General features: G+C 61.2%; 51 protein-coding genes (2 of these 51 cut by a window edge). 32 read left to right on the top strand and 19 right to left on the bottom strand.

The window, feature by feature from the left end:
- The 3 genes from ntrC to glnA all read right to left on the bottom strand — a co-directional run.
- Positions 1-114 carry the beginning of a nitrogen regulation protein NR(I) gene (gene ntrC / locus HBO24_RS06580; protein WP_057958041.1) on the bottom strand. Its footprint begins 1323 nt before the window's first position, so 114 of the gene's 1437 nt are visible here — the first part of the coding sequence; it begins with the start codon at positions 112-114; the stop codon falls past the left edge of the window.
- A complete protein-coding gene (glnL, locus tag HBO24_RS06575) occupies positions 111-1196 on the bottom strand; it encodes a nitrogen regulation protein NR(II) (RefSeq protein WP_057437145.1) in 1086 nt (361 codons plus the stop codon). The genes ntrC and glnL overlap by 4 nt, the downstream gene beginning before the upstream one ends.
- Before the next feature lie 463 nt (positions 1197-1659).
- Positions 1660-3066, bottom strand: coding sequence for a glutamate--ammonia ligase (gene glnA, locus HBO24_RS06570; protein ID WP_057958042.1), 1407 nt, complete (start codon positions 3064-3066; stop codon positions 1660-1662).
- A gap of 333 nt (positions 3067-3399) precedes the next feature.
- Between glnA and thiI the strand changes: the two genes are divergently transcribed.
- Together thiI and typA are read left to right on the top strand one after the other, a co-directional pair.
- Positions 3400-4854: a tRNA uracil 4-sulfurtransferase ThiI gene (gene thiI, locus HBO24_RS06565; protein ID WP_057437149.1), complete on the top strand. Its 1455-nt coding sequence runs from the start codon at positions 3400-3402 to the stop codon at positions 4852-4854.
- 139 nt (positions 4855-4993) lie between these two features.
- Complete coding sequence (typA, locus tag HBO24_RS06560; RefSeq protein ID WP_053140412.1) at positions 4994-6814, top strand: translational GTPase TypA; 1821 nt, start codon at positions 4994-4996, stop codon at positions 6812-6814.
- A 201-nt stretch (positions 6815-7015) separates the two neighbouring features.
- Here the strand turns inward: typA and HBO24_RS06555 are convergent, their stop codons facing one another.
- Positions 7016-7450, bottom strand: a complete 435-nt coding sequence (locus tag HBO24_RS06555; protein ID WP_032862271.1) for a YkgJ family cysteine cluster protein — start codon at positions 7448-7450, stop codon at positions 7016-7018.
- Between the two features lie 240 nt (positions 7451-7690).
- On the opposite strand from HBO24_RS06555, the gene HBO24_RS06550 reads away from it, so the two are divergent.
- From HBO24_RS06550 to HBO24_RS06525, 6 genes are all read left to right on the top strand, one after another.
- A complete protein-coding gene (locus HBO24_RS06550; RefSeq protein WP_115127180.1) occupies positions 7691-10141 on the top strand; it encodes a glycogen/starch/alpha-glucan phosphorylase in 2451 nt (816 codons plus the stop codon).
- A 156-nt stretch (positions 10142-10297) separates the two neighbouring features.
- Complete coding sequence (locus HBO24_RS06545) at positions 10298-13369, top strand: DUF2339 domain-containing protein (protein WP_170059446.1); 3072 nt, start codon at positions 10298-10300, stop codon at positions 13367-13369.
- Positions 13369-14706, top strand: coding sequence for a DUF3999 domain-containing protein (locus tag HBO24_RS06540; protein WP_170044803.1), 1338 nt, complete (start codon positions 13369-13371; stop codon positions 14704-14706). Before HBO24_RS06545 ends, HBO24_RS06540 begins: the two co-directional genes overlap by 1 nt.
- A gap of 112 nt (positions 14707-14818) precedes the next feature.
- Positions 14819-15829 (top strand): class 1 fructose-bisphosphatase, encoded by a 1011-nt coding sequence (locus HBO24_RS06535; RefSeq protein WP_057437154.1) that lies wholly within the window; start codon positions 14819-14821, stop codon positions 15827-15829.
- Between the two features lie 237 nt (positions 15830-16066).
- Positions 16067-16321, top strand: a complete 255-nt coding sequence (locus HBO24_RS06530) for a lipoprotein (RefSeq protein ID WP_038445326.1) — start codon at positions 16067-16069, stop codon at positions 16319-16321.
- A 30-nt stretch (positions 16322-16351) separates the two neighbouring features.
- Positions 16352-16921 (top strand): lipocalin family protein, encoded by a 570-nt coding sequence (locus HBO24_RS06525; RefSeq protein WP_032862264.1) that lies wholly within the window; start codon positions 16352-16354, stop codon positions 16919-16921.
- A 48-nt stretch (positions 16922-16969) separates the two neighbouring features.
- Here HBO24_RS06525 and HBO24_RS06520 read toward each other — a convergent pair whose 3' ends face one another.
- Together HBO24_RS06520 and HBO24_RS06515 are read right to left on the bottom strand one after the other, a co-directional pair.
- Positions 16970-17278 carry a hypothetical protein gene (locus HBO24_RS06520; protein ID WP_170044674.1) on the bottom strand — a complete coding sequence of 103 codons (309 nt, stop codon included), beginning with the start codon at positions 17276-17278 and terminating at the stop codon, positions 16970-16972.
- Positions 17279-17616: 338 nt separating this feature from the next.
- Positions 17617-18981, bottom strand: coding sequence for a formimidoylglutamate deiminase (locus HBO24_RS06515; RefSeq protein ID WP_170044672.1), 1365 nt, complete (start codon positions 18979-18981; stop codon positions 17617-17619).
- 147 nt (positions 18982-19128) lie between these two features.
- Here HBO24_RS06515 and hutC point away from each other — a divergent pair, with 147 nt between their 5' ends.
- The 20 genes from hutC (at position 19129) to HBO24_RS06415 (ending at position 43771) form a co-directional block, all read left to right on the top strand.
- On the top strand, positions 19129-19839 hold the full coding sequence (gene hutC, locus HBO24_RS06510; RefSeq protein ID WP_233093227.1) for a histidine utilization repressor: 711 nt from the start codon (positions 19129-19131) through the stop codon (positions 19837-19839).
- On the top strand, positions 19836-20396 hold the full coding sequence (locus HBO24_RS06505; RefSeq protein WP_057437162.1) for a HutD family protein: 561 nt from the start codon (positions 19836-19838) through the stop codon (positions 20394-20396). The genes hutC and HBO24_RS06505 overlap by 4 nt, the downstream gene beginning before the upstream one ends.
- Before the next feature lie 391 nt (positions 20397-20787).
- On the top strand, positions 20788-22473 hold the full coding sequence (gene hutU / locus HBO24_RS06500; RefSeq protein WP_057437164.1) for a urocanate hydratase: 1686 nt from the start codon (positions 20788-20790) through the stop codon (positions 22471-22473).
- A 175-nt stretch (positions 22474-22648) separates the two neighbouring features.
- The gene (locus HBO24_RS06495) at positions 22649-24118 is read left to right on the top strand and encodes a cytosine permease (protein ID WP_057958050.1); all 1470 of its coding nucleotides are present in this window, start codon (positions 22649-22651) and stop codon (positions 24116-24118) included.
- Positions 24119-24186: 68 nt separating this feature from the next.
- Positions 24187-25155: an ABC transporter substrate-binding protein gene (locus HBO24_RS06490; RefSeq protein ID WP_170059445.1), complete on the top strand. Its 969-nt coding sequence runs from the start codon at positions 24187-24189 to the stop codon at positions 25153-25155.
- A 72-nt stretch (positions 25156-25227) separates the two neighbouring features.
- Positions 25228-26079, top strand: coding sequence for a proline/glycine betaine ABC transporter permease (locus HBO24_RS06485; RefSeq protein ID WP_057437170.1), 852 nt, complete (start codon positions 25228-25230; stop codon positions 26077-26079).
- A complete protein-coding gene (locus tag HBO24_RS06480) occupies positions 26076-26900 on the top strand; it encodes a glycine betaine/L-proline ABC transporter ATP-binding protein (protein ID WP_170059444.1) in 825 nt (274 codons plus the stop codon). The genes HBO24_RS06485 and HBO24_RS06480 overlap by 4 nt, the downstream gene beginning before the upstream one ends.
- A gap of 135 nt (positions 26901-27035) precedes the next feature.
- The gene (gene hutH, locus HBO24_RS06475; RefSeq protein WP_057437689.1) at positions 27036-28559 is read left to right on the top strand and encodes a histidine ammonia-lyase; all 1524 of its coding nucleotides are present in this window, start codon (positions 27036-27038) and stop codon (positions 28557-28559) included.
- A 19-nt stretch (positions 28560-28578) separates the two neighbouring features.
- Entirely contained in the window at positions 28579-30117 is a 1539-nt protein-coding gene (gene hutH / locus HBO24_RS06470; RefSeq protein ID WP_115127187.1) for a histidine ammonia-lyase, read from the top strand.
- 92 nt (positions 30118-30209) lie between these two features.
- Positions 30210-31619, top strand: coding sequence for an amino acid permease (locus tag HBO24_RS06465; RefSeq protein ID WP_057437175.1), 1410 nt, complete (start codon positions 30210-30212; stop codon positions 31617-31619).
- 15 nt (positions 31620-31634) lie between these two features.
- Entirely contained in the window at positions 31635-32840 is a 1206-nt protein-coding gene (hutI, locus tag HBO24_RS06460; RefSeq protein WP_057437177.1) for an imidazolonepropionase, read from the top strand.
- A gap of 29 nt (positions 32841-32869) precedes the next feature.
- Positions 32870-33670, top strand: coding sequence for an N-formylglutamate deformylase (hutG, locus tag HBO24_RS06455; RefSeq protein ID WP_169959934.1), 801 nt, complete (start codon positions 32870-32872; stop codon positions 33668-33670).
- A gap of 268 nt (positions 33671-33938) precedes the next feature.
- On the top strand, positions 33939-34910 hold the full coding sequence (gene pip / locus HBO24_RS06450; RefSeq protein WP_170059443.1) for a prolyl aminopeptidase: 972 nt from the start codon (positions 33939-33941) through the stop codon (positions 34908-34910).
- On the top strand, positions 34907-35344 hold the full coding sequence (dtd, locus tag HBO24_RS06445; protein ID WP_115127190.1) for a D-aminoacyl-tRNA deacylase: 438 nt from the start codon (positions 34907-34909) through the stop codon (positions 35342-35344). Before pip ends, dtd begins: the two co-directional genes overlap by 4 nt.
- A gap of 267 nt (positions 35345-35611) precedes the next feature.
- Positions 35612-37348, top strand: a complete 1737-nt coding sequence (locus tag HBO24_RS06440) for a glucan biosynthesis protein G (RefSeq protein WP_273506459.1) — start codon at positions 35612-35614, stop codon at positions 37346-37348.
- Complete coding sequence (mdoH, locus tag HBO24_RS06435; RefSeq protein WP_057437190.1) at positions 37341-39911, top strand: glucans biosynthesis glucosyltransferase MdoH; 2571 nt, start codon at positions 37341-37343, stop codon at positions 39909-39911. The genes HBO24_RS06440 and mdoH overlap by 8 nt, the downstream gene beginning before the upstream one ends.
- A gap of 229 nt (positions 39912-40140) precedes the next feature.
- A complete protein-coding gene (locus tag HBO24_RS06430) occupies positions 40141-40941 on the top strand; it encodes a transporter substrate-binding domain-containing protein (RefSeq protein ID WP_169959931.1) in 801 nt (266 codons plus the stop codon).
- Positions 40942-41163: 222 nt separating this feature from the next.
- Complete coding sequence (locus tag HBO24_RS06425) at positions 41164-41961, top strand: transporter substrate-binding domain-containing protein (protein ID WP_057437194.1); 798 nt, start codon at positions 41164-41166, stop codon at positions 41959-41961.
- A 123-nt stretch (positions 41962-42084) separates the two neighbouring features.
- A complete protein-coding gene (locus HBO24_RS06420; protein WP_057958060.1) occupies positions 42085-43044 on the top strand; it encodes an amino acid ABC transporter permease in 960 nt (319 codons plus the stop codon).
- The gene (locus tag HBO24_RS06415; RefSeq protein WP_057437198.1) at positions 43037-43771 is read left to right on the top strand and encodes an amino acid ABC transporter ATP-binding protein; all 735 of its coding nucleotides are present in this window, start codon (positions 43037-43039) and stop codon (positions 43769-43771) included. Before HBO24_RS06420 ends, HBO24_RS06415 begins: the two co-directional genes overlap by 8 nt.
- A gap of 15 nt (positions 43772-43786) precedes the next feature.
- Here the strand turns inward: HBO24_RS06415 and HBO24_RS06410 are convergent, their stop codons facing one another.
- The 11 genes from HBO24_RS06410 to ubiE all read right to left on the bottom strand — a co-directional run bounded on the left by HBO24_RS06410 (position 43787) and on the right by ubiE (position 53919).
- On the bottom strand, positions 43787-45694 hold the full coding sequence (locus tag HBO24_RS06410) for a methyl-accepting chemotaxis protein (RefSeq protein WP_057437200.1): 1908 nt from the start codon (positions 45692-45694) through the stop codon (positions 43787-43789).
- Between the two features lie 186 nt (positions 45695-45880).
- The gene (locus HBO24_RS06405) at positions 45881-47797 is read right to left on the bottom strand and encodes a methyl-accepting chemotaxis protein (RefSeq protein ID WP_170059442.1); all 1917 of its coding nucleotides are present in this window, start codon (positions 47795-47797) and stop codon (positions 45881-45883) included.
- A 119-nt stretch (positions 47798-47916) separates the two neighbouring features.
- Positions 47917-48624 carry a 16S rRNA (uracil(1498)-N(3))-methyltransferase gene (locus HBO24_RS06400; RefSeq protein ID WP_115127194.1) on the bottom strand — a complete coding sequence of 236 codons (708 nt, stop codon included), beginning with the start codon at positions 48622-48624 and terminating at the stop codon, positions 47917-47919.
- Positions 48621-49412 carry a twin-arginine translocase subunit TatC gene (gene tatC, locus HBO24_RS06395; RefSeq protein ID WP_029295992.1) on the bottom strand — a complete coding sequence of 264 codons (792 nt, stop codon included), beginning with the start codon at positions 49410-49412 and terminating at the stop codon, positions 48621-48623. The genes HBO24_RS06400 and tatC overlap by 4 nt, the downstream gene beginning before the upstream one ends.
- The gene (tatB, locus tag HBO24_RS06390; RefSeq protein WP_170059441.1) at positions 49409-49816 is read right to left on the bottom strand and encodes a Sec-independent protein translocase protein TatB; all 408 of its coding nucleotides are present in this window, start codon (positions 49814-49816) and stop codon (positions 49409-49411) included. Before tatB ends, tatC begins: the two co-directional genes overlap by 4 nt.
- A 10-nt stretch (positions 49817-49826) precedes the next feature.
- The gene (locus HBO24_RS06385; RefSeq protein ID WP_038445371.1) at positions 49827-50105 is read right to left on the bottom strand and encodes a twin-arginine translocase TatA/TatE family subunit; all 279 of its coding nucleotides are present in this window, start codon (positions 50103-50105) and stop codon (positions 49827-49829) included.
- Positions 50106-50132: 27 nt separating this feature from the next.
- Complete coding sequence (locus HBO24_RS06380; protein ID WP_029295998.1) at positions 50133-50465, bottom strand: phosphoribosyl-ATP diphosphatase; 333 nt, start codon at positions 50463-50465, stop codon at positions 50133-50135.
- A gap of 2 nt (positions 50466-50467) precedes the next feature.
- Positions 50468-50860 (bottom strand): phosphoribosyl-AMP cyclohydrolase, encoded by a 393-nt coding sequence (gene hisI / locus HBO24_RS06375; protein ID WP_029296001.1) that lies wholly within the window; start codon positions 50858-50860, stop codon positions 50468-50470.
- A 64-nt stretch (positions 50861-50924) separates the two neighbouring features.
- Positions 50925-52529: a ubiquinone biosynthesis regulatory protein kinase UbiB gene (gene ubiB, locus HBO24_RS06370; protein ID WP_057437208.1), complete on the bottom strand. Its 1605-nt coding sequence runs from the start codon at positions 52527-52529 to the stop codon at positions 50925-50927.
- Positions 52526-53149, bottom strand: coding sequence for an SCP2 sterol-binding domain-containing protein (locus tag HBO24_RS06365; protein WP_170059440.1), 624 nt, complete (start codon positions 53147-53149; stop codon positions 52526-52528). The genes ubiB and HBO24_RS06365 overlap by 4 nt, the downstream gene beginning before the upstream one ends.
- Positions 53149-53919, bottom strand: coding sequence for a bifunctional demethylmenaquinone methyltransferase/2-methoxy-6-polyprenyl-1,4-benzoquinol methylase UbiE (ubiE, locus tag HBO24_RS06360; protein WP_003209306.1), 771 nt, complete (start codon positions 53917-53919; stop codon positions 53149-53151). The genes HBO24_RS06365 and ubiE overlap by 1 nt, the downstream gene beginning before the upstream one ends.
- A gap of 155 nt (positions 53920-54074) precedes the next feature.
- On the opposite strand from ubiE, the gene HBO24_RS06355 reads away from it, so the two are divergent.
- The 3 genes from HBO24_RS06355 (at position 54075) to HBO24_RS06345 (ending at position 55879) form a co-directional block, all read left to right on the top strand.
- Positions 54075-54350, top strand: coding sequence for a polyhydroxyalkanoic acid system family protein (locus HBO24_RS06355; RefSeq protein WP_038445377.1), 276 nt, complete (start codon positions 54075-54077; stop codon positions 54348-54350).
- 138 nt (positions 54351-54488) lie between these two features.
- On the top strand, positions 54489-54911 hold the full coding sequence (locus HBO24_RS06350) for a phasin family protein (RefSeq protein WP_057437211.1): 423 nt from the start codon (positions 54489-54491) through the stop codon (positions 54909-54911).
- 11 nt (positions 54912-54922) lie between these two features.
- Positions 54923-55879 carry a phasin family protein gene (locus tag HBO24_RS06345; RefSeq protein ID WP_169959925.1) on the top strand — a complete coding sequence of 319 codons (957 nt, stop codon included), beginning with the start codon at positions 54923-54925 and terminating at the stop codon, positions 55877-55879.
- A gap of 82 nt (positions 55880-55961) precedes the next feature.
- Here HBO24_RS06345 and HBO24_RS06340 read toward each other — a convergent pair whose 3' ends face one another.
- The gene (locus HBO24_RS06340) at positions 55962-56858 is read right to left on the bottom strand and encodes a LysR family transcriptional regulator (RefSeq protein ID WP_170059439.1); all 897 of its coding nucleotides are present in this window, start codon (positions 56856-56858) and stop codon (positions 55962-55964) included.
- Positions 56859-57027: 169 nt separating this feature from the next.
- Between HBO24_RS06340 and HBO24_RS06335 the strand changes: the two genes are divergently transcribed.
- Positions 57028-57261, top strand: coding sequence for a hypothetical protein (locus tag HBO24_RS06335; protein ID WP_170059438.1), 234 nt, complete (start codon positions 57028-57030; stop codon positions 57259-57261).
- A gap of 98 nt (positions 57262-57359) precedes the next feature.
- Here the strand turns inward: HBO24_RS06335 and HBO24_RS06330 are convergent, their stop codons facing one another.
- On the bottom strand, positions 57360-57671 hold the end of the coding sequence (locus tag HBO24_RS06330; protein ID WP_128593006.1) for a TetR/AcrR family transcriptional regulator. 315 nt of this gene lie beyond the right edge of the window; only the last 312 of its 627 coding nucleotides appear in the window; its start codon lies beyond the right edge, outside the window; it ends in the stop codon at positions 57360-57362.

Here is a 57671-nt window from a genome sequence, read left to right as displayed (position 1 = left end):
ATCGGCGCTGTCGAAGCTCTGGGTGGTCATGCCTTCCTGTTGCAAGGCTTTCTCCAGGACCCAGCGGATGGAACGGTCGTCATCGACGATCCAGACAGTTTCACTACGGCTCATGTCGATGGGGCTCCTTGTTCCAGTGGCAGAAAGATCGAAAAGGTCGTGTGGCCGGGATGGCTTTCACATTCGATCAGGCCCTGGTGCTGGCTGATGATGTTCTGGGTAATGGCCAGGCCCAGCCCGGTACCGTCCGGGCGGCCGCTGACCATTGGGAAGAAAATGGTTTCCTGCAGTTCGGCCGGGATACCCGGGCCGTTGTCGATGATCTCGACCTTGGTTACCAGGCGATGGCGCACATGGCCGATGGTGAACTGGCGCAAGGCGCGGGTGCGCAGGCTGATGCGCCCCAGGCGCAGCTCGTTCTGGCTGCTGATGGCTTGCATGGCGTTGCGCACGATATTGAGCACCGCCTGGATCATCTGCTCGCGGTCGATCAGGACATCGGGAATGCTCGGGTCATAGTCGCGCACCAGGGTGATGCAGCCCTGGCTTTCGGCCTCCACCAACTGGCAGACGCGCTCCAGCACCTCATGGATATTGGTCATTGCCAGCGACGGCAGCTTGTTGGAGCCGAGCATGCGGTCCACCAGATTACGCAGGCGGTCGGCTTCTTCGATGATGACGTTGGTGTAGTCCTTGAGGTTCTCATCCGGCAGCTCGCGGGCCAGCAACTGTGCGGCGCCGCGAATCCCGCCCAACGGGTTCTTGATCTCATGGGCCAGGCCGCGCACCAGCATCTTGCTGGTTTCCTGCTTGGACAGCTGGGCTTCTTCCTTGGTGATGCGCAGCAGGCGATCCCGGGGATGCACTTCCAGCAGCAGCAAGGTGGCGCCGTGGCTCAGGATCGGCGTTACCGCGTAGTCGACGGTCAGGGTCTGGCCGGTGAGGGCCGTGAGCATCGCTTCACGCTTGGTAAACGGGTGGGCCTGCTCCACGGCCTGGCGCAAGGAACTCAAGGCCTCGGCGGACTCGGTGAACAGCTCGCTGATAAATTGCCCATGGCTGCGCTGACCGCTGATGGCCAGGAGCATCTCCGCCGCGGGGTTCATGTACTCAAGGCGCAGTTCGTCATTGAGCAGAATGGTCGCGGTGGTCAGGTTGTCGAGTAGCAAGCGGTGCAGTGCGTCGCTGATGGTCATTAGGACCTCTTTTGGAGCAAGGCGTGGGCTTGAGGCACACGCTGATACCAGGAAAATGCAAAAACCAAACCAAGGCTCCGAAAAGAAGCGTAAAAGCCCTGAAATGGGGGCTTTAGGCGCGAAACTATGGCGCTCGGCCAGCTCTCTCGGGAGATTTCGACCCAAAATGGGTTGATGGGTGGGCCAGGGTGCAACCTATCGCACCAATATAGTGCGAATTCCCACATTCTGTTCAGCGATCAAATATTTCCTGAAAAACCCCAGTCAAACTGTAGGAGCTGGCTTGCCTGCGATAGCGGTGGTTCAGTCAGTCGTGATGTGACAGATACACCGCTATCGCAGGCAAGCCAGCTCCCACAGTTCTGATGGGGTTTGCAAAGGTGGATAGTCATTGTTTCAGGCAAAAAAAAGACCTCCCGAAGGAGGTCTTTTTTGTCACGCCACGTTAAGCAGCGCTACCGGATCAGCAGCTGTAGTACAGCTCGTATTCCAGTGGGTGTACGAAGGTGCGGACCTTGATTTCTTCTTCGCTTTTCAGGGCGATGTAGGCGTCGATAAAGTCGTCGCTGAACACGCCGCCTTTGGTCAGGAACGCACGGCCCTTGTCCAGCTCTTCCAGGGCTTCTTTCAGGCTGCCGCACACTTGTGGGATCTCTTTGGCCTCTTCAGGCGGCAGGTCGTACAAGTTCTTGTCGGCGGCGTCGCCTGGGTGGATCTTGTTCTGGATGCCGTCCAGGCCAGCCATCAGCAGTGCAGCAAAGCCCAGGTATGGGTTGGCTGCTGGATCCGGGAAGCGTGCTTCGATACGGCGAGCGCGAGGGCTGGACACGTAAGGAATACGGATCGACGCGGAACGGTTGCGAGCCGAGTAGGCCAGCATTACCGGTGCTTCGAAACCTGGGACCAGACGCTTGTAGGAGTTGGTCGACGGGTTGGTGAAACCGTTCAGGGCTTTACCGTGCTTGATGATACCGCCGATGAAGTACAGGGCAGTGTCGGACAGGCCGGCATAACCTTCGCCAGCGAAGGTGTTCTTGCCATCTTTGGCGATGGACAGGTGAACGTGCATACCCGAACCGTTATCGCCGTACAGTGGCTTAGGCATGAAGGTAGCGGTACGGCCGTAGGCAACGGCAGTGTTGTGTACGCAGTACTTCAGGGTCTGGACTTCGTCAGCCTTGGCCACCAGGGTGTTGAACTTCACACCGATTTCGTTCTGGCCGGCAGTGGCCACTTCGTGGTGGTGCACTTCGATGACCAGGCCCATGTCTTCCATGGCGTTGCACATGGAGGTACGGATTTCGTGGTCGTGGTCGAACGGCGGAACTGGGAAGTAACCACCTTTGATGCCTGGACGGTGGCCATGGTTGCCGCCTTCCACGTCCTGGTCGGACATCCACGAACCTTGTTCGGAGTAGATCTTGAACATCGAGCCGGAGATGTCGGACTTGAACTTCACTTGGTCGAAGATGAAGAATTCTGGTTCCGGGCCCACGAATACGGTGTCACCGATACCGGTGGACTTCAGGTATTCCTCGGCACGCTTGGCGATCGCACGTGGGTCGCGGTCGTAGCCTTGCATGGTCGAAGGCTCGATCACGTCGCAGACGATGATCAGGGTCGGCTCTTCGGTGAACGGATCGAGTACGGCGGTGGAGTCGTCCGGCATCAGGATCATGTCGGAGGCTTCGATGCCTTTCCAGCCAGCAATGGAGGAGCCGTCGAACATTTTGCCTTCTTCGAAGAAGGCGTCATCCAGCGCATCGCGAGCCGGCATGGTCACGTGGTGCTGAGTGCCTTTTGTGTCCGTGAAGCGCAGATCAATCCATTTAACGTCATGATCTTTGATGAGTTGAACCGACTTCGACATAGTGTCCTCCGGGTGGCTTCGGGCTTGGGTAGTGGAGTAGCCCTTAGAATGTGGGTGATGCCGGCGCGGATAGTCCGCCATGGCAACCTGCCTCACAAGAGAGCAAATTGCATGCCAGTGCCCCGACATGGGTTTTTTGCCTCAAAATCGCCCCTATAAAGGTGCAAATCGAAAAAACGGCAAAAATTGCGCACTGCAATGTAGCGCAATTGCCCGTAAATGCACCTGTTTGGTGCGTTGTGTGCCGTTTGTATATTAACTGGTTAAACCTTGAGCGATTTCCGCTATAATCCGCGCCCCCCTTTTTCGGCTGGCCCTGCGCGCGCTGTTTCCATGAAATTAATCGTTAAAGTCTTCCCCGAAATCACCATCAAGAGCCGACCGGTACGGATGCGTTTCATCCGTCAATTGGCCAAGAATATCCGCGCCGTGCTCCGTGACCTGGACCCGGCTGTGGTGGTGAACGGTGTGTGGGACAATCTCGAGCTGGAAACCCGCATTACTGACGCCAAAGCCTTGAAAGACATGACCGAGCGCCTGAGCTGCATGCCGGGCATCGCGCACTTCCTGCAGGTCGACGAGTACCCGCTGGGCGATTTCGACGACATCACTGAAAAATGCAAACTGCACTTCGGCAACAGCCTTGAAGGCAAGATTTTTTCAGTGCGTTGCAAGCGTGCCGGCAAGCACCCGTTCAGCTCCATGGATGTCGAGAAATACGTCGGCAGCAAGCTGCGTCGCGAGTGCGGCGCCGCTGGAATTTCGCTTAAAGAGCCGCAAATCGAAGTGCGCATCGAAATTCGCGACCAACGGTTGTTTGTGATCCACAGCCAGCACAACAGCATCGGCGGCTACCCGCTGGGCGCGCTGGAGCAGACCCTGGTACTGATGTCCGGCGGTTTCGACTCTACAGTGGCGGCCTACCAGATCATGCGCCGCGGCCTGATGAGCCACTTCTGCTTCTTTAACCTGGGCGGGCGTGCACACGAATTGGGCGTGATGGAAGTCGCGCACTATATCTGGAAGAAGTACGGCAGCTCCCAGCGCGTGCTGTTTGTCAGCGTACCGTTCGAGGAAGTCCTGGGAGAAATTCTCGGAAAAGTCGATAACGGTCATATGGGCGTCGTATTGAAGCGTATGATGTTGCGCGCAGCGTCGAAAATCGCCGACCGCCTGCAAATCGAAGCGCTGGTTACCGGCGAGGCGATTTCCCAGGTCTCCAGCCAGACCCTGCCGAACCTGTCCGTGATCGACTGTGTGACCGACAAGCTGGTATTGCGCCCGCTGATCGCCAGCCACAAGCAAGACATCATCGACCTGGCCAACGAAATCGGCACCGCTGATTTCGCCAAGCACATGCCAGAGTACTGCGGGGTCATCTCGGTGAACCCCAAGACCCATGCCAAGCGCTACCGCGTGGAGCATGAAGAGAAAGAATTCGACATGGCGATTCTGGAGCGAGCGCTCGAGAACGCCAAACTGGTGCCGATTGATCGGGTAATCGATGAATTGGGCCAGGATGTGCAGATCGAAGAAGTCAGCGAAGCCCTGGCCGGCCAGATCGTCATCGACATCCGTCACCCGGATGCCGCTGAAGATGAGCCACTGGAAATCGCTGGCATCGACGTGCAAACGCTGCCGTTCTATGCACTGAACGCGCGTTTCAAGGAACTGGATAACAGCCGTCAGTACCTGCTGTATTGCGACAAAGGCGTGATGAGTCGCCTGCATGCCCACCATTTGCTCAGTGAGGGATATGCCAATGTGCGCGTTTATCGACCGAGCTAAGAGCCCGGGGCTGTTTGCCTGTGGCCTGCGTCACCGGCCCCCCGACTCTGCCGTCAAGCTGTAACGGCAAGGCCTGACTCTACTGTTAATCGCTGCCACGACCTGTCAGCACACCGAATCCTCTGATCGAGATACACAAGTGATCGAAAATCTACGTAACATCGCCATCATTGCCCACGTTGACCATGGTAAAACCACCCTGGTAGACAAACTCCTGCGTCAATCCGGCACCCTGGAGCGCAACGAGCTCAACGACGAGCGCGTGATGGACTCCAACGACCAGGAAAAAGAGCGCGGTATTACCATCCTGGCAAAAAACACCGCTATCAACTGGAACGGCTACCACATCAACATCGTGGACACCCCGGGCCACGCCGACTTCGGCGGCGAAGTAGAACGCGTAATGTCGATGGTTGACTCCGTTCTGCTGCTGGTTGATGCCCAAGACGGCCCTATGCCGCAAACCCGTTTCGTGACCAAAAAGGCTTTCGAAGCCGGCCTGCGTCCGATCGTGTGCATCAACAAGGTTGACCGTCCAGGCGCGCGTCCGGACTGGGTTCTGGACCAGATCTTCGACCTGTTCGACAACCTGGGTGCTACCGAAGAACAACTTGATTTCCAAGTGATCTACGCCTCTGCCCTGAACGGTATTGCCGGTCTGGAACACACCGCCATGGCGGAAGACATGACCCCGCTGTACCAGGCGATCGTTGACCACGTTCCACCTCCGAAGGTTGACCGTGAAGGCCCGTTCCAGATGCAAATCTCGGCACTGGACTACAACAGCTTCCTGGGTGTTATCGGCGTTGGCCGTATCGCTCGTGGTAGCGTCAAGCCGAACACCCCGGTTGTGGCTATCGGCGCCGACGGCAAGAAGCGTAACGGTCGTATCCTGAAGCTGATGGGTCACCACGGTCTGCACCGTATCGACGTTGAAGAAGCTTTCGCCGGCGACATCGTGTGCGTAAGCGGTATGGACTCGCTGTTCATCTCCGACACCCTGTGCCAGCCGGACACTGTCGAGGCGATGAAGCCTCTGACCGTTGACGAGCCAACCGTTTCCATGACCTTCCAGGTAAACGACTCGCCTTTCTGCGGTAAAGAAGGCAAGTTCGTGACTTCCCGTAACATCAAGGAACGTCTGGACAAAGAGCTGCTGTACAACGTTGCGCTGCGCGTTGAAGAAGGCGACTCGGCTGACAAGTTCAAGGTTTCCGGCCGTGGTGAGCTGCACCTCTCGGTACTGATCGAAACCATGCGTCGCGAAGGCTTCGAAATGGGCGTTGGTCGTCCTGAAGTGATCATCCGTACCGTTGACGGCGTGAAGCAGGAACCGTTCGAAAACGTCACCATCGACACCCCTGAAGAATCCCAGGGCAAGGTCATGGAAGAGATGGGCCTGCGTAAGGGCGACCTGACCAACATGGTGCCGGATGGCAAAGGCCGTGTGCGTCTGGAATACAACATCCCTGCTCGTGGTCTGATCGGTTTCCGTAACCAGTTCCTGACCCTGACCAACGGTGCTGGCATCCTGACCTCGATCTTCGATCGCTACGACACCATGAAGTCCGGCGACATGTCCGGCCGTCAGAACGGTGTTCTGGTATCGGTAGAAACCGGCAAGGCGCTGACCTACTCCCTGGAAACCCTCCAGGCGCGTGGCAAGCTGTTCGTTGAACACGGTCAAGAGATCTACAACGGCCAGATCGTTGGTCTGAACAGCCGTGACAACGACATGGGCGTCAACCCAACCAAAGGCAAGAAGCTCGACAACATGCGTGCTTCGGGTAAAGACGAAACCATCGCCCTGGTTCCACCTGTTCGCTTCACCCTGGAACAGGCTCTGGAATTCATCCAGGACGACGAGCTGTGCGAAGTAACGCCGAAGTCCATCCGTCTTCGTAAGAAGATCCTGGACGAAGGCGAGCGTACCCGCGCTGCCAAAAAGGCCAAGAACTGATACTTAGTTCCAGCTGAAAAAAAACGCCCCCGGTCGAAAGGCCGGGGGCGTTTTTTTATGCCTGCAGATTGTGTGGTGTCTGGCCTGTGATCGTTCCCACGCTCCGCGTTGCAGCCCTGGACGCTCTGCGTTTGCCCTTGGCAGCGGGGCGCAGAGCGCCCCAGGAGGCATTCCCACGCGGAGCGTGGGAACGATCATCGGTTAGAACTTGTCGAGCGTACGCAACTTGGTCTCGCGCACCACTTCCTTGGGCTTGTACGCGCAATACCCCGGCCGTGGCCCGATTTTCGGGTGATTGCGGCAGGTATCCGGGCGCTTGTCATAAATAGTGCAGAAGCGCGTCTTACGATCCAGGTACAGGCAATCGTTGTTGCTCATGCGCTGCAGGGTAAAGATCTCGGACTTGGAGTTGAACCGCTCGACGATGCCTTCCTTCTGCAAGCGCTTGGCGATGTTCTTCGGCGGGTCACCACGCTCGAACTCGTCGACGATACCAATGCGGATCAAATCCTTGATCTTCACCTCAACCGGCAGGGTGCAGCAGTTGGATGTGCAGCCGCCGCACATGTGGCTGGAGTATTTCTGCCACGTTTCGAGACGGTCGAGTTCCGCGGCGGCGATCAGTTGAGGCTTCATCAGGTTTCCAAGAGGGGCTTTGTCCGGGCGCGCGATGATACCGGGATTGGTGATTTTTTGAACAATATTTTGCGGGTTTCGGCTCAAAGGCCGGTCCGACGTGCAAACGGGCACGGCCCCTGCATCTAAAACCGGTATGCGTGAATGAGTGAAAAAACTGCCGAACCGTCAGCCATGCCATGGGTCAGACCGTCTAGGCTCTAGGATTTCCCTTCTTCTATCTCGCCCGAGGTTGCACCGATGTCTCAGGAACCGCTTGCACGAGAAGCAGAGGTAGCCGCGTTTCGCGATGCTGTCTTGACCAAACTCACTTATGCGGTGGGCAAGGACCCCGATCACGCCTTCGACCACGACTGGTTCGAAGCCATTGCCCTGGCGGCGCGCGACCATATGGTCGAGCACTGGATGGACCACACCCGGCGTATCTACCGCAGCGGGCAGAAGCGGGTGTATTACCTGTCCCTGGAGTTCCTGATCGGCCGTCTGCTGTTTGACAGCCTGAGCAACCTCGGCCTGTGGGAGGTGGCGCGCGAAGCTGTCGGCGAGTTGGGTGTGGACCTTGAGCGCATTCGCCTGCTGGAGCCCGATGCGGCCCTGGGCAACGGTGGCCTGGGGCGCCTGGCCGCGTGCTTTATGGAAAGCATGTCGACCCTGGGCATTGCCGGCCATGGTTATGGCATTCGCTACGAGCACGGGCTGTTTCGCCAGGCGATTGTCGATGGCTGGCAGCAGGAACAGACCGAGCGCTGGCTGGATTTCGGCAACCCCTGGGAGTTCGAGCGCGCCGAGGTGATCTACCCGATCGGTTTTGGCGGCAGTGTCGAGACCGTGCTGGATGCGTCCGGCAAGTCGATCCAGGTCTGGTCGCCCAATGAAACCGTGCGCGCGGTGGCCTACGACACCCCGGTGGTCGGCTGGCGCGGTGCCAGTGTGAACACCTTGCGCCTGTGGCGCGCGCGGGCCGTGGAAGACCTGCACCTGGAGCGTTTCAATGCCGGCGACCATTTGGGCGCCGTCGCCGAAGTGGCCCGTGCCGAAAGCATCTCCAGGGTGCTTTACCCGGCCGACAGCACCGAAGCGGGGCAGGAACTGCGCCTGCGCCAGGAATACTTCTTCGTCTCGGCCTCCCTGCAAGATCTGCTGCGGCGCCACAAAAACATGCACGGGTCGGTCCTGAGCCTGGGCGAGCACGCGGCCATCCAGCTCAACGACACCCACCCGTCCATCGCCGTGGCCGAGTTGATGCGCCAGTTGGTCGACTTGCACGATATTGCCTGGGAGGCGGCCTGGCAGGTCACGGTGGAGACGCTGTCCTACACCAACCACACCCTGCTCCCCGAAGCCCTGGAGACCTGGCCGGTGGGCCTGATGGAACGCATGCTGCCCCGGCACATGCAGATCATCTACCTGATCAACGCCCAGCACATTGATTCGCTGCGGGCCAAGGGCATCCACGATTTCGATGTGCTGCGCGCCGTTTCGCTGATCGAAGAGGACAACGGCCGGCGTGTGCGCATGGGCAACCTGGCGTTCCTCGGCTCCCATAGCGTCAACGGTGTCTCGGGGCTGCACACGCAGTTGATGCGCAGCACGGTGTTCTCCGAACTGCACAAGCTCTACCCCGAGCGTATCAACAACAAGACCAACGGCATTACCTTCCGCCGCTGGCTGTTTCAGGCCAACCCCAAGCTCACCGCGATGCTGGTGGAAGCCCTGGGCCCGGATATTCTCGACAATATGGAACAGCGCCTGGTGGAGCTGGAAACCTTTGCCGAGAAACAGGCATTTCGCAAAGCCTTTGCCGAGCAACGCCTGCACAGCAAGCGCGTGCTGGCCGATATCATCCATGAACGCCTGGGGATCGCGGTCAACCCGGCGGCGATGTTCGACGTGCAGGTCAAACGCATCCACGAGTACAAGCGCCAGTTGCTGAACCTGTTGCACACCGTCGCCCTGTACCAGGCGATTCGTGCCGAGCCCGAGGTGGATTGGGTGCCGCGGGTGAAGATCTTCGCCGGCAAGGCGGCGGCCAGCTATCACCAGGCCAAGCTGATCATCAAGTTGACCAACGACATCGCCCGTACGGTGAACAACGACCCGACCGTGCGCGGTTTGCTCAAGGTGGTGTTCCTGCCTAACTACAACGTCAGCCTCGCGGAAAACATCATCCCGGCCGCTGACCTGTCGGAGCAGATCTCCACCGCCGGCTTCGAGGCCTCGGGCACCAGCAATATGAAGTTCGGCCTCAATGGCGCGTTGACCATCGGCACCATGGACGGCGCCAACGTGGAGATGCACGAGCGCATCGGCGGCGAGCATATGTTTATCTTCGGCCTGAGTGCCGAACAGGTGGAAGCGCGTAAACAGGCCGGTGAGTTCAGCGCTGCTCCCGAAATCGCCGCCTCTCATCGCCTGAACGATGTGCTGCAGGCGATTCGTGGCGGGGTGTTCTCGCCGGATGATCCAGGGCGCTATGTGGGGCTGATTGATTCGTTGATCGACTACGACCGCTTCCTGGTGTGCGCCGATTTTGATTCCTACTGGGACGCCCAGGCACGGGTCGAAGCCCATTGGCATGATTCCAAGGAATGGTGGCGTTCGGCGGTGCTCAACACCGCGCGTACCGGGTGGTTCTCGTCGGACCGCACCATCCGGGAATATGCGACCGAGATCTGGAAAGCCCTGGACTAAACGCCGCAGGAGCAATATGGGGGAGCGGGCTTGCCCGCGATAGCGGTACGTCAGTTAGCAAATAGGTGACTGATGCACCGCTATCGCGAGCAAGCCCGCTCCCACATGGGTTATGCGTCTATATACTGGGTCTCGGTTTGCTTAGGGATTTGGACCATGCAATGGATGTTCATGCTGATTGGCCTGGTGCTCGGCTGGGCGCTGGATGAATCGTTCAGTGATGCAGGCTTCGGTGCACTGCTGGGTTTGGGGGTTGGCCAGGCCATTCGCCTGTCGCACCTCGGCAGTGCCCTGAAGGCGCTGGAGCAACGCCTCGCGCTGCTGGAAAAGCCGCCTCAGGTTGAACCGTCCATGGCCGAACCCGCGCCCGCCCCGGAGCTGGTCTGGGAGTTGCCCGCCGAACTGCAATCCACCCCGGCTCCCGAACCGAGCCCGCCGCTGCCGGACGATCTGTGGAAACCGGCCGCCGTTGCCCGCGAAGCTGAACCCGAAATCCCTCGTAGCCCCAACCTGATCGAACGTGCCATCGGCGCCGCTCGCAACTGGCTGCTGGGCGGCAATACCGTGCTGCGGGTCGGCGTGGTGCTGTTGTTCCTCGGCCTGGCATTTTTGCTGCGTTATGCCACCGAAGGCATGGTGGTGCCCATCGAGCTGCGCTACGCCGGTGTCGCTGCCTGTGCCCTGGGCTTGCTGGGCCTGGGGTGGTGGCTGCGCCTGCGCCGGGGCAGTTATGCGCTGATCCTGCAAGGCGCGGGCATCGCCGTGTTGTACCTGACGGTGTTCGCCGCCATGCGCCTGCACCCATTGCTTGATCCGAGCGCGGCACTGGGCCTGTTGGTGGCGGTGACGGTGTTTTCGGCGATCCTGGCGATTACCCAGGACGCCATCGGCCTGGCCTGCGCCGCCGCGCTCGGCGGGTTTGCCGCGCCAATCCTCGCGTCCACCGGCGAGGGCAACCATGTGGCGTTGTTCAGCTACTTCGCCCTGCTCAACGCCGGTATCCTCGCCATCGCCTGGTTCAAGGCCTGGCGCTTGCTCAATGTGATTGGCTTTGCCGGCACCTTCGGTATCGGGTTTGCCTGGGGTATTCGCTCTTACACACCGGAACTGCTGTGGAGTACCGAGCCGTTCCTGATTCTGTTTTTCCTGATGTACCTGGCCATCGGCTTGCTGTTTGCGCGACGCAAACTCCTGGAAACGGCCGACGCCCCGGCCGATGACAGCCGTGCCGCGCTGCTGCGCTGGTCGGCGGCCAAGGGCGATTATGTGGATGGCGGCCTGCTGTTCGGCCCGCCGCTTGTGGCATTTGGCTTGCAGTTCACCCTGGTGCAGCACTTGGCCTTCGCCCCGGCCTTCAGTGCGTTGGCATTGGGCATCATCTATATGGTCCTGGCGCGGGTGCTTAGCGGTGGGCGCACCGTGTTGCTGGCAGAAACCTGCCTGGCCCTGGGTGTGATCTTCGCCAGCCTGGCGATCCCGCTGGGCCTGGACGCGCGCTGGACTGCGGCGGCCTGGGCGGTGGAAGGCGCCGGCATCCTTTGGCTCGGTCTGCGTCAGCAACGCTCGTTGGCGCGGGCGTTTGGCCTGCTGTTGCAGTTGGGCTCGGCGCTGGCGTTTCTCAGCGAACTGGACGTGGGCGAACACACGCTGCTGGACGGCGCGGCGCTGGGCGCCTTGTTGCTCGGCGTGGCGTTGCTGTTCAGCTTCCAGCAACTGCGCACGGCCGCGCTGGAGCAGACCTCGAAGTGGGAGCGCCAGGGCTTGCCGGTCCTGGCCGGCCTTGGCCTGGGTTTTGTGTACCTGCTGGCGCCGTTGCTGGTGGCCGAGCAGGGCACCGCGATCAGTTGGGCGCTGGCGGGACTGGTGACGGTGTTTGTCGGCGTGTCTATCGCTTCGCGCACCTTCCTGTTCTGCGCGCTCGGCGTGCAGGTGCTGGCGGGGGCTTTGGTTACGCTGACATCCTGGGGTGGCGAAGAACTGCCGGCGTTCCGGCATATCGGTTTCTGGGCGCCGATGCTGGTCGGGTTGGCCGCATTTGTCGGCGCCTGGCGCTTGCGGGGCAGTGATCAACGACTCAAGTTGCCCCATGTATCCAACGGCCTGCTGGCCTGGGGCGCGGCGTGGTGGGTATTGGCGCTGAACCACGAAGTGCTGCGTTTCACCCCGCCAGAGCTGCAAGCCACCTTCCTGTTGGCGGCGGCAGCGGCCAGTGCAGCGCTGTGGACGTTGTTGGCGTTGCGCTTGCGCTGGGCCGCGCTGGGCACCCTCTGCCTGTTACTGATGCCGGCGGTGGCGCTGGTGGTATTGGTGTCGTTGCATCGCTATTACCACCCGGCGGCCGAATGGGGCTGGTTGGCCTGGCTTGCGGTGTTCGCCGTGCATTTCATCGCGCTGCGTTATTTGGCCGACCTGGCGGCGGCAAAAGCCTTGAGCGTCGCCCACGTGCTGGGATGCTGGATGCTGATCGGCATGCTGGCCCTGGAATTGCGCTACGGCCTGTTGGTGCTTTCGGTGCAATACAACGCCTGGCGCTGGCTGGGCTGGGCGATTTTCCCAAGCCTGTACCTGATAGCCATTGCTGCGCCGCGCCAGTGGCCGTGGCCGCTATCGGCTTACCCACGCGAATATCGCCTGCTGGCCGCGCTGCCGTTGGCCGCGCTGATGCTGGTGTGGTTCTGGTTGGCGAATATGTTCAGCGACGGCACGGCCAGGCCATTGCCGTATGTGCCGTTGCTCAACCCCTTGGATCTTGGCCTGCTGTTTGCGTTGCTGGGCGTGTACCTGTGGGCGCGCAGCGCGGCGCCGCAACTGGGCGGCCGCACCCCGTGGATTGCCCAGGGCGTTGCCGGGGTCTCGCTGTTTGCCTTCTTCACTGCACTGGTGATGCGCGCGGCGCACCATTGGGGCGGCGTGCCGTTTGATCTGGATGCGTTGCTTGACTCGATGCTGGTGCAGGCCGGGCTGTCGATTGTCTGGACCCTGATTGCCCTGGGCCTGATGATCGGCGGGCACCTGCGCAATCGCCGGGAAGTGTGGCTGGTCGGCGCGGTGCTGATCGGCGTGGTGGTCGCCAAGTTGTTCCTCGTCGAGTTGAGCAACCGTGGCGGGCTGGAGCGGATCGTGTCGTTTATCGGCGTGGGCGGGCTGTTGCTGGTGGTGGGCTATTTCGCTCCGTTGCCGCCCAAACGCAGCGAACCTGAGATTCAAACCCAAGGAGCGTCCTCTTGATCGGCAAACTGAGCATTGCACTGGTGGGCCTGTGCGCCGCGTTATCGGCGTCGGCCGCAGAAGGCCCCGCAGACTTCACCGCCCAAGTGCCGCTGACGGTCAGCGGCGAAGGCCCCTGGTATCGCCTGGAGTTGCCGCTGGCGGTGCAATTGAGCGCCCGTCAGGCCGATCTCAGTGACCTGCGGGTGTTCAACGCGGCGGGCGAGCCCCAGGCATATGCATTAGTGCGGCAGTCGCCCGCAAGCGCAAACAACTTGGCCCGGCTGAAGGGCTTCCCGCTGTATGCCGCCGACAACGCCAGCGACAGTGTGCCCAGCGTGCGCGTGCAATCCAGCGCCACGGGCACCCTGGTGCAGGTGCAGCCGTCCAGCGAGGCGCCGGCCGGCGCGCAGGTGCGACGCGGCTGGCTGCTGGATGCCAGTGCAATCAAGGCGCCGTTGCAAAAGCTGATCCTCGATTGGGCTGCCGAGCATGATGGCTTCCAGCGTTTCAGTATCGAAGCCAGTGACGATTTGCAGCACTGGCGCTCCTGGGGCGACGGGCAGGTGGCGCGCCTGGCATTTGCCGACGAACGGGTGGAGCAGCGTGAAGTCGCCTTGCCAGGGCAGCCAGCGCGCTACCTGCGCCTGCTATGGCAAGGCCAGGCCGCGCCCGAGTTGACCTCCATTGAAGTGCAGAGCACCAGCAGCCTGCCGTTGTCGCTGGTGTGGTCCGAGCCATTGGCCGGCAGCACCCTGGAGCCTGGGCAGTACAGCTGGCAGTTGCCTGGCGTGTTAAGCATCGAGCGGGTGCGCGTTGAGTTGCGCCAGCCCAACAGCCTGGCGCCGGTGGGTCTGCAAGGGCGGCAGGACAGCAAGCAGGCATGGCAGCCATTGAGCCGTGGTTTGCTCTATCGGTTGACGCAGGGCGGGCAAGAAGTCACCCAGGATCAATTGCAGTTGCCGGGTTACCCGGTACGGCAACTCAAGCTGGACGTAGACGAGCGGGGCGGAGGCCTGGGGGCGCAGGCGCCGGCGTTGAGTTTTGCCGTGCGTGCCACGCAAGTGGTGTTCCTGGCGCGGGGCGAACCGCCGTTTACCCTGGCGCTGGGCAACCCGTCGGCCAAGGCTGCGAACCTGCCGTTGACGACCCTGATTCCCGACTACCAACCCCAGCGCCTCGCGGCTCTGGGCCAGGCTCGGGTCGATGGCGAATGGCACACCAACCCGCCAGCCGCGCCAAATGTCGCAGGTATCAACTGGCAGACAATCGGCCTGTGGGCCGTATTGCTGCTGGGCGTAGCGGCACTTGGGGCGATGGCCTACAACCTGTTGCGCAAGCCGCCTACCAGGCCCTGAGCCGGGGCCTACATGAACTCTGTCAGGGTTATCTCGTCTGATAGGAGGAAATGCGCCCCGACTCGCGCTAAACTGCGCGGGTTTTTAGCCCCCCCATTCTCCGGAGCCGTCCATGTCCCGCGTTACCCTGAGTCGCTATTTGATTGAGCAGACCCGCAGCAACAACACCCCTGCCGATCTGCGCTTCCTGATCGAAGTGGTGGCGCGTGCTTGCAAGGAAATCAGCCACGCCGTGTCCAAAGGCGCGCTGGGCGGCGTCCTGGGCAGCATGGGCACTGAAAACGTGCAAGGCGAAGTGCAGAAGAAACTCGACGTGATTTCCAACGAAATCCTGCTCGAAGCCAACGAATGGGGCGGTCACCTGGCCGGCATGGCGTCCGAAGAAATGGACAATGCCTACCAGATCCCGGGCAAATACCCTAAAGGCGCGTACCTGTTGGTATTCGACCCGCTGGACGGCTCGTCGAACATCGACATCAACGCGCCAGTCGGCACCATCTTCTCGGTACTGCGTTGCCCTAACGAATACCTGAGCCAGAACGAAGCGCTGAACGAAAAGGCCTTCCTGCAGCCAGGCACCGAGCAGGTTGCTGCCGGCTATGCGATCTACGGCCCACAGACCATGCTGGTGCTGACCCTGGGTGATGGCGTCAAGGGCTTTACCCTGGACCGCGAAATGGGCAGCTTTGTGCTGACTCACGAAGACATCTCCATTCCTGCCTCGACCCAGGAATTCGCGATCAACATGTCCAACCAGCGCCACTGGGAAGAACCGGTCAAGCGCTACGTCAACGAGTTGATGGAAGGCGAAGAAGGCCCGCTGAAGAAAAACTTCAACATGCGCTGGGTGGCCGCGATGGTTGCCGACGTACACCGCATCCTGACCCGTGGCGGTCTGTTCATGTACCCACGCGACAGCCGCGAGCCGTCCAAGCCGGGCAAACTGCGCCTGATGTACGAAGCCAACCCGATGTCGTTCCTGGTTGAGCAGGCTGGCGGTGCGTCGACTGACGGCCACCAGCGCATCCTCGACATCCAGCCTGAAGGCCTGCACCAGCGTGTGGCGGTGTTCCTGGGGTCCAAGGAAGAAGTGGCGCGTGTGACGGGTTACCACAAGGCCTAAGGCCTTCTGTAGGAGCAGGCTTGCTCGCGAAGTATTCCCGGCGCAGCGCTGCGTTGGCTGGATGTTTTTCGCGAGCCAGCTCGCCTTTACAATGAATCATGCGCCAGACCAAGGCCCCGAAACGTTTCAGCGATTCGGGGCTTTTTTTGTTTTTGCCTTGCGGGAACCAGACCCCCCTTTTCCCTTCTAAGCTTCTGGCAGACCCCCACTGCTGCGTGTCCCTCCAGGAGCTCTACCATGTCGTTACGCCGTCTCGCCCTCTTGTGCTTTTGCGTGCTGTTGGCCGCTTGCAGCAAGGTCACCCAGGAAAATTACCAGAAGCTCTCGGCTGGCATGGCCAAGGCCGAGGTGGAGTCGCTGTTGGGTAAGCCCACCGATTGTTCTGGCGCACTGGGCATGTCCAGTTGCACCTGGGGCGATAAAAACAGCTTTATCAGCGTGCAGTACGCCGGTGACAAAGTTCTGATGTTTTCCGGGCAAGGCCTGAAGTAAACCGGGGCGCAAGCCTGCGGGAGAAGAAGAATGATGCGTTTTGTTTTATACCTTTGCGCCAGCCTGTTTTTGGCAGGCTGCGCCAGCCATTCTGGCGATGATCTGCAACCCAAGACTGTCGGCAGCGTCAACCTCAAGCGTTACCAGGGCACCTGGTACGAACTGGCCCGCCTGCCCATGTACTTCCAGCGCAACTGCGCGCAATCCGAGGCCCGTTACTCCCTGCTGCCCGATGGCGACATGTCAGTGTTCAATCGCTGCCTGACCACCGAGTGGAAGTGGGAAGAAGCCAAGGGCACGGCCACGCCGCAGGTCCCGGGCAAGACCGACAAGCTGTGGGTCGAATTCAATAACTGGTTCACCGCGTTGCTACCGGGCGTGGCCAAGGGCGATTACTGGGTGTTGTACGTCAGCGATGACTACAAGACCGCCATCGTCGGCAGCCCGAGCCGGCGCTATATGTGGCTGTTGTCACGCACGCCGACCGTCAGTGCCGACACCCGCGAAGACCTGCTGAGCAGGGCGCGCCAGCAGGGTTACGACACCACACGTTTGATCTGGCGTACGTCGGACAAGCAGATGGCCAAGACCTCGCAGTAATGCGAAACAAAGGGCGGGTTTTTTAATAAACCCGCCTTTTTTTTGCCCTCAGGTTCTGGCCGTGGCGGGGTGCAGGTATGCAATGGATCGATCAACCGTGGTCTTGGCGATCTCCAGTAAATGCCACACCGCCAACACCTTTGCCCGTTCGGGGCTTTGCAGCATCTCTCCACAATCGAGCGCCGTCGCTGACGCACTGTCCAGCAGGCTGGCGATGTAGAGCAGGGCGTCTTCGAAGCTCAAATCGTCGCGGGCACTGTGAGCATCTTGGGTCGGCAGGTAGTGGTCGATGGCGCGGTTGAAGGCGGCGCGGTCTTTGGCGGGGTCGCTGGGTGGGTCGGGGACAATTTTATGCATGGTGAAGCTCCTTGTGAGAATCGGAGCCGGTCCGTCGCGACTAAACGAAGGGTGGCGGCTGTACGCAGGTTAGTCGACCGGCCACAAGGAATCCGGCGCACCCGAGGGTGCCCTGCGCACAGCCGCCATAAAACTTCATGTGACCATGCGCCTTGTGATGTGCCGGGCGACTAAACCCGATCACTGATGAGCAGTGACAGACCGCAGGCTAGCCATCGAATCCAACAGGCACAAGGCGGCAGGGATTGTCTCGGAAACGTCCTGCAATTTAAAGGGACACGCCTTGCTGGCCCTTTACAAACCATGACCAACACTCCCACATGGGTTATGGGTTGTTCTTAAGACAACAAGTCTCTCAGGACTTGCGTGAAGGCCCGGCTGCTCTCTTCCTCGCCCGCATGATGCCCATCGCGCACCACCCACTGGCCGTTGACCAACACATCACGCACCTGCCGATCACCCCCGGCAAACAGCCAGCGGTTGAGAATCCCGTCTGCACTGGCCGTCGCCAGGTACGGATCATTGCCGTCCAGCACCAGCCAGTCCGCACGCTTGCCGACTTCCAGGCGACCAATCGGTTGCCCCAGCGCCTGGGCGCCGCCGTCGAGGGCTGCGTCATACAAGGTGCGGCCAACCATCGGTTGATCGCTGCGATACAGGCGGTTGCGCCGCTGGTCGCGCAGGCGCTGGCCGTATTCCAGCCAGCGCAGTTCTTCAACCACGCTCAATGACACATGGCTGTCCGAACCAATCCCCATGCGCCCGCCCTGGGCCAGGAAATCCACCGCCGGGAAAATCCCGTCGCCCAGGTTGGCCTCAGTGGTCAGGCACAGCCCGGCAATCGCCCGGCTGTTGGCCATCAATGTCACTTCGTCGGAGTTGGCGTGGGTGGCGTGCACCAGGCACCAGCGCTGGTCGACGTTCACATTGTCATACAGCCATTGCAGCGGGCGTTTGCCACTCCAGGCCAGGCAGTCATCAACTTCCTTTTGCTGTTCGGCGATGTGGATATGCACCGGGCAGCTCTTATCGCTGGCGGCCAATACCGCGCTGATCTGTTGCGGGGTGACTGCGCGTAATGAGTGGAAACACAGGCCCAGTTGCTGCGCCGGTTGCGCGGCCAGGATCGGTTGCAGGCGCGCTTGCAGCTCCAGGTAGTTATCGGTGCTGTTGATAAAGCGGCGCTGGCCGTCGTTCGGCGCCTGGCCGCCAAAGCCCGAGTGGCTGTAGAGCACTGGCAGCAAGGTCAGGCCGATCCCGCTGCTGGCCGCCGCCTGGCTGATCTGGCGCGACAGTTCGGTGGGGTCGGCGTAAGGCTGGCCGCTGATGTCGTGATGCACATAGTGGAACTCGGCGACCGAGGTGTAGCCGGCCTTGAGCATCTCGATATACAGCTGGCGGGCGATGACCTGCAATTGCTCGGGGCTGATCTGGCCGACCATGCGGTACATCAGGTCGCGCCAGGTCCAGAAACTGTCATTGGGGTTGCCGGCGACCTCCGCCAGCCCCGCCATGGCCCGTTGAAACGCGTGGGAATGCAGGTTCGGCATGCCCGGTAACAACGGGCCTCTCAGCCGCTCGGCACCGTCTGCACTGGCATTGGCCATCACGTTGGTCAGCAGGCCATCGGCGCTGACTTCAAGGCGTACATCAGTGGCCCATCCATTAGGCAGCAGCGCGCGTTCGGCAAAGAAAGCGGACATGATCAAGGCACCCCGGTCGTGTGTTTATTTGTATATACATATACAGACGTTTGCCTGCTCGGTAAACTCCGGCAATCTATGCATCTTTTCCCCCTGCAAGGATTCCCCGTGCCGACTCCGCCCGCCAAGTCCCCGCTGGCTGCCCACATGGACGAAAGTCCGGCGCCCTTGTATGCCCGCGTCAAGCAGATGATCAGCCAGCAGATTCTCAACGGCAACTGGCCGCCGCACTATCGCGTGCCGTCGGAAAGCGAGTTGGTCAACCAACTGGGCTTTAGCCGCATGACCATCAACCGGGCCCTGCGGGAGCTGACCGCCGAAGGTCTGCTGGTGCGCATGCAAGGCGTCGGCACTTTTGTCGCCGAGCCCAAGAGCCAGTCGGCGCTGTTCGAGGTGCATAACATCGCCGATGAGATCGCCTCCCGTGGCCATCGCCACACCTGCAAGGTGATTACCCTGGGCGAAGAAGCCGCCGGTTCCGAGCGCGCCGTGGCCCTGGAAATGCGTGAAGGCGGGCGGGTGTTCCACTCGCTGATCGTGCACTACGAAAACGATATCCCGGTGCAAATCGAAGACCGTTTCGTCAACGCGTTGGTGGCACCGGAATACCTGCAACAGGATTTCACCCAGCAAACCCCTTACGCCTATCTCAACCAGGTGGCGCCGCTGACCGAGGGTGAGCATGTGGTGGAAGCGATCCTGGCCGACCCGCAGGAATGCAAGCTGCTGCAGATCGAGACCGGCGAGCCGTGCCTGCTGATTCGCCGGCGCACCTGGTCCGGGCGTCAGCCGGTGACTGCCGCACGCCTGATCCACCCCGGTTCCCGCCATAGCCTCGAAGGACGTTTCAGCAAATGAGTGCAGTCAAGGTCTGGCGTGCTGCCGATTACGTACGCATGCCGTGGAAAAACGGCGGCGGCAGCACCGAAGAAATCACCCGTGATGCCGGCCACGGCCTGGAAGGTTTTGGCTGGCGCCTGTCGATTGCCGATATCGGGGAGTCGGGCGGCTTTTCCACGTTTGCCGGGTATCAACGGGTCATCACCGTGATCCAGGGTGCGGGCATGGTGCTGACCGTGGACGGTGAAGAGCAGCGCGGGTTGTTACCGCTGCAACCGTTTGCCTTCAAGGGTGAAAGCCAGGTGGTGTGCCGCCTGATCACCGGGCCGATTCGCGACTTCAACCTGATCTACGCGCCCCAGCGTTACCACGCACGTTTGCAGTGGGTGGATGGGGTGCAGCAGTTTTTCAGTTCCGCGAACACTGTGCTGGTGTTCAGTGTGGCTGATGAGGTGAAGGTGCTGGGCGAAGTGCTGGGCCATCATGATTGTTTGCAGGTGGACGGTAACAGTGGCTTGCTGGATATCAACGTGACAGGCCGCTGCTGCCTGATCGAACTGACCGCACGCGATTAAACCTGTGGGAGCTGGCTTGCCTGCGATTGCGGTGTGTCAGACAAGTGGCTATCGCAGGCAAGCCAGCTCCCACATGGATATGTAGAGGCTGCACAATCTGTTTCCAGGCCCGCACCAAGTTGTTACCGAATGCCCCAGCATGGCGCAATGCCCTGCCTTTGTAGCAATCCTCCAGCGCTTCAAATCACCCCTTTCAGAAATTTCATAAAGCCTTTAAGCCTTTATTTCCAAGGCTTACACGCGCCTCGGCAATAAATCTTCAGCACGGACTTCCCAAGTTGGCAGTCAGATTGCATATGCTTGTATGTACAAGTAAAGGTGTGTGCATAAGAGTCGCTAAACATCCTCTTCGCACCATCGTGTTCGCGCATCGATTGCTGAGGAGTTTTTTGTGACTGACTTTTCCCAGAACAAACCTACCAAGTACCGCGACGTTGAAATCCGCGCCGCCCGTGGCAACACGCTCACCGCCAAAAGCTGGCTGACTGAAGCGCCGCTGCGCATGCTGATGAACAACCTCGACCCGCAAGTGGCCGAGAACCCGAAAGAGTTGGTGGTGTACGGCGGTATTGGCCGTGCGGCGCGTAACTGGGAGTGCTACGACCAGATCGTCGAAAGCCTGACCAACCTGAACGACGACGAAACCCTGCTGGTGCAATCCGGCAAGCCGGTCGGCGTGTTCAAGACCCACAGCAATGCCCCGCGTGTGCTGATCGCCAACTCCAACCTGGTGCCGCACTGGGCCAGTTGGGAGCATTTCAACGAACTAGATGCCAAGGGCCTGGCCATGTACGGCCAGATGACTGCCGGCAGCTGGATCTACATCGGCAGCCAGGGCATCGTCCAGGGCACCTACGAAACCTTCGTTGAGGCCGGTCGCCAACATTACGACAGCAACCTCAAAGGCCGTTGGGTGCTCACTGCCGGCCTCGGCGGCATGGGCGGCGCCCAACCGCTGGCCGCGACCCTGGCCGGCGCGTGCTCGCTGAACATTGAATGCCAGCAGGTCAGTATCGACTTCCGCTTGAACAGCCGTTATGTCGACGAACAAGCCAGCGACCTCGACGACGCCCTGGCGCGCATCGCCAAGTACACCAAGGAAGGCAAGGCCATCTCCATCGCCCTGCTGGGCAACGCTGCCGAAATCCTCCCGGAACTGGTCAAGCGCGGCGTGCGCCCGGACATGGTCACCGACCAGACCAGCGCCCACGACCCACTCAATGGTTACCTGCCAGCCGGCTGGACCTGGGAGCAGTACCGCGCCCGTGCCAAGACCGAACCGGCTGCCGTGATCAAGGCCGCCAAGCAGTCGATGGCCGTACACGTCAAGGCGATGCTGGACTTCCAGAAGATGGGCGTACCGACCTTCGACTACGGCAACAACATCCGTCAGATGGCGCAGGAAGAAGGCGTGGAAAATGCCTTCGACTTCCCAGGCTTTGTACCGGCCTACATCCGCCCGCTGTTCTGCCGTGGCATCGGCCCGTTCCGTTGGGCGGCACTGTCGGGCGACCCGCAGGACATCTACAAGACCGACGCCAAGGTCAAAGAGCTGATCCCCGACGACGCCCACCTGCACAACTGGCTGGACATGGCCCGCGAGCGCATCAGTTTCCAGGGCCTGCCGGCGCGCATCTGCTGGGTTGGCCTGGGCCAACGCGCCAAGCTCGGCCTGGCATTCAACGAAATGGTACGCAGCGGCGAACTGTCGGCGCCGGTGGTGATCGGCCGTGACCACCTGGACTCCGGCTCGGTGGCCAGCCCCAACCGCGAAACCGAATCCATGCAGGACGGTTCCGATGCCGTGTCCGACTGGCCGCTGCTTAATGCCCTGCTCAACACCGCCAGCGGCGCGACCTGGGTTTCGCTGCACCACGGTGGCGGCGTGGGCATGGGCTTCTCCCAGCACTCCGGCATGGTCATCGTCTGCGACGGCACCGACGAAGCCGCCGAGCGTATTGCCCGCGTGCTGCACAACGACCCGGCCACCGGGGTGATGCGTCATGCTGATGCGGGTTACCAGATCGCGATTGATTGCGCCAAGGAGCAGGGCCTGAACCTGCCAATGATCAAGTAACGCCTGGCTCGGTTTCTGTGGGAGCTGGCTTACCTGCGATGCGGGCGACTGGGTCTGTCAGGCAGGCCACAGTGATGCAATCGCAGGCAAGCCAGCTCCCACATTTGACCTGCTGTGTATTTGAAACATGTTTGAGCCGCACCACCGAAAACAATCCATTAGAGGTTGAACACCCATGGCTGCAAAAGACGCGCGTGCAAGCTCCACCCCGTTGATCGAAAGGCGTTCGATCGACTACATCCCGGAAGCGGAAAGACACGGTCGTCTATTGAGCCAGTTCACCCTGTGGATGGGCGCCAACCTGCAAATCACCGCGATTGTCACCGGGGCCCTGGCCGTGGTGCTGGGCGGTGATGTGTTCTGGTCGTTGATCGGTCTGTTGATCGGTCAACTGCTGGGCGGCGGCGTGATGGCGTTGCATGCGGCGCAAGGGCCCAGGCTTGGCCTGCCGCAGATGATTTCCAGCCGGGTGCAGTTCGGTGTGTATGGCGCAGCCATCCCGATTGTGCTGGTGTGTTTGATGTACCTCGGTTTCACCGCCACCGGGACCGTGCTGTCCGGCCAGGCGCTGGGCCAGTTGTTTGGGGTCAGCGACAGCGTTGGCATTCTGATTTTCGCCAGTGTCATCGTGCTGGTCACGGTGCTCGGTTACCGGGTGATCCATTTCATCGGCCGTGTCGCCAGCGTCATTGGGGTGATTGCCTTTGTCTACCTGTTCAGCCGTCTGATGAGCCAGACCGACGTTGGCGCGCTCCTGCAAATCCGCCACTTCAGCTGGAGCAGCTTCCTGCTCGCGGTGTCGCTCGCGGCCTCCTGGCAAATCGCCTTTGGGCCTTATGTGGCTGACTATTCCCGCTACCTGCCGCGCAACACGTCCTCGGTGAAAACCTTTCTGGCCGCAGGCGCAGGTTCGGTCATTGGCGCCCAGGTGGCGATGATCCTCGGCGTGTTTGCCGCTGCGATGTCCAACGGGCAATTTGCCGGTAACGAAGTGGCCTACATCGTAGGTCTGGGCGGCACGGGGGCCACGGCGGCATTGCTGTACTTCAGCATCGCATTCGGCAAGGTCACCATCTCCACGCTGAACTCCTACGGCAGCTTTATGTGCATTGCGACCATCGTCAGCGGCTTTCGTGGGCGCATGGAGGTCACGCGCCTGCAGCGCCTGGTTTTCGTGCTGCTGATCGTCGGTGCGGCGACCCTGATCGCGCTGCTCGGCCAGCACTCGTTCCTCAGTGCGTTCAAGTCCTTCATCCTGTTTTTGCTGGCGTTCTTTACACCCTGGAGCGCGATCAACCTGGTGGACTACTACTGCATCACCCGCGACCGCTATGACGTGCCGGCACTGGCCGATCCGAACGGTCGCTACGGCCGCTGGAACCTGCTGGGTATCAGCGTCTATGTGTTCGGGGTGCTGGTGCAGTTGCCGTTCATCGCCACCAAGTTCTACACCGGGCCCCTGGTGGCCAGCCTGGGCGGGGTGGATATTTCCTGGATCATCGGCCTGGTACTGCCCGCCGCCCTGTATTACGTGTGTGCAAAAAAATGGCACGGCGCAATGCCTGAACGACTGATTTTGCCGATAGAGCAGGGCGCTACAGCTATAGCTACCCCTAAAAACAACGGGCTGATTACACAAGCCTGATGGGACGTGGACAAGGCAGGATGCCTTTTGACTGCCGTAATCCATTTCATGATTGGGAGCGTCACATAATGAGAATGCATAAGACCCTGCTGACCCCATTGTTCGCCGCCGGCCTGCTGGCCAGTGCTGGCGCCACCCAGGCGGCCGGCTGGTGCGAGTCGGGCAAACCGGTGAAGTTCGCCGGCCTGAACTGGGAAAGCGGCATGTTGCTGACCGACGTCCTGCAAGTGGTCCTGGAAAAAGGCTACGACTGCAAAACCGATAGCCTGCCGGGCAATTCCATCACCATGGAAAACGCCCTGGGCAGCAACGATATCCAGATCTTCGCCGAAGAGTGGGTTGGCCGTAGCGAAGTGTGGAACAAGGCCGAGAAGGCCGGCAAGGTCGTGGGTGTCGGCGCCCCTGTGGTCGGTGCGGTTGAAGGCTGGTACGTGCCGCGCTATGTGATCGAAGGCGACGCCAAGCGCAAACTCGAAGCCAAGGCCCCGGACCTGAAAAACATCGCCGACCTGGCCAAGTATTCTGCGGTGTTCAAGGACCAGGAAGAGCCCGCCAAAGGCCGCTTCTACAACTGCCCGGCCGGCTGGACCTGCGAGCTGGACAACAGCGAAATGCTCAAGAGCTATGGCCTGGAAAGTTCCTACACCAACTTCCGCCCTGGCACCGGCCCGGCGCTGGATGCGGCGGTGCTGTCGAGCTACAAGCGTGGCGAGCCGATCCTGTTCTACTACTGGTCGCCGACGCCGCTGATGGGCCAGGTGGACCTGGTCAAACTCGACGAAAAACCCGGTGTGGATAAACGCGTGACCATCAAGGTCGGCCTGTCCAAGACTTTCTACGAGCAGGCCCCGGAACTGGTGGCGGTGCTGGAGAAGGTCAACCTGCCCATAGACCTGCTCAATCAGAACCTGGCGCGTATGAGCAAAGAGCGCATTGACTCGGCGAAGCTGGCGAAGATCTTCCTCAAGGAGCACCCGCAGGTATGGCACGCCTGGGTCAGTGAAGACGCAGCCAAGAAAATCGACGCGGCCTTGTAGGCCCAGTGCCCCCGGCTACCCTGAACAGGCAGCCGGGCACCCGGCCACACTCCACTGGATCGAGAGCACGTTATGTTTCCTGAGAGTTTTACGTTTTCCATCGCCGACTGGGTCAACGGTTGGGTCGATGCACTGGTGACCAATTACGGCGATGTGTTCCGGCAGATCTCCGACACTTTGCTGTGGGCCATCGTCAACCTGGAAGGCCTGCTACGCGCGGCACCCTGGTGGCTGATGCTGGCGATAGTCGGCGGCGTTGCCTGGCACGCCACCCGCAAGGTGCTGACCACGGCGGTGATCGTCGGCCTGTTGTTCCTGGTGGGTGCGGTCGGCCTGTGGGACAAGCTGATGCAGACCCTGGCGCTGATGATGGTGGCCACGGTGATCTCGGTGCTGATCGGCATTCCCCTGGGCATTCTCTCGGCGCGCAGCAATCGCCTGCGCTCGGTGTTGATGCCGCTGCTGGACATCATGCAGACCATGCCCAGCTTCGTGTACCTGATCCCGGTACTGATGCTGTTTGGCCTGGGCAAGGTGCCGGCGATTTTCGCCACGGTGATCTACGCCGCGCCGCCACTGATTCGCCTGACCGACCTGGGCATTCGCCAGGTGGACCGGGAAGTGATGGAAGCCATCAATGCCTTCGGCGCCAACCGCTGGCAGCAACTGTTTGGCGTGCAACTGCCGCTGGCCCTGCCGAGCATCATGGCCGGGATCAACCAGACCACCATGATGGCCCTGTCGATGGTGGTGATCGCCTCGATGATCGGCGCCCGTGGCTTGGGTGAAGATGTATTGGTGGGCATCCAGACCCTTAACGTCGGGCGCGGCCTGGAGGCTGGCCTGGCGATTGTGATTCTCGCAGTGGTCATCGACCGCATTACCCAGGCCTATGGTCGTCCACGGCATGAGGCGAGCAAATGACTACTGTCAGCAAGATCGAAGTGAAAAACGTATTCAAGATTTTCGGGGCGCGTGAGCAGGAAGCCCTGGCGCTTATTGGCCAAGGCCAGACCAAGGACCAGGTGCTGGCACAGACCGGTTGTGTGGTGGGCGTGAATGACCTGTCCCTGAGCATCGGTACCGGCGAGATCTTTGTGATCATGGGCCTGTCGGGTTCCGGCAAGTCCACCCTGGTGCGCCACTTCAACCGCCTGATCGACCCCACCAGCGGCGCGATCCTGGTGGACGGCGAAGACATCCTGCAACTGGATATGGAAGCCCTGCGCCAGTTCCGCCGGCACAAGATCAGCATGGTGTTCCAGAGCTTCGGCCTGCTGCCCCACAAGAGCGTGCTGGACAACGTCGCCTATGGCCTGAAAGTGCGCGGTGAAACCAAACCAGTGTGCACCGAGCGTGCATTGCACTGGATCGAAACCGTGGGCCTGAAGGGCTACGAAAACAAATACCCGCACCAGTTGTCGGGCGGCATGCGCCAGCGCGTGGGCCTGGCCCGGGCCCTGGCGGCCGACACCGACATCATCCTGATGGACGAGGCGTTCAGCGCCCTTGACCCACTGATCCGCGCCGAGATGCAGGACCAGTTGCTGGAACTGCAAATGACCCTGCACAAGACCATCGTGTTTATCACCCACGACCTGGATGAGGCCGTGCGCATCGGCAACCGCATCGCGATCCTCAAGGACGGCAAGCTGATCCAGGTCGGCACGCCGCGGGAGATCTTGCATTCGCCGGCGGATGAGTATGTGGACCGGTTTGTTCAGCGGCGGGCGGCGGTGGTCTGAGCGGGGGTTTGTGGTGAGTTGGCTGGCCTCTTCGCGAGCAAGCCCGCTCCCACAGGGGAACGCATTCCAAATGTGGGAGCGGGCTTGCCCGCGATGAGGCCGGCAAGGCCGCAAAAATTTGAAGAAGGTATGAAGATGTCCCAGGCTAAAAAAATCATCATCGCCGACACCCCCCTGCACTGGCAGGACGTGGTTGCCGTCGCGCGCTTCGGCGCCGAACTGGAGCTGTCGGGCCCGGCCTGGGCGCGGATCGACAATGCCCAGGCCATCGTGCAACGCATCGTCACCAGCGGCGAGCGGGCCTATGGCGTCAACACCGGCCTGGGTGCCTTGTGCAATGTGTCACTCAAGGGCGAGCAACTGAGCCAACTGTCGCGCAACACCTTGCTCAGCCACGCCTGTGGTGTGGGCGCGCCGCTGAGTGATGAACAGACCCGCGCGATCATCTGCGCGGCCATCATCAACTTCAGCCAGGGCAAGTCCGGCCTGCATCCGCAGGTGGTGCATTCGCTGCTGGCGCTGCTCAACCATGGCATCACCCCGCATGTGCCGTCCCAGGGCTCGGTGGGCTACCTGACCCACATGGCCCATATCGGCATTGCCCTGCTGGGTGTGGGAAATGTCAGCTATCGCGGCCAGATTGTGACGGCCCAGGCGGCGCTGGCCGCCGAAGGCCTGCAGCCGGTGGTGCTCGGCGCCAAGGACGGCCTGTGCCTGGTCAATGGCACGCCATGCATGAGTGGCCTGAGCTGCCTGGCCCTGGCCGATGCCCACCACTTGCTGCAATGGGCCGATGTGATCGGCGCCATGAGTTTTGAAGCACAGCGCGGGCAGATCGACGCCTTCGACGAGCAGATCATCGCCCTCAAGCCACACCCCGGCATGCAGCAGGTCGGCAGTAACCTGCGGGCCCTGCTCGAGGGCAGCGAGGTGATTGCCGCCAGCCGTGGCATTCGTACCCAGGACGCGCTGAGCATCCGTTCGATCCCCCAGGTCCACGGCGCCGCCCGCGATCAACTGGAGCACGCCACCCGGCAGATCGAAACCGAACTCAACGGTGCCACCGACAACCCACTGCTGCTGGGCACGCCGGACAACTACCGCGTGGTGTCCCAGGCCAACCCCCACGGCCAGTCCGTGGCGCTGGCGGCGGATATGCTGGCCATCGCCATGGCGGAAATCGGCTCCATCGCCGAGCGCCGCCTGGACCGCCTGATCAACCCCCACGTCAGCGGCTTGCCGGCATTCCTGGTGAGTAACCCCGGGGTCAACTCGGGGATGATGATCGTGCAGTACGTCGCCGCTTCCCTCTGTGGGCAGAATCGCCAACTGGCGCAGCCGGCAGTGCTCGACAACTTCGTCACCTCGGGCCTGCAGGAAGACCACCTGAGCATGGGCACCAACGCCGCGCTCAAGCTGCACTCAGTGTTGGCAAACCTCACCCAGATCCTCGCCATCGAATACCTGCTGGCGGCCCAGGCCTTTGAGTTCCTCAAGGCACAAGGCTTCGGCGCCGGCACCCACACCGCCTGGCGCCTGCTGCGCGAGCACGTCCCGGCCTATGAGCAGGACCGTTGGTTGGCGCCGGACATCGCGACCACGGCGGCGCTGCTCAAGAACACCGATTTGTTGAACCACGCTTTACCGAATTTGCACTGAACCCTATTTCAAAAGGAGCATGAATGTGACTGCGCTAAATCTGATTCCAGGCCAACTGACCCTTGCCCAACTGCGGGCCATCTACCAGCAGCCGGTAACCCTCAGCCTGGATGACAGCGCCTCGGCGCAGATCGAAGCCAGTGTGGCCTGTGTCGAGCAGATTCTCGCCGAGAACCGCACCGCCTATGGCATCAACACCGGTTTCGGCCTGCTGGCCTCGACCCGTATCGCCAGCGAAGACCTGGAAAACCTCCAGCGTTCCCTGGTGTTGTCCCACGCGGCCGGCGTCGGCGAGCCGATCAGCGATGCGCTGGTGCGTTTGGTGATGGTGCTCAAGGTCAACAGCCTGAGCCGCGGTTTCTCCGGGATTCGCCGGCAGGTGATCGACGCGCTGATCGCCTTGATCAACGCCGAGGTCTACCCGCATATCCCGCTCAAGGGCTCGGTGGGCGCGTCCGGTGACTTGGCGCCGCTGGCCCATATGTCCCTGGTGCTGTTGGGCGAAGGCAAGGCGCGTTACAAAGGTGAGTGGCTGGAGGCGACCGAAGCGCTGAAAGTCGCCGGCCTCACGCCGCTGACCCTGGCTGCCAAGGAAGGCCTGGCGCTGCTCAATGGCACCCAGGTCTCCACGGCCTACGCCCTGCGTGGCTTGTTCGAAGGCGAAGACCTGTTCGCCGCCGCCATCGCCTGTGGCGGCCTGACCGTGGAAGCGGTGCTGGGCTCGCGCTCGCCGTTCGACGCGCGCATCCATGCAGCCCGTGGCCAGCGTGGGCAGATCGACTCGGCCGCCGCCTATCGCGACCTGCTCGGTGAAAGCAGCCAGGTGTCCCAGTCCCACCAGAACTGCGACAAAGTGCAAGACCCGTACTCCCTGCGCTGCCAGCCGCAAGTCATGGGCGCCTGCCTGACCCAGTTCCGCCAGGCGGCCGAAGTGTTGGTGGTCGAAGCCAACGCGGTATCGGATAACCCGCTGGTATTCGCCGCCGAAGGCGATGTGATCTCCGGCGGTAACTTCCACGCCGAACCGGTGGCGATGGCCGCCGACAACATGGCCCTGGCCATTGCTGAAATCGGCTCCCTGAGCGAGCGCCGTATCTCGTTGATGATGGACAAGCACATGTCGCAATTGCCGCCGTTCCTGGTGGGCAATGGCGGGGTCAACTCCGGTTTCATGATTGCCCAGGTGACGGCAGCGGCGTTGGCCAGCGAGAACAAGGCGTTGTCCCATCCCCATAGCGTCGACAGCCTGCCGACGTCGGCCAACCAGGAAGACCACGTGTCGATGGCGCCGGCTGCCGGCAAGCGCCTGTGGGAAATGGCTGAAAATACCCGGGGGGTGCTCGCAGTGGAATGGCTGGCCGCCTGCCAGGGCCTGGACCTGCGCGATGGCCTGAAAACCTCGCCCAAGCTGGAAAAGGCCCGTGGGATCCTGCGCGCCAAAGTGGGGTTCTACGACAAGGACCGCTTCTTCGCCCCGGATATCAACGCCGCCAGCGAACTGTTGGCCAGCCGCTGCCTGAACGAGTTGGTGCCGGCCAAGCTGCTGCCAAGCCTGTAAGCAGCACACCGATCCTGTGTGGGAGTTGGCTCCCGCATGGGGTCGCCCATAGGTTCGGATTCTCTCTGGATAACAATAATTAGGGACGAGAAATGCACCAGCAAGCACAAGGTCTCAAACGCGGACTGACCGCCCGCCATATTCGCTTCATGGCACTGGGGTCGGCGATCGGCACCGGGCTGTTCTACGGTTCTGCCTCGGCGATCCAAATGGCCGGCCCGGCGGTGTTGCTGGCCTACCTGATCGGCGGCGCCGCCGTATTTATGGTGATGCGCGCCCTCGGCGAAATGGCCGTGCACAATCCGGTGTCCGGCTCGTTCGGCCAGTACGCCAGCACTTACCTGGGCCCGATGGCCGGTTTTATCCTCGGTTGGACCTACGCTTTTGAAATGATCATCGTCTGCCTGGCGGACGTCACCGCCTTCGGCATCTACATGGGCTTCTGGTTTCCCGAGGTCGCACGCTGGGTCTGGGTGCTCGGCATCGTCCTACTGATCGGCGGGCTGAACCTGTGCAACGTCAAGGTGTTCGGCGAAATGGAGTTCTGGCTGTCGTTGCTCAAGGTCGGCGCGATTGTCGCGATGATCCTTGGCGGGTTCGGCATCATGCTGTTCGGCGTGCATTCGGCGGCTGACGCACCGGCCAGCGGGTTGAGCAACCTGTGGGCCCACGGTGGCTTCATGCCCAATGGCCTGGGCGGCCTGATTGCCTCGTTTGCGGTGGTGATGTTTGCCTTTGGCGGCATCGAGATCATCGGCATCACTGCCGGTGAAGCCAAGGACCCGCAACGGGTGATCCCCAAGGCGATCAACGCGGTACCGCTGCGCATCCTGCTGTTCTACGTGCTGACCCTGTTTGTGCTGATGGCCATCTACCCGTGGCCGCAGATCGGCAGCCAGGGCAGCCCATTCGTGCAGATCTTCAGCAACCTGGGGATTGGCTCGGCGGCGACCATCCTCAATATTGTGGTGATCTCGGCGGCCGTCTCGGCCATCAACAGTGACATCTTCGGCGCCGGCCGCATGATGTACGGCCTGGCCCAGCAAGGGCAGGCGCCCAAGGGCTTTGCGCAACTGTCGCGCCACGGTGTGCCGTGGATGACCGTGGTGGTGATGGGCGCAGCGCTGCTGGGCGGCGTGGTGTTGAACTACCTGATCCCGGAAAACGTGTTCCTGGTGATTGCCTCGATTGCCACCTTCGCTACCGTGTGGGTGTGGCTGATGATCCTGGTCACGCAGGTGGCGATGCGCCGCTCGATGACCAAGGCGCAGATCGCCGAACTGAAATTCCCGGTACCGTTCTGGCCCTATGCGCCGGCGGCGGCCATTGTGTTCATGCTGTTTATTTTTGGTGTGCTGGGCTACTTCCCGGACACCCAGGCCGCGCTGCTGGTGGGCGCCGTATGGATCGTGTTGCTGGTCCTCGCCTACCTGCTGTGGGTCAAGCCCGCAGCCGGGCAAGCGGCCAAGGTCAATTACGACCCGGCTTTGTCTCACCGATAACTTAGGGAGGCGTTGATGAAAACGCTTTGGCAACACTGCCACATCGCAACCATGGCCCGGGGCGAGTACTCGATCATCGAGGATGGCGCCATGGTCACGGCCGGTTCGCTGATCGAGTGGATCGGTCCCCGTGCCGAGCTGCCGCCTGGCGACTACGCGCAGACCCATGACTTGCAAGGGGCGTGGGTCACGCCGGGGCTGATCGACTGCCATACCCACACGGTATTTGGCGGCAACCGCAGCGGCGAATTCGAGCAGCGCCTGCAAGGCGTGAGCTACGCCGAGATCGCGGCGGCCGGCGGTGGAATTGCCAGCACCGTTCGTGCCACCCGTGCGGCGACCGAGGAAGAGCTGTTCGACAGCAGCCGCAAGCGCCTGCGCAGTTTGCTGCGCGATGGCGTGACCACGGTGGAGATCAAGTCCGGCTACGGCCTGGACCTGGCCAATGAGCGCAAGATGCTGCGGGTGGCCCGGCGCCTGGGCCAGGAGCTGCCGGTCAGCGTGCGCGCCACGTGCCTGGCGGCCCATGCGTTGCCACCGGAGTACAAGGATCGCGCCGACGACTACATCGAGCACATCTGCAACGAGATGCTGCCGACCCTGGCAGCAGAAGGGTTGGTGGATGCGGTGGATGCGTTCTGCGAATACCTGGCGTTTTCCACCGAGCAGGTAGAGCGCGTGTTCAAGGTCGCGCAGCGCTTGGGGTTGCCGGTAAAGCTGCACGCTGAGCAACTGTCGTCGCTGCACGGCTCCAGCCTGGCGGCGCGGTATCAGGCGCTGTCGGCGGATCACCTGGAGTTCATGACCGAAGAAGACGCCATCGCCATGGCCGCCGCCGGTACCGTTGCCGTGTTGCTACCGGGCGCATTCTACTTTTTGCGCGAAACCCAGTTGCCGCCGATGGACGCCTTGCGCAAGCACGGGGTGAAGATCGCCATTGCCAGCGACCTCAACCCCGGCACCTCGCCGGCCTTGTCCGTGCGGCTGATGCTGAACATGGCCTGCACCCTGTTCCGCATGACCCCGGAAGAAGCCCTGGCCGGTGTTACCCGGCATGCCGCCACGGCGTTGGGCATGGGCGACACCCATGGCTCGCTGGAAGTGGGCAAGGTCGCGGATTTTGTCGCCTGGCAGATCGACCGCCCCGCCGACCTGGCCTACTGGCTGGGTGGCGAGTTGGATAAACGCGTCGTGCGCCATGGCGTCGACGTCGATGTGTAAGGTTGCCTTTGTGAGTAAGGAGTACTGCTGTGGATAAGGTTCTGAACTTCAAACAAGGCCGCACACCGCTGCTGATCAGCATGCCCCACGCCGGCCTGCGCCTGACGCCTGCGGTTGCAGCGGGCCTGATCCCCGAGGCGCAAAGCCTGCCGGATACCGACTGGCATATCCCTACGCTGTACGATTTTGCTGCAGAGCTGGGGGCCAGCACCCTGGCGGCCGAGTATTCGCGGTTTGTCATCGACTTGAACCGGCCGTCGGACGACAAGCCGCTGTATGCCGGGGCGACCACCGGCCTGTTTCCCGCGACGCTGTTTGATGGCGTGCCGTTGTTTAGTGAAGGCAAGGAGCCGTCGAAGGCGGAGCGGGCGACCTATCTGGAGCAGATCTGGACGCCTTATCACCAGACCCTGCAACAGGAACTGGCGCGGCTCAAGGCCGAATTCGGCTACGCGCTGCTGTTCGACGCCCACTCGATCCGCTCGGTGATCCCACACCTGTTCGACGGCAAGCTACCGGACTTCAACCTCGGTACCTTCAACGGCGCCGCCTGCGACCCCCAGTTGGCCAGCCAGTTGGAAGCCATCTGCGCGGCGCATCCGCACTACAGCCATGTGCTGAACGGGCGCTTCAAGGGCGGGCATATCACCCGGCACTACGGCAACCCGGCGCAGGATATTCATGCGGTGCAGTTGGAGTTGGGGCAGTGCACGTACATGGAGGAGTTTGAGCCGTTCAGGTATCGACAGGATCTGGCCGAGCCGACGCGGGTGGTGTTGAGGCAGTTGCTGGAAGGGTTCTTGGCGTGGGGCCAGAAGCACTACACCTGAGTCAACGAGGATCAAAATGTGGGAGCGGGCTTGTCAGGTCGCCGCATCGCCGCGATGGCGGTCTGTCAGTTCCCAATATGTCGACTGATCCGCCGCTATCGCGAGCAAGCCCGCTCCCACACGTGGTGCGCGAACCTTCCTGGCTGATCACTGACACAGGTCTAAGTCCTCAAGGACATGCTCATTGCACAATTCGGGTTTATGATGCCAGACGGCAAAATAATAGACGTCCCCCCAGGGATGGACCCGACCCCTTACGGAGCGCGCAATGCAGACTTTGTACCCGCAGATCAAACCCTACGTCCGGCACGATCTGGCCGTCGATGAAACCCATACGCTGTATGTCGACGAAAGTGGTTCCCCGCAAGGTTTGCCCGTGGTCTTCATCCATGGCGGTCCCGGCGCCGGCTGCGATGCCAATAGCCGCTGCTATTTCGATCCGAACCTGTACCGCATCGTCACCTTTGACCAGCGCGGCTGCGGGCGCTCCACTCCGCGGGCCAGCCTGGAAAACAACACCACCTGGGACCTGGTTGCCGACCTTGAGCGCATTCGCGAGCACCTGGGGATTGAAAAATGGGTGCTGTTCGGTGGTTCCTGGGGCTCGACCCTGGCCCTGGCCTATGCACAAACCCACCCTGATCGCGTGCTTGGCCTGATTGTGCGCGGCATCTTCCTGGCCCGCCCCCAGGATATCCAGTGGTTCTACCAGGCCGGCGCGAGCCGCCTGTTCCCGGACTACTGGCAGGACTACATCGCGCCAATCCCGGTGGAAGAGCGCCACGACATGATCAGCGCCTACCACAAGCGCCTGACTGGCAATGACCAGATCGCCCAGATGCATGCCGCCAAGGCCTGGTCCACCTGGGAAGGCCGCATGCTCGGCCTGTGCCCCAGCCCGCAGTTGATCGAGCGCTTCTCCGAGCCCCAGCGCGCGTTGTCGATTGCGCGCATCGAGTGCCACTACTTCACCAATAACTCGTTCCTGGAGCCCAACCAGCTGATTCGCGATATGCACAAGATCGCCCATCTGCCGGGGATCATCGTGCATGGCCGCTACGATATGATCTGCCCGCTGGATAATGCCTGGGAGCTGCACCAGGCCTGGCCGAACAGTGAGTTGCAGGTGATCCGCGAGGCGGGCCACGCGGCGTCCGAGCCGGGCATCACCGATGCGCTGGTGCGTGCGGCGGGCGAGATGGCACGACGCCTGCTTGATCTGCCCCCTGAAGAAGCATGAAGGGCCTTTTGCAACGGGTGCGTGGCGCCCGGGTCGAGGTGGCGGGGCAAGTGGTGGGCGCGATAGACCAGGGTTTGCTGGTACTGGTGGCCGTTGAACCTTCAGATACCGCCGCCAGTGCCGACAAGTTGTTGCATAAGCTGCTTAACTACCGGGTGTTCAGTGACGACGAGGGCAAGATGAACCTGTCGTTGAAGGACATTGGCGGTGGTTTGCTGCTGGTGTCCCAGTTCACCCTGGCAGCCGATACCAAAAGCGGCCTGCGTCCCAGCTTCTCCACCGCGGCGCCACCGGCGTTGGGCGAGGCGCTTTTTGAGCACTTGTTGTCACAAGCGCAACAATTGCATGGCACGGTGGCGTCGGGGCGTTTTGGCGCGGATATGCAGGTGCATTTGGTCAATGACGGGCCGGTCACCTTCCTTTTACAGACCTGATTGTATGAAAAACGACTTTTAATGCGCAAAAACGCAAGTTTTCGCTACAAATACTTGGCTGACCCTGCTGCGTTATCTCACGGGCTACTAGATAATCGCGCGCTACGGGGATCAGCGTAAATTGGTCCATTTTTGATTTAGGTAGAGACTTGTCCGGTCGCCCTTGGGGAATCATTTAGCCCCATCGGAGTCGGAACAATGCTCGCCAACCTGGCATATAGATAGCTGGCCGTTGGTTTTTTGATCTGTTTTCGGCGAGGGTTGCTCGTGATTGTTAGTCCCTGTAATGCACCAAAATTGTCTGCCAAACGGTTACGAAACGCACTGGTGACGGGCTCCGCCCTGTTTTGCCTGTTCGGCGCGGGTCAACTGTGGGCATTCAGCCTGGACGATGTGTCGGCCAAGGCAAAAGAGCTGGCCGGGCAGAAATACGAAGCCCCGCGCAGCAATCTGCCGAACGAATTCCGCGAAATGAAGTTCGCTGACTACCAGAAAATTCGTTTCCGCAATGAAAAAGCCGAGTGGGCCGAGCAGAAAACTCCGTTCAAGCTGTCCTTCTATCACCAGGGCATGCACTTCGACACGCCGGTGAAGATCAACGAAATCACCGCGACCGACGTCCAGGAAATCAAGTACGACCCGACTCGTTTCGATTTCGGCGACGTCAAGTTTGATCCTAAAGCCACCGATCAGCTGGGTTATGCCGGCTTTCGCGTGCTGTACCCGATCAACAAGGACGACAAGCAAGACGAAATCATGACCATGCTCGGCGCCAGCTATTTCCGCGTCGTGGGCAAGGACCAGGTCTATGGCCTGTCCGCCCGTGGCATGGCGATTGATACCGCGCTGCCGTCCGGCGAAGAGTTCCCGCGTTTCACCGAGTTCTGGATCGAGCGTCCAAAGCCGGGCGACAAGCACCTGGTGATCTTCGCCTTGCTGGATTCGCCGCGGGCCACTGGCGCCTACCGCCTGATCCTGCGCCCGGGCACCGACACCATTGTCGACGTCAAGTCGCAGATGTTCCTGCGTGACAAGGTCAGCAAGCTGGGCGTTGCCCCGCTGACCAGCATGTTCCTGTTCGGCGCCAACCAGCCGTCCAAAGTGCTCAACTACCGTCGTGAACTGCACGACTCCAGCGGCCTGTCGATCCATGCCGGTAACGGCGAGTGGATCTGGCGCCCGCTGAACAACCCAAAACACCTGTCGGTCAGCAACTTCTCGGTAGAAAACCCACGTGGTTTCGGCCTGTTGCAGCGTGGTCGCAACTTCAGCCAGTACGAAGACCTCGACGACAACTACGACAAGCGCCCAAGCGCCTGGATCGAGCCTGAAGGCGACTGGGGCAAGGGTTCCGTGGATCTGGTAGAGATTCCGACCGCCGATGAAACCAACGACAACATCGTTGCCTTCTGGAGCCCGGCCGAACTGCCTAAGCCCGGCGAGCCGCTGGATATCGCCTACCGTCTGCACTGGACTCTCAACGATGCACCGTTCCACTCGCCGGACAGTGCCTGGGTCAAACAGACCCTGCGTTCTACCGGTGATGTGAAACAGTCCAACCTGATCCGCCAGCCAGACGGCAGCGTGGCCTATCTGGTGGACTTCGAAGGCCCGTCCCTCAAGGCCCTGAAGCCCGATGCGGCGGTGCGCAGCCAGGTCAGCGTCGGCGAAAACGGCGAAGTCGTGGAAAACAGCGTGCGCTACAACCCGCACACCAAAGGCTGGCGCCTGACCCTGCGCTTGAAGATCAAGGATGCAGGCAAGCCGACCGAAATGCGTGCGGCCCTGGTCCAGGACATCGTCAAGCCTGAGCCAGAGCAGGCTTCCACCCAAGTCCTGAAGGCTGACAAAGTCTTGGCCAAGCAACACGAGAAACAGGCCAAGAAAGACGCCAAGGACAAGCAAGACAAGCAGCCAGAAGCTGCCCCAGCCACTCCGGAGCCAGTCAAGACAGAACAAGTCCTGACCGAAACCTGGAGCAATCAGTTGCCTGCCGATGAGTAACTCTCAAGTCCAGCCAGAGACTCTTGCCGAGTACCTGGCGCATCTTCCGATGACCGACGAGCAGCGCGCCGAACTGGCGGGCTGCAAGTCCTTCTCCGAACTGCACGAGCGCCTGTCGTCGTCGACCTTTGACGCACCGGTGGACGCCGCGCAGGCGTCGGTTGGCCGCCGGCTGACCCTCAACACTGCCGAGGAGCTAGAGGAAGCCGAAATGCTGGTGCTCGACGCCAGCGGTCGGGTTTGCCTCAAGGCCACGCCGCCGATCCGCCGTACCAAAGTGGTGCCCGAGCCTTGGCGCACCAATATCCTGGTGCGTGGCTGGCGCCGGCTGACCGGCCGCAGCAACCCCCCAGCGCCGCCGAAAGACGAGCGCGTGCTGCCGGCTGCGCGCTGGCGCACGGTCGGTTCGATCCGCCGCTATATCCTGCTGGTGCTGATGCTCGGCCAGACGATTGTGGCCGGCTGGTACATGAAAGGCATCATGCCTTACCAGGGCTGGTCCTTCGTCGACTTTGACGAGGTGCGCAACCAGACCCTGCTGCAAACCGCTACCCAGGTCCTGCCCTACGCCCTGCAAACCAGCATCCTGATCATGTTCGGGATTCTATTCTGCTGGGTTTCGGCAGGTTTCTGGACCGCGCTGATGGGCTTCCTTGAACTGCTTACCGGTCACGACAAGTACCGGATCTCCGGCAAAAGCGCCGGCGACGAGCCGATCCCGAAAGAGGCCCGTACCGCGCTGGTGATGCCGATCTGCAACGAAGACGTGCCCCGGGTGTTTGCCGGCTTGCGTGCGACCTTTGAGTCGGTCGCTGCCACTGGCGATCTGGACCGCTTCGATTTCTTCGTGCTCAGTGACAGTAACGACGCCGATATCTGCATCGCCGAACAGCAAGCCTGGCTCGACGTGTGCCGCGAAGCCGGTGGTTTTGGCAAGATTTTCTATCGCCGCCGTCGCCGTCGCGTCAAACGCAAGAGCGGCAACCTCGACGACTTCTGCCGTCGCTGGGGCGGTGACTACAAGTACATGGTGGTCCTCGACGCCGACAGCGTGATGAGCGGCGAATGCCTGACCAGCCTGGTGCGCCTGATGGAAGCCACGCCGGACGCCGGGATCATCCAGACCGCGCCACGTGCCTCGGGCATGGACACCCTGTATGCACGCATGCAGCAGTTCGCCACCCGCGTCTACGGCCCGCTGTTCACCGCCGGCCTGCACTTCTGGCAGTTGGGCGAATCCCACTACTGGGGCCACAACGCGATCATCCGCATGAAGCCGTTTATCGAGCACTGCGCCCTGGCGCCGTTGCCCGGCAAAGGTGCGTTCGCCGGTTCGATTCTTTCCCACGACTTCGTTGAAGCTGCGCTGATGCGCCGTGCCGGCTGGGGCGTGTGGATTGCCTACGACTTGCCGGGCAGCTACGAAGAACTGCCGCCCAACCTGCTGGACGAGCTCAAGCGTGACCGTCGCTGGTGCCACGGTAACCTGATGAACTTCCGCCTGTTCCTGGTCAAGGGCATGCACCCGGTACACCGTGCGGTATTCCTCACCGGCGTGATGTCGTACCTGTCGGCACCGTTGTGGTTCCTGTTCCTGGTGCTGTCCACGGCCCTGCTGGCGGTCAACACCCTGATGGAGCCGCAGTACTTCATGGCGCCGCGCCAGTTGTACCCGCTGTGGCCACAATGGCATCCGGACAAGGCGGTGGCGCTGTTCTCCACCACCATCGTGCTGCTGTTCCTGCCTAAATTGCTGAGCATCATCCTGATCTGGGCCAAGGGCGCGAAAGAGTTCGGTGGCAAGTTCAAGGTGACCTTGTCGATGCTCCTGGAGATGTTGTTCTCCATGCTGCTGGCGCCGGTACGGATGATTTTCCACACCCGTTTCGTGCTCGCTGCGTTCCTCGGCTGGGCCGCGACCTGGAACTCGCCGCAACGTGACGACGACTCCACGCCCTGGAGCGAGGCGGTCAAGCGCCACGGTCCGCAGACCTTGCTGGGCTTCTTCTGGGCGCTGCTGGTGGTGTGGTTGAACCCCAGCTTCCTGTGGTGGCTGGTGCCGATTGTCGGTTCGCTGATGCTGTCGATCCCGGTGTCGGTGATCTCCAGCCGGGTCAATCTGGGCCTCAAGTCCCGCGACGAAAGCCTGTTCCTGATCCCCGAGGAATACAATCCGCCGCAGGCGCTGCTGTCGACCGACCGCTATACCCACGAAAACCGTTGGCATGCACTCAATGACGGGTTTATCCGGGCAGTGGTCGATCCGCAACAGAATGCCCTGGCCTGTGCCCTGGCAACGTCCCGACATGGTCAGGCAGAGCCGATCGAGTGGCTGCGTATCGAGCGTGTGCGGCATGCGTTGAAAGTCGGCCCTGCCGGCCTGAACAACAACGAGCGCGTGGCGTTGCTCAGCGACCCGGTAGCCCTGGCACGCCTGCATGAGCAAGTCTGGAGCGAGGGGCATGCCGAATGGCTGGGTGCCTGGCGCGAGTCGGTCAAGGCCGACCCCCATGCGCCGCTGCTGCCGCTGCAACCGCTGTCATCCCAGGCGCAACCTGCCTGATTCAGACGCCCCCGAGACCTGTCTCGGGGGCGCTTGATACGCCTCTCCTACAGCGCTTGTCGCTTCTGCTTCACCCTTCTAACTTCGATACAAAAGACCCTGGTTCAAGGCGTATTGCCCTGCCTGCCGGTGGGTTAGCATCGCCCCCCAAATCTGAATCGACCGCCTCTGGTTTGCGCTAAACCCGCAACGCCCGGTGTGCGGCTGTGTAATGAAAAAGGGGCTTTTCATGATCAAGGGTTACTGGTCGATGCTGCTGCTGGGCATTGTCGCGTTGGTACAGCTGCAGATGGCACACGCAGGCGCGATTGATGAGGCCGTGCGGCGCGGGGTCTTGAAGGTGGGGACGGATCCCAACTATGTGCCTTTCGAAATGACTGACAAACAGGGGCGGGTCATCGGCTTCGAAGCAGACCTGCTTGAAGAAATGGGCAAAGCCCTGGGGGTGACCCTGGAATGGGTTCCGGTGGCTTATACCGAACTGATCCCGGGCCTGCTGGCCGGCCGGTTCGACCTGATCGGCAGTGGCATGACCGTGACCCAGGAGCGCAACCTCAAACTCAACTTCAGTGATTCATTCATCATTGTCGGCCAGACCGTGCTGCTTCACCCGCGCCTGGCCGGCAAAGTCAGCAGCATTGAAGACTTGAACGAAGCCGGCTACCGGATTGCGGCGGCGGATGGCACCACGGGCGAAGTGGCGGCGCGGCGCTTCCTGGGGGCTGCGCAACTGCAGAGCGTTGCCACGGCGGAGGAAGGCGTCCGCCAGGTGGTCAGCGGTGGGGTTGATGCGTTTATCCATGATGCGCCCTATAACCTAATCGCCCTGGCCAAGCCACAAAACCGCAAACTGCTGGCCCTGGAGCAACCCTTCACCTACGAACCCCTGGCGTTTGGGCTGAAGAAGGGCGACTACGACAGCCTGAACTGGATCAATCACTTCCTTAATCAGATTGCCCAGGACGGCACCTACGATCGGCTGCATGACAAGTGGTTCCGGGACACGGACTGGCTGTCGGAGATCGAATGACGGTCACAACTTCTTACATAACTCATACAGGGGGCGCCCAGTAGGGCAAACTCTCTAACTGCGCTTTCTCCGGGTTTTTGTAGGGTTTTTCTGTCATATCAGCCAACAAATCCCGGCTAGACCTTTGTGCCAGTGGGCGAGTGGGTTAGCATCGCTCCCCGAAGAAATAGTGCAGCCCTGCTGGGGCCCGCATCAAAATAAAATGAGTCAGGGGACTTGGTGATGAAAAAGTATCTTTCGATGCTGATGCTCGGCGTGACGGCCCTGCTGGCGGTCAATACGGCCCAGGCCGGGGCGATTGACGAAGCGGTCAAGCGCGGCACCTTGAAAGTCGGCATGGATCCGACCTACATGCCGTTCGAGATGACCAACAAGCGCGGCGAAATCATTGGTTTTGAAGTCGACCTGCTCAAGGCGCTAGCCAAGTCCATGGGGGTCAAGCTGGAACTGGTCTCTACCGGTTACGACGGGATCATCCCGGCGTTCCTGACCGGCAAGTTCGACATGATCGGCAGCGGCATGACCCTGACCCAGGAGCGCAACCTGCGCCTGAACTTCAGCGAACCGTTCATCGTGGTGGGCCAGACCCTGCTGATCCGCAAGGAACTGGAAGGCACTATCAAGTCCTACAAAGACCTGAACGACGAAAAGTACCGTCTGACCTCCAAGCTCGGCACCACCGGCGAGATGGTGGCCAAGAAGCTGATCTCCAAGGCCAAGTACCACGGCTACGACAACGAGCAGGAAGGTGTGCTTGACGTGGTCAACGGCAAGGCCGATGCCTTTGTCTACGACGCGCCGTACAACGTGGTGGCCGAGAAAAAAGTCGGCAACGGCAAGCTGGTATACCTCGAAGAACCCTTCACCTATGAGCCCCTGGCATTCGGCTTGAAGAAGGGCGACTACGACAGCATCAACTTCATCAACAACTTCCTGCACCAGATCAAGCACGACGGCACCTACGATCGCATCCATGACAAGTGGTTCAAGAGCTCCGAGTGGCTCAAGGACATGGAATAAGCTAGCAACCGCGTCGCGCCCATCGCGGGCAAGCCCGCCCCCACAGTTGGAGTGCATTCCAAGGTGGGAGCGGGCTTGCCCGCGATGGCGGCCTGACAGCCGATACACCTCCCGGAACTCGCAATGAAACAGAAAAAAGCCCAATGGCCCTGGCACCTGCTGACCGTGCTGGTGCTGGTCGGCATGGCCGGCGCGTTGTACTACGCCACCTCGCTGATGTCCTACGAATGGCGCTGGAACCGTGTGCCGCAATACTTTGCCTACCAGGCCGAAGAGTCCAAGCGCGCGGCGGATATTTCCACGGTGGTCGAGTTGGTGCGCAAGGGCGACGTGGCTGAAGTCACCCTGCGTAACGATGCAGGCGCCGAGCAGCACCTGACGGTGGCCGAAAACAGCCTGCAAGTAGCCCGTGGCGACGATGTGGCCGAAGGCGATGTGATTGGCGTGACCCGGCATTGGGCGTTGGGCCCGTTGATGTGGGGCTTGTGGACCACCCTGTGGCTGTCTCTGGTGTCGGGGGTATTGGGCCTGTTCATCGGCCTGGCGACCGGTTTGTGTCGGTTGTCGAACAACCCGACCTTGCGCGATCTGTCGACGATCTACGTCGAACTGGTGCGAGGCACGCCGCTTTTGGTACAGATCTTCATTTTCTACTTCTTTATCGGCACGGTGCTGAACCTGTCGCGTGAGTTCGCCGGTATCGCTGCGCTGTCGCTGTTTACCGGCGCCTACGTGGCGGAAATCGTGCGCGCGGGCGTGCAGTCGATTGCCCGTGGCCAAGGCGAAGCGGCCCGTTCCCTGGGGCTGAGTGCCAGCCAGTCGATGCGCCACGTGGTACTGCCGCAAGCCTTCAAGCGCGTGCTGCCGCCGTTGGCCGGGCAATTTATCAGCCTGGTCAAGGACACCTCGCTGGTGTCGGTGATCGCTATCACCGAGCTGCTCAAAAGCGGCCGTGAAGTCATCACCACCTCGTTTTCGCCGTTTGAAATCCTGTTCTGTGTCGCAGGCCTGTACCTGCTGATCAACCTGCCGCTGTCGAAAATGGCCAGCCGGCTTGAGCGGAGGCTCGCCCAAAGTGATTGAAGTCCGCGATCTGGTAAAAGTCTTCGACACCCGTGGGCACGTGGTGCGCGCGGTGGATCACGTCACCACCCAGGTGGCCAAGGGCGAAGTGCTGGTGGTGATCGGTCCGTCCGGTTCCGGCAAATCGACGTTCCTGCGCTGCCTCAACGGCCTGGAGGAGTTCGACTCGGGCTCGGTGAGCATCGACGGCTTGCAACTGGCCGACCCCAAGACCGATGTGAACGCCTATCGCCGGGAAGTCGGCATGGTGTTCCAGCACTTCAACCTGTTCCCGCACATGACCGTGCTGGAAAACCTGTGCCTGGCGCAGAAAGTCGTGCGCAAGCGCGGCAAGAAAGAGCGCGAGGCCAAGGCCCTGGCCTTGCTGGAAAAGGTCGGCATTGCGCAGAAAGCCAACGAGTTCCCCTCGCGGCTCTCCGGCGGCCAGCAACAGCGTGTGGCGATTGCCCGGGCGTTGGCCATGGAGCCCAAGGTCATGCTGTTTGACGAGCCCACCTCGGCGCTGGACCCGGAAATGGTCGGCGAAGTGCTGGACGTCATGAAGACCCTGGCCCTGGAAGGCATGACCATGGTCTGTGTGACCCACGAAATGGGCTTTGCCCGGGAAGTGGCGGACCGTGTGCTGTTTTTCGATCACGGCAAACTGTTGGAAGATGCTGCGCCCGCGCAGTTCTTCGATGCGCCGAAGGACCCACGGGCACAAGCGTTCTTGCGCCAGGTTCTGTAAAGCCCAGGGGCAGGTTCATACCTTGAACTTGCCCACGTACTGCTGAAGGTCCGTGCCCAGGCGTGCCAATTCGATACTCGCCGCCGCTGTCTGTTCACTGGCAGCGGCGGTTTGCTCCGACACATCCCGGACTTTCAATACGCTGCGGTTGATCTCCTCGGCCACCGCACTTTGCTGTTCGGCAGCGGCGGCGATCTGTGGATTCATTTCCTGGATGACCAGCACGGTGCGCGCGATTTCCGTCAGGGCGTCGCCGGCGTTGCGGGTCAGGCCGACGCTGCGGTCGGTCAAGGTGCGGCTGTTGTCCATGATATCGGCGACCTGTTGCGTGCCGCTGTGCAATCCGCCAATCAGCTCTTCGATTTCCTCAGCGGACTGCTGGGTACGCTGGGCGAGGCTGCGTACTTCGTCGGCCACCACCGCAAACCCTTGACCGGCCTCACCGGCACGTGCGGCCTCGATTGCTGCATTGAGCGCCAGCAGGTTGGTCTGCTGGGACACCGACTTGATCACCTCCAGCACACTGCCGATCTTCTGACTTTCCCGCTGCAGGCCCAGCATGGCCTGGCTTGAGCGTGCCATTTCGTGGGCGAGGTGTTCTATGTGTGCCACCGCATCGGCCACCACCTGGTCGCCCAGTTCGGTCTGCTGATTGGCCTGGGTGGCGGCGATCGAGGCCTGTTCGGCGTGCCGGGCGACCTCCTGGGCAGTGGCGAGCATCTGGTTCATGGCGGTCGCCACCTGCTCGGTTTCGTCGCGCTGATTGCTGACGCCGGCCCGGGTTTGCTCGGTAACGGCCGAAAGCTCCTCGGCGGCGCTGGCGATTTGCCGGGCATTGTCGCTGATGCTGCCAATCAGCCCCCGCAGGTTCAGGGTCATTCGCGCCATGCTGCATTGCAACTGGCCCAGTTCATCACGGCGCTGGGTCTGCACATCGTGGCTCAAGTCGCCCTCGGCAATGCGATTGGCCACTGTGAGCGCCCTGCGCAATGGTTTGACGATCTGCCCGGAGATTATCCAGGCGGCGAGGGCGCCGAACAGCAGGGCCGCCCCGGTAATGGCCAGGGTCTGGGTGCGGGCTTGTTCGGCTTCCCGGTCACGGCGCTGAGTCTGGTCCTGAGTAAGCAGGTCGCTTTGTGCCAGTAGCTGGTCCAACTGCTGCTCGAGCTGGTTTTGCGCGGTTTCGGTCGTCAGTTGGGTGTCCCGCAGGCGTGTCAGGTGCGTGCGAATGTTGAGTACGGCATTTTTCAATGCGCTGCTGTCCACGGGTAGCCTCTCCACGGCCGACTGGGCGAGTTCGAGGCTGCGTTCTGCGTCGTTGACCTCCTGGGTATAGACATCCAGGCTGCTGGCGGCCCAGGCCGGGCTCAGGGCGCGGTCTTCGGCCTGTTCGATGGCCAGGCGCAGGCTTTCGACGGCATCGAGGGCTTTTTCGTCTTCCTGGTCCGGCAGGTCGCTGGCCAATTGCGCGAGGACGTCACTGGTGCGCACAGAGCTCTGTTTGAGCTGCTCACGGGCGGTTTCCCGTTGTTTGACCCGCGCGGGGACATCCTTGAGCGTCGTTTTGAAATGCTCGGAGAGGTTCCCCATGCTTTGCAAATACTGCTGGGGTTTCGGCGCTTTCAGACGTTGTGCAAGCTCGGCCAGATATCCGTCGATCTTCTCCATGGACTGGCTCAGTTTGCCAAGGCTGGCCTCGTCGTCCAGGGTGCGGTAGACGATGCGGTCGGCCCTTAGCTCCTCGCCGGCGACCGCCAGTTGGGCGAGAACGGTCAGGGTCTGTGAGCGGTAGAGCGAGGCGGCGAGGGCCTGCCAGCCAGTCAGGGCAATCACAAGGCTCAGGGCCAGCACCAAGGCAAAACCCAGGACCAGTTTGAGGGTGACGCTGGCGTTACCCAGCAGTTGAGTCATTCGACGAAGCATGGCCAACCTCCGGCAAGTGCACAAAGGAAATCAACGTGCCGGGACGCCGAGGGGCGTGGACACAGTGAACCCATTGAACGCTAGTTCCCTTGGGCGCCAGGCGTACCGATCAGGGCCTGAAAAACATGTAGGAAATTTCACAAGCTGCATGCGGCGACCCGGACGGGTCGCCGCGAAGGGGAGGTGTCAGACCCGGAAGCGCCCGACCAACGCCTGCAGATGGGAACCCAGGCGCGCCAGTTCGGTACTGGAGGCGGCGGTCTCTTCACTGGCCGCTGCGGTCTGTTCGGACACATCGCGTACATTCAGCACGCTGCGGTTGATCTCTTCGGCCACGGCGCTCTGTTGCTCGGCAGCGGTGGCGATCTGCTGGTTCATGGCCTGGATGGCCGAGACCGTGCGGGTGATGTTTTCCAGGGCATTGCCAGCCCGGCGTGTCAGCTCGACGCTGCTGTCGGTGAGGCTGCGGCTGCTGTCCATGATGGTCGCCACCTGTTGGGTGCCACTTTGCAGGCCGACGATCAGCTCTTCGATTTCCTCGGTGGACTTCTGGGTGCGTTGCGCCAGGCTGCGCACCTCATCGGCCACCACCGCGAAGCCACGGCCGGCTTCCCCGGCGCGTGCGGCTTCAATGGCCGCGTTAAGGGCCAGCAGGTTGGTTTGCTGGGCCACGGACTTGATCACGTCCAGTACGCTGCCGATCTTGTCGCTTTCGCGCTTGAGGTGGCCCATGGCCTCGGTGGAGTTACCGACTTCGCCGGCCAGGCGCTCGATCTGGGCGATGGCCTCACCGACGACCCTGTCACCTTCGCGGGCCTGCTGGTCGGCGGCGACGGCGGCTTCCGAGGCTTCCTCGGCATTGCGCGCCACTTCCTGCACGGTGGCGGCCATTTCGTTCATCGCGGTGGCGACCTGGTCAGTTTCGACCTTCTGATTGTTGACCCCGGCGCTGGTCTGCTCGGTAACGGCCGACAGCTGCTCGGCGGCGCTGGCGATTTGTGTCACGCCATCACTGATCCCGCCGATCAGATCGCGCAGGCCCATGGTCATGCTTTGCATGGCGCGTTGCAGTTGGCCCAGTTCGTCCTGGCGTTGCGAAACCAGGTCGTGGGTCAGGTCGCCGGCGGCGATGCGCTCGGCGACCTTGAGGGTCTGGCCCAGTGGGATCACGATCTGCCGGGTAATCGCCAAGGCCGCGACGATGCCGCAGAACAGTGCCAGGGCGGTGGCCAGTATCAACAGGAACTTAGCCTGTGCGGCATCGTTGTCGCGGATCACGGTTTGTGAGGCAGTCAGTTTCTTGCTGCGGTCCAACAGCAGGTCGCCTTGCTCAGCCATGGCCTTGAGCGCCGCGGCGCTGGCGACCTGGGAGTCGCGGAACTGGCTGACGGCGGCGAGATAAGCCTTGAGGGAGTCGCTGGCCTCTTGCAGGTTGGCGCCGTACTGCTCAGGCAGTTGGCTGCGCAGGCTGTCGGCGCTCTTCAGGGCATTGGCGATGGCCTCCAGCGCCGGCTGCTCAGCTTCGACCTTGGCGCTGTAGGTGTAGCCACGCACTTGGAAGCGCGCTTGCTGAATCAGCTTGCTCAGCTCGATCACGCTGTTGAACTGGGTGACGCTGTCACCTTGCAGCAGGACTTTTTCGATCTCCGCGATGCGTGCGACGGCGTTGTCGGCGGTAGCGCCGAGTTTGCTGCGGGCATCTTCGCGTTGGGCGCCGGCCTGGACCATGGCGCTGAAGGATTGCCGATACTTGGCAACCGCGGCCAACTGCTCGTCGATCAAGGCGACGTCTGCCGGTTGCTCGATCTGGCTGCGGGCGGTTTTCAGGCCGCTGTCGAGTTTCTCCATCAACTCGTTGACCAGCCCCGGGCCTTGTTCGCCACGGCGCATTTCATAGTCCAGGCGCGCCTGGCGCAGGTCTTTGGTCAGCTCATTGAGGCTGGAAATAAAGCCCAGCTTATCGCCACGGCTGATCACGCCACTCAAGCCTGTCCAGCCGGTGAAGGTGATTAGAAGGGTGAGAAGCAATACCAGGCCAAACCCCACGCTCAGCTTACGATTGACGCTTACATTCCCCAGTTTTTCAGCTAACCAACGGTACATGCGGTGGACTCCCCTGAACAAGGCTTGGACTTATCCTGAGGATATCGGCATGCAAACGCGATTCTGTAGCGACACAAAGCCCTGTGGTAGCTGGCTTTGTGGTGTTTGGAGGGGCGGAATCAGAAGAGGCGAGCGAGCAGCGCGGTAACGGCAGTTTCCACACGCAGGATCCGCGCGCCCAGTTGCACCGGCTGCAAGCCGGCCTTGGCCAGCAAGTCCACTTCGTAGGGAATCCAGCCACCTTCGGGGCCGATGGCCAGGGTCACCGGCTCATCCAGCCCGCGGGGGCAGGACGGGTAGTCGCCGGGATGCCCGACCAGGCCGAGAGTGCCCTGGGCCAGGGCCGGCAGACGGTCTTCGACGAAGGGCTTGAAGCGCTTTTCGATGATGATCTCGGGTAAGACGGTATCCCGCGCCTGTTCCAGGCCGAGGATCAGTTGTTCGCGCACGGCTTCTGGCTCCAGGAATGGGGTTTGCCAGAAGCTTTTCTCGACCCGATAACTGTTGACCAGGACCACCCGTGGCACACCCATGGACGCCACGGTCTGTAGTACCCGACGCAGCATTTTCGGGCGGGGCAGGGCCAGCAGCAGGGTCAGTGGCAATTTGGCCGGTGGCGGCTGGTCGAGGCTGATTTGCAGCTCGGCTTCACCCGACTCCAGGCGCAATAGCTTGGCATTGCCCATCAGCCCGCCAATGCGCCCGACGCGCAGGCTGTCGCCGACCGCCGCACGATGCACCTCCTGCATATGCACCAGGCGCCGATCCCGCAGGATCACCCGGTCGGCCGCGATAAAGTCGGCCTCTTCCAGCAGCAACAGGTTCACGGTTGGGTCGCTGGCGGCTGGTCGTCATCGGCAGGTTGGTCATCTGGGTGTTCGCCACGCTTGCTCACCAGACTGCCAAACAGGATGCCCACTTCAAACAGCATCCACATCGGCACGGCCAGCAAGGTCTGCGAGAAGATATCCGGTGGGGTCAGGATCATGCCGACCACAAAGCAGCCGATGATCACGTACGGGCGGATCTTGCGCAGGTATTGCACGTCGACCACGCCGATCCACACCAGCAGCACCACCGCCACCGGGATCTCGAAGGCCACGCCAAAGGCGAAGAACAGCGTCATCACGAAGTCGAGGTAGCTGGTGATGTCGGTCATCATTTCCACGCCGGCCGGGGTGGCGGCGGCGAAGAACTTGAAGATCAGCGGGAACACCAGGAAGTAGGCGAACGCCATGCCGGTGTAGAACAGCATGATGCTCGACACCAGCAGGGGCACGGCAATGCGCTTTTCATGCTTGTACAGGCCGGGCGCGATAAACCCCCAGATCTGGTGCAAGATCACCGGGATCGCCAGGAACAGCGACACCATCATCGTCAGCTTGAGCGGCGTGAGGAACGGCGAGGACACGTCGGTGGCGATCATCGTCGCGCCCACCGGCAGGTACTCGCGCAGCGGTGTCGAGACGAAGGTGTAGATCTGCTGGGTAAAGGCAAACAGCCCGGCAAAGATCACAAAGATCGCCGCAACACACCGCAGCAAGCGGGTGCGCAACTCGGTGAGGTGCGAGACCAGCGGCATATGCTGGTCGTTTTCCGGTTTATCAGCGCTCATGGGGCTCGCGGCGGCAATGTAGGGTCGTGGGGCGCGGGCGACGCGGCGGGCGTCGGCGCGGGCTCTGCTGGAGGAGCGGGCGTGGCGATCGGGGCCGTCTCGGCCATCGGTGCAATGCTCTGCTCGGCCACCGGTTCAACCGGTGTCGGCGCCTGTTGCTGGGGCGTGAGAATTTTGCGCGCCTCCTGCTCCAGGGACAGAATATGTTCGTTGTGCAGCTGCCGACGAATCTCGTCGGCGCCGATTTCCCGTTCAACTTCCTGTTTGATGGCGTTGAAACTGCGTTTCAGGCGCCCGACCCACAGGCCGGCCGTGCGTGCGGCGCCGGGCAGGCGTTCAGGCCCCAGCACCAACAGGGCAACAAGGCCGACGAGCAGCAGTTCAGAGAAGCTGATACCAAACATTAGTCAGTGCTCACGAGTCTTTGCGGGACGGCTCTTCGACTTTCTCGGCCTGCACGTCGAAGGTACGGCGCTCGGTGATCGGCTGGGCTGCCTGGGGGTGCACAGGCTGCGCCGGCGGGACCGGGTTGGCGCCGGTATCGGCCGGTTTTTCGTCGTCGTTCATGGCCTTGCGAAAGCCCTTGATGGACTCGCCGACGTCGGTGCCCAGGTTCTTCAGTTTCTTGGTACCGAACACCAGGACGACTACCACGAGAATAACGATCCAGTGTTTCCAGTCAAAAATGCCCATGCTGCAATTCCTCAGTCAGAAAGTTATTCAGGCGGACGGGCGCGAGGCCTTTTCGGCGTGCCCGGACAAGCCGAAGCGACGGTCCAGTTCATCCAGCACGGCCTGTGGATGCTGCCCCAGTTGGGCGAGCATGACCAGGCTATGGAACCACAAGTCGGCAGTCTCATAGATGACATCGCTGTAATCGCCGCTGATCTCGGCATCCTTGGCGGCGATGATGGTCTCGACGGATTCCTCGCCGAGTTTTTCCAGAATCTTGTTCAGGCCCTTGTGGTACAGGCTGGCGACATAGGAGCTGTCGGCGTCCGCACCTTTGCGGTCCTCCAGCACCTGGGCCACACGGTTCAGGGTATCGCTCATGTTCAATGTCCTGCCGAGTAAATGGCGTGCGGGTCTTTGAGTACGGGCTCGACGGTTTTCCACGCGCCGTTCTCGAACACCCGGTAGAAGCAGCTGTGGCGGCCGGTATGACAGGCGATGTCGCCGATCTGCTCGACCATCAGCACGATCACGTCGGCGTCGCAGTCCAGGCGCATTTCGTGCAGTTTTTGCACATGCCCGGACTCTTCGCCCTTGCGCCACAGTTTGCCACGGGAACGTGACCAGTAGATGGCACGCTGCTCGGCGGCAGTCAGGCTCAGGGCCTCGCGGTTCATCCAGGCCATCATCAGGATGCGCCCGGTCTTGTGGTCCTGGGCAATGGCTGGCACCAGGCCGTCACTGTCCCATTTGATCTCGTCCAGCCAGTCTTTCATCTTCGACTCCGACAGCCGTGCGCGACCCGCCCCGGCAATGTGCAACAGTGTATAACCGGTCGACCTATCGACGCACGACCAGATAAAGGCCCACGGCGACCATGATCCCGGCCGGCCAATGGCCCAGCTCGTTCAACGGTCCACCGGCGGCAAGCACCGCGCCACCGCCCAGGTGCGCCGCGCCGAGCAGGCGCAGGAACCAGTCGTCCTCGCGCTGGTGCCACGGCGGCGCCGGGTCCTTGGCGTGGGGCTGGGACATGCGCTCCAGCAGGTCGCGGGTCATGTTGGCCAGGTGCGGCAGTTGCTCGACCTGGCTTTGCAGGTTGCCCAGTAGGGTTTTCGGGCTGACCCGCTCGCGCATCCAGCGTTCGAGGAACGGTTGCGCGGTGTTCCACAGGTCCAGGTCCGGGTACAGCTGGCGGCCCAGGCCTTCAATGTTGAGCAAGGTCTTTTGCAGCAGCACCAACTGCGGCTGCACTTCCATATTGAAGCGCCGCGCAGTCTGGAACAGACGCATCAGCACCTGGCCGAATGAAATATCTTTTAACGGTTTTTCGAAGATCGGCTCGCACACGGTGCGGATCGCCGCTTCGAATTCATTGAGCTTGGTCTCGGCCGGCACCCAGCCTGAGTCGATGTGCAACTGCGCCACGCGCCGGTAATCACGCTTGAAGAAGGCAAACAGGTTGCGCGCCAGGTAGTCCTGGTCCTCGGGCGTGAGGCTGCCGACGATGCCGCAGTCGATCGCGATGTACTGCGGGCTCCACGGGTTCACCGTGCTGACGAAGATATTGCCGGGGTGCATGTCGGCGTGGAAGAAGCTGTCGCGGAACACCTGGGTGAAGAAGATTTCCACACCACGCTCGGCGAGCATTTTCATATCGGTGCGCTGGTCGGCCAGGGTCGCCAGGTCGGTGACTTGCACGCCGTAGATGCGCTCCATCACCAGCACCTTTGGCCGGCACCAGTCCCAATAGACCTGCGGCACATACAGCATCGTCGAGCCTTCGAAGTTGCGCTTGAGCTGGCTGGCGTTGGCCGCTTCGCGCAACAGGTCGAGTTCGTCGTAGATGGTTTTTTCGTAGTCGGCGACCACGTCCACCGGGTGCAGCAGGCGTGCATCGGCAGAGAAACGCTCGGCGGCGCGGGCCAGAATGAACAGCCACGCCAGGTCCTGGCCGATGATCGGCTTGAGGCCGGGGCGGATCACCTTGACCACCACTTCTTCGCCGGTTTTCAGCTGTGCGGCGTGCACCTGGGCGACCGAGGCCGAGGCCAGGGGCTCAACGTCGAAACGGCTGAACACTTCGCTGATTTTCTTGCCCAGCTGTTCTTCGATCAGCTTCATCGACTCCTGGGAGTCGAACGGTGGCACGCGGTCCTGCAGCAGCATCAGCTCGTCGGCGATGTCTTCGGGCAACAGGTCGCGGCGAGTCGACAGGATCTGCCCGAACTTGATGAAGATCGGCCCCAGGTCCTGCAGTGCCAGGCGCAGGCGCGCGCCACGGCTCAGGTCCAGGGTCTTGCGCGGGAACCAGCGCCACGGCAGTACATAGCGCACCGCCAGCAGGAACCACGGCAGCGGCAGGGCGAACAGCAGGTCATCGAGGCGATAGCGAATGACGACGCGTTGGATTCGGAACAAACGGCGGACGGCGAGCAGCTTCATGCGTTATCGCTTGGATCAAGGGAGCAGCTCAGGCGCTCGAAGCGCGCCTCAAGCCGTTCCAGGTCGAGTTTGGCCTGGTCGAGTTCACGAAAGCGCGCTTCGGCTTCCCGTTGCCCGACGAGGGTGCGCGATTCTTCGCTCAGGTATTCGGCGAGGTTCTGATTGAGGCTGGCGAAACCCTGCTGGTACCAGCGCGAACGGCTGCGCAGGTGCCCGCCGATCAACTGGGTGGCCACCGGGCCGAGCCAGCGCGACAGCTCGTATTCCCAGTCCAGATCGAGGTCTTGCAGTACCGCGGCGAGGTCCATCAGCACCGCGCTGTCGCCTTCAAGGGTCACATCGGGGCCGTGCAGGATTGCAGTCTTGTCGCGGCTCAAAGCCAGGCGCAGCAGGCTCGCCGCTGGCGCACGCAGGGTGCAGTCGGCATCGGCGGCCCAGTGCGCGGCGAGCATCAGGCCTTCATCGCTGGGCAGGATAAACAGCTGCAAGGCCGGGCTGCTGCAATCGACGGCAATGATCTTGCCGTTCAAGTGCGCCAGCCGCGCCAGGGCGGTGCTGTCCAGGCGCAGGACACGGTTGAGGCCGTGTTCGACGCTGGCGAGAAGGCCGGTGAACAACATCAGGGCTTGATGCCGCGATGCAGGGCAACGATGCCCGAGGTCATGTTGTGATAGGTCACGCGGTCGAAACCGGCCTCGACCATCATCGACTTCAGGGTTTCCTGGTTGGGGTGCATGCGGATCGACTCGGCCAGGTAGCGATAGCTCTCGGCGTCATTGGTGATCAGCTTGCCCATCAGCGGCATAAAGGCGAATGAGTAAGTGTCGTAGACCTTGGACATCAGCGCGTTGGTCGGCTTGGAGAACTCCAGCACCAGTAGGCGCCCGCCCGGCTTGAGCACCCGCAGCATCGAGCGCAGGGCGTCTTCCTTGTGGGTCACGTTGCGCAGACCGAAGGCAATGGTCACGCAGTCGAAATGGTTGTCGGGGAACGGCAGCTTTTCTGCGTCGGCCTGGACGAACTCGATATTGCCCGCCACGCCCTTGTCCAGCAGACGGTCGCGGCCGACCTTGAGCATCGAGCCGTTGATGTCGGCCAATACCACCTGGCCGGTGGGGCCAACCAGCTTGGAGAACTTGGCCGCCAGGTCGCCGGTGCCGCCAGCGATATCCAGCACCCGGTTACCGGTGCGCACGCCCGACAATTCGATGGTGAAGCGTTTCCACAGGCGGTGCATGCCACCCGACAGCACGTCGTTCATCAGGTCGTACTTGGCGGCCACGGAGTGGAACACCTCAGCGACTTTTTCCGCTTTCTGGCTTTCCGGGACGTTCTTGAAGCCGAAGTGAGTGGTGGGTTCGGCATCGCTGCCTTTGCGCTGATCAGTCATATCGCTGTCACCAAAAGAGAATGGGGGCATTCTAATCCCCAAGGCATGCTTTGTCTTGGCAAGGCTGAAGGTAAGATGGGTGGCCACCGAGACCTTTTGCCGCATGGCGGGTGAGTAGGGTGCTCAATACGTCTTTATAACGAGGAGTCATTCAAATGGCCCGCATTCAGATTGAACGTGCCCACGCACTGGGTAAGGAAGCTGCCAGGGCGAAAGCCGAGAAGTTGGCGCATAAACTCAAGGAACAATATGGCCTGGAGCCGTCTTGGTCTGGCGACACGTTGAACCTCAAGCGTTCCGGCGTCAAAGGCACACTGAAAGTGGCCGAGGATTCGTTACGGATCGACGTGGAACTGGGTCTGTTGATGTCGGCCATGAGTGGCACTATCAAGTCCGAAATCGAGAAGGCCCTGGATAAGGCCCTGGCCTGATCTGCGACCGCGCGCCGCATTGGGTGCCGGTCGATTGCGCCGTTCTTAGGGTGCCGATTCTAATTTTTCTCCCTACTTTGTACTCAGCCCTCAACTCCTGTGGGCAGTTCCTCCACCCTTTTATGCGTGAGGTGCACCATGGCCAAAGTTATTTTGAAGAAAAAAATCGACACCCAAATCAGCGCCCTGAGCGACGTTAAAATCTATGCTCGCAAGATCTGGTTGGCGGGTTTGGGGGCTTACGCGAAGGTCGGCAGCGAAGGCAGCGAGTACTTCAAGGAACTCGTTAAGACGGGTCAACATGTTGAAAGTAAAGGCAAAAAAGTTGTGAATGAACAACTTGATGCCGCCAACAGTCAGATTGATTACGTTAAGAGCAATGTCTCCAGCGTCAAAGGTCGCGTCGAAGTGCAACTGGATAAAGTCGAGAAGGCTTTTGACGAGCGTGTTGCAAGTGCCTTGAATCGAATCGGCATTGCGTCTAAACATGACGTGGAGACACTCTCTGCTAAGCTCGATGAGCTAACGGCATTGCTCGAACGTGTCGCGCGTAAACACTAAGGAGACATCGGATGGCTGTTAAAAAGACTACTCAGAAAGAAGGCAGCTCTTGGGTCGGGAAAGTTGAAGAATACTCCCGCAAGATCTGGCTGGCTGGTTTAGGCGTGTACTCGAAGATCGACAGTGACGGTAGCAAACTCTTCGAGACTTTGGTTAAAGACGGCGAGAAGGCCGAGAAGTTGACCAAGAGCACAGTGGGCAAGCAAGTCGATGCGGCCAAGGCGAGCGCGAGCTCTGCCAAGTCCCGTATCAGTGATGCAAAAAAACAGGTACTGGGTACTTGGGGCGAACTCGAAGGCGCACTCGACAAGCGCCTGAACAGTGCTATTTCGCGCCTGGGTGTGCCTAGCCGCAATGAAGTCAAGGCGCTGCACAGCAAGGTCGATACCCTGACCAAGCAAATCGAAAAGCTGACCGGCGCTAAAGTCGCTCCAGTCAAAGCGGCGGCCAAGCCTGCTGCCAAGCCGGCCGCGAAAACGGCTGCGGCCAAACCAGCAGCGAAAACCGTGGCCAAGCCATTGGCCAAGGCCGCAGCCAAACCTGCAGCCAAGCCAGCAGCTAAACCTGCGGCCAAGGCAGCAGCCAAGCCCGCGGCGAAAACGGCAGCAGCCAAACCAGCAGCCAAGAAGCCGGTAGCGGCCAAAGCTGCGGCAAAACCAGCGGCCAAGCCGGCAGCCAAACCTGCCGCCAAGCCAGTGGCCAAAACCGCTGCCGCCAAGCCGGCGACCAAGCCAGTTGCAGCCAAACCCGCTGCCAAACCGGCTGCCGCGAAACCGGCCGCGAAACCTGCTGCAAAGCCCGCGGCGAAGAAACCCGCCGTAGCCAAGAAGCCTGCAGCGCCCAAGCCAGCTGTCGCGGCCAAGCCTGCAACCCCGGCACCTGCGACCAACTCGGCCACTGCGCCGACGCCGGCCGCGGCTACCCCGACTGTAACGCCGGCAACCCCGACGCCATCCAGTCAGTCCTGATTTTCGGGGGACGTGTAAAAACGCCCGGCCTTAAAGGCCGGGCGTTTTTTTTGGCGGGTGGAATACCGACAGTGATACACGTCTAACGGTCGGGCTCGCCTGGGGCCTCGGATTCGCGGCAGGTTTGCATCAGCAGGTTGTTGAGTACCTTCAATGCCTGGGGCCGCCTCGGGGTTGATCGGTAGAGCAGAACAATCTCCCGCTGGTAGGTGTTCGTGTGGCTTGTTGGTGTTGCGTACACATCGTCGGTCTTTAACCCGGCCCATGCCGGCACCAGGGATACGCCCATGCCCTTGGCGACCATCAGGGATATTGCCTCCAAGGCATCCAGATTGCACAGCACATCTGGCTGTAATTGGTGGTCTTGAAGGTACTGCTGGGCGATCTGGCCGCCCCAGGCATTGGTGTCATAGCTGATCAGCGGGTGGGAAAGAATGGTCGAGGCAATTTCACCGGGTTCGACAGGCGCTTTTGTAAGAATCATCAATGACTCGCGCCGCAACACTTCCAGGGTCAGGGTTTTAGGCAATGCAAAGGGCGGTCGCACCATGATGCCAGCGTCCAACTCGCCGGCGACGACCTGTTCATAAAGGTTGCGCGAATCGCCCGGAGTGATCCGCAGGCGCAAGCGTGGTGCCGCGACCAGCAGTTGTTCCATGACCTGCGGCAGGATACCGGTCAATGCCGTGGACACGGCTCCCAGCCGCAGGTCGCCGGACAGCCCGCCCGCATCCAGTTCGTCGTGTAGTTGTGCACAGCCCTGAATCAGGGCGCGAATGCTCGGCAAGAGTACAAGGCACTGCTCGGAAGGACCGACAGAATGGGCCGCTCGGTTGAGCAATTCGCAGGAAAGAGAGCGTTCAAGCGCCTGGATACGCTGGCTGATCGCCGGGGCGGTAAGGTTTTCCCTGCGCGCCGCTGCGGCGATTGAGCCCGTCTCGATGACGGCAATCAAACTTTCGAGAAATCTGATATCCACAAGAATCCCTTTCGCTGAGAGATATGTAATACGGTTTTTTATAATGATGCTACGTCGTTACTCTTTAATCGTCATTATAAAACCCGGGCATGTTACATGCGGTCAATCTTTCGTATTACCTATCATGTTACAGAGCTTGATGGTGCCACCTATCGGTCTGGTTAGGTATTTGCACGAATTTGAAACCCTGCCCGTGGTTCACTGCCCTGGCCGTCTGCATCAGGTAGCGTGGGGCTCGGGGGCTCTTGAGAAGGAAAAGAAAGCGTCGGTGATCGCAGTGCTCAAGTGTGTGTTTGCGATCATATTCAAAGTTACCCATATCGTTATGCGCTATTCGTCGATCAGGGTTTTTGGTGATGGTTACTTCAAAGAGGCTGCCGGCGTAATACATTGGCGCCCGTGATAATTGCCAAGTGAGAAAAGCAATAGCGGGAAGTTGCAACAGCAATAGATGACGATGTAAGTCTGTCAACCTTGGTTGCAGACTTGTAAGTCGCCGGCCTACGCGGGCTGTGTGTCGTCCAGGTAGCGTAGTGCAAAACGCTCGGTGGCCAACCGTGCCGGCATCAACAGGTGCGGTGCCACCAGCATCATCACTTGATACACCGCCACCCGCACCTCGGCCTCGCGGTCCAGGATCCGCTGGTAGTCCAGGGAGAACAGCAGGGTCATGGTGATCTGCTCCACCAACTGCCCCAGTGCCTGGGTCTCGCTGACCAACTGCCCTTGTGCCTTGAGCCGTGCCAGCAGTGAGGCCAGTGTGCGCTTGAGCGCGGTCAGCAGGTTACGAATCCCCTTGGCCAATTTGGGCAA

It is taken from the genome of Pseudomonas sp. WS 5410 (genome assembly GCF_012985645.1).
In the GTDB taxonomy this organism is placed as follows: Bacteria; Pseudomonadota; Gammaproteobacteria; order Pseudomonadales; family Pseudomonadaceae; genus Aquipseudomonas; species Aquipseudomonas shahriarae.
The sequence above is the reverse complement of the archived record's forward strand: the minus strand, read 5'-3'. Positions and strand labels throughout refer to the sequence as shown.

Coding starts and splice junctions, on each gene's coding strand:
- HBO24_RS06480 (WP_170059444.1), top strand. CDS start 26,076: ATGACTACTGTCAGCAAGATCGAAGTGAAAAACGTATTCAAGATTTTC.
- dtd (WP_115127190.1), top strand. CDS start 34,907: ATGAAGGGCCTTTTGCAACGGGTGCGTGGCGCCCGGGTCGAGGTGGCG.
- hutC (WP_233093227.1), top strand. CDS start 19,129: ATGGACGAAAGTCCGGCGCCCTTGTATGCCCGCGTCAAGCAGATGATC.
- hutH (WP_057437689.1), top strand. CDS start 27,036: ATGTCCCAGGCTAAAAAAATCATCATCGCCGACACCCCCCTGCACTGG.
- glnA (WP_057958042.1), bottom strand. CDS start 3,066: ATGTCGAAGTCGGTTCAACTCATCAAAGATCATGACGTTAAATGGATT.
- HBO24_RS06385 (WP_038445371.1), bottom strand. CDS start 50,105: ATGGGCATTTTTGACTGGAAACACTGGATCGTTATTCTCGTGGTAGTC.
- ubiE (WP_003209306.1), bottom strand. CDS start 53,919: ATGACTGATCAGCGCAAAGGCAGCGATGCCGAACCCACCACTCACTTC.
- HBO24_RS06350 (WP_057437211.1), top strand. CDS start 54,489: ATGGCCAAAGTTATTTTGAAGAAAAAAATCGACACCCAAATCAGCGCC.
- HBO24_RS06380 (WP_029295998.1), bottom strand. CDS start 50,465: ATGAGCGATACCCTGAACCGTGTGGCCCAGGTGCTGGAGGACCGCAAA.
- HBO24_RS06465 (WP_057437175.1), top strand. CDS start 30,210: ATGCACCAGCAAGCACAAGGTCTCAAACGCGGACTGACCGCCCGCCAT.
- HBO24_RS06425 (WP_057437194.1), top strand. CDS start 41,164: ATGAAAAAGTATCTTTCGATGCTGATGCTCGGCGTGACGGCCCTGCTG.
- pip (WP_170059443.1), top strand. CDS start 33,939: ATGCAGACTTTGTACCCGCAGATCAAACCCTACGTCCGGCACGATCTG.
- ubiB (WP_057437208.1), bottom strand. CDS start 52,529: ATGAAGCTGCTCGCCGTCCGCCGTTTGTTCCGAATCCAACGCGTCGTC.
- tatC (WP_029295992.1), bottom strand. CDS start 49,412: ATGAGCGCTGATAAACCGGAAAACGACCAGCATATGCCGCTGGTCTCG.
- HBO24_RS06495 (WP_057958050.1), top strand. CDS start 22,649: ATGGCTGCAAAAGACGCGCGTGCAAGCTCCACCCCGTTGATCGAAAGG.
- HBO24_RS06520 (WP_170044674.1), bottom strand. CDS start 17,278: ATGCATAAAATTGTCCCCGACCCACCCAGCGACCCCGCCAAAGACCGC.
- HBO24_RS06525 (WP_032862264.1), top strand. CDS start 16,352: ATGATGCGTTTTGTTTTATACCTTTGCGCCAGCCTGTTTTTGGCAGGC.
- HBO24_RS06530 (WP_038445326.1), top strand. CDS start 16,067: ATGTCGTTACGCCGTCTCGCCCTCTTGTGCTTTTGCGTGCTGTTGGCC.
- mdoH (WP_057437190.1), top strand. CDS start 37,341: ATGAGTAACTCTCAAGTCCAGCCAGAGACTCTTGCCGAGTACCTGGCG.
- HBO24_RS06355 (WP_038445377.1), top strand. CDS start 54,075: ATGGCCCGCATTCAGATTGAACGTGCCCACGCACTGGGTAAGGAAGCT.
- glnL (WP_057437145.1), bottom strand. CDS start 1,196: ATGACCATCAGCGACGCACTGCACCGCTTGCTACTCGACAACCTGACC.
- HBO24_RS06555 (WP_032862271.1), bottom strand. CDS start 7,450: ATGAAGCCTCAACTGATCGCCGCCGCGGAACTCGACCGTCTCGAAACG.
- HBO24_RS06485 (WP_057437170.1), top strand. CDS start 25,228: ATGTTTCCTGAGAGTTTTACGTTTTCCATCGCCGACTGGGTCAACGGT.
- HBO24_RS06535 (WP_057437154.1), top strand. CDS start 14,819: ATGTCCCGCGTTACCCTGAGTCGCTATTTGATTGAGCAGACCCGCAGC.
- hutH (WP_115127187.1), top strand. CDS start 28,579: ATGAATGTGACTGCGCTAAATCTGATTCCAGGCCAACTGACCCTTGCC.
- HBO24_RS06345 (WP_169959925.1), top strand. CDS start 54,923: ATGGCTGTTAAAAAGACTACTCAGAAAGAAGGCAGCTCTTGGGTCGGG.
- hisI (WP_029296001.1), bottom strand. CDS start 50,860: ATGAAAGACTGGCTGGACGAGATCAAATGGGACAGTGACGGCCTGGTG.
- HBO24_RS06405 (WP_170059442.1), bottom strand. CDS start 47,797: ATGTACCGTTGGTTAGCTGAAAAACTGGGGAATGTAAGCGTCAATCGT.
- HBO24_RS06410 (WP_057437200.1), bottom strand. CDS start 45,694: ATGCTTCGTCGAATGACTCAACTGCTGGGTAACGCCAGCGTCACCCTC.
- thiI (WP_057437149.1), top strand. CDS start 3,400: ATGAAATTAATCGTTAAAGTCTTCCCCGAAATCACCATCAAGAGCCGA.
- HBO24_RS06505 (WP_057437162.1), top strand. CDS start 19,836: ATGAGTGCAGTCAAGGTCTGGCGTGCTGCCGATTACGTACGCATGCCG.
- hutI (WP_057437177.1), top strand. CDS start 31,635: ATGAAAACGCTTTGGCAACACTGCCACATCGCAACCATGGCCCGGGGC.
- HBO24_RS06550 (WP_115127180.1), top strand. CDS start 7,691: ATGTCTCAGGAACCGCTTGCACGAGAAGCAGAGGTAGCCGCGTTTCGC.
- HBO24_RS06545 (WP_170059446.1), top strand. CDS start 10,298: ATGCAATGGATGTTCATGCTGATTGGCCTGGTGCTCGGCTGGGCGCTG.
- HBO24_RS06365 (WP_170059440.1), bottom strand. CDS start 53,149: ATGTTGTTCACCGGCCTTCTCGCCAGCGTCGAACACGGCCTCAACCGT.
- HBO24_RS06430 (WP_169959931.1), top strand. CDS start 40,141: ATGATCAAGGGTTACTGGTCGATGCTGCTGCTGGGCATTGTCGCGTTG.
- HBO24_RS06515 (WP_170044672.1), bottom strand. CDS start 18,981: ATGTCCGCTTTCTTTGCCGAACGCGCGCTGCTGCCTAATGGATGGGCC.
- HBO24_RS06420 (WP_057958060.1), top strand. CDS start 42,085: ATGAAACAGAAAAAAGCCCAATGGCCCTGGCACCTGCTGACCGTGCTG.
- tatB (WP_170059441.1), bottom strand. CDS start 49,816: ATGTTTGGTATCAGCTTCTCTGAACTGCTGCTCGTCGGCCTTGTTGCC.
- HBO24_RS06490 (WP_170059445.1), top strand. CDS start 24,187: ATGAGAATGCATAAGACCCTGCTGACCCCATTGTTCGCCGCCGGCCTG.